The organism is Streptomyces mayteni (assembly GCF_054783955.1).
The window spans coordinates 1-55,461 of the sequence record NZ_BAAGPR010000013.1; the positions used below are offsets into that span (position 1 = coordinate 1).

General features: G+C 73.6%; 52 protein-coding genes and 2 pseudogenes (1 of these 54 only partly in view). 21 read left to right on the top strand and 33 right to left on the bottom strand.

Features of this window, described 5'->3' with window-relative positions; translation table 11 throughout:
• The 3 genes and pseudogenes from ACYVPE_RS08660 to ACYVPE_RS08670 all read left to right on the top strand — a co-directional run.
• Positions 1-516: pseudogene (locus ACYVPE_RS08660) on the top strand (type VII secretion protein EccE); the annotation flags it as partial.
• On the top strand, positions 513-1,343 hold the full coding sequence (locus ACYVPE_RS08665; RefSeq protein ID WP_461032856.1) for a hypothetical protein: 831 nt from the start codon (positions 513-515) through the stop codon (positions 1,341-1,343). The pseudogene ACYVPE_RS08660 and the gene ACYVPE_RS08665, both read left to right, overlap by 4 nt.
• A gap of 79 nt (positions 1,344-1,422) precedes the next feature.
• The gene (locus ACYVPE_RS08670) at positions 1,423-3,414 is read left to right on the top strand and encodes a protein kinase domain-containing protein (protein ID WP_461032857.1); all 1,992 of its coding nucleotides are present in this window, start codon (positions 1,423-1,425) and stop codon (positions 3,412-3,414) included.
• 16 nt (positions 3,415-3,430) lie between these two features.
• Here the strand turns inward: ACYVPE_RS08670 and ACYVPE_RS08675 are convergent, their stop codons facing one another.
• From ACYVPE_RS08675 to ACYVPE_RS08685, 3 genes are all read right to left on the bottom strand, one after another.
• Positions 3,431-4,609: a ferric reductase-like transmembrane domain-containing protein gene (locus ACYVPE_RS08675; RefSeq protein WP_461032858.1), complete on the bottom strand. Its 1,179-nt coding sequence runs from the start codon at positions 4,607-4,609 to the stop codon at positions 3,431-3,433.
• Between the two features lie 163 nt (positions 4,610-4,772).
• On the bottom strand, positions 4,773-5,771 hold the full coding sequence (locus tag ACYVPE_RS08680; RefSeq protein WP_461032859.1) for an FAD:protein FMN transferase: 999 nt from the start codon (positions 5,769-5,771) through the stop codon (positions 4,773-4,775).
• 26 nt (positions 5,772-5,797) lie between these two features.
• Entirely contained in the window at positions 5,798-6,499 is a 702-nt protein-coding gene (locus ACYVPE_RS08685) for a DUF2271 domain-containing protein (protein WP_461032860.1), read from the bottom strand.
• A 176-nt stretch (positions 6,500-6,675) separates the two neighbouring features.
• On the opposite strand from ACYVPE_RS08685, the gene ACYVPE_RS08690 reads away from it, so the two are divergent.
• On the top strand, positions 6,676-7,107 hold the full coding sequence (locus ACYVPE_RS08690; RefSeq protein ID WP_461032861.1) for a MarR family winged helix-turn-helix transcriptional regulator: 432 nt from the start codon (positions 6,676-6,678) through the stop codon (positions 7,105-7,107).
• A gap of 22 nt (positions 7,108-7,129) precedes the next feature.
• Here the strand turns inward: ACYVPE_RS08690 and ACYVPE_RS08695 are convergent, their stop codons facing one another.
• The 5 genes from ACYVPE_RS08695 to ACYVPE_RS08715 all read right to left on the bottom strand — a co-directional run bounded on the left by ACYVPE_RS08695 (position 7,130) and on the right by ACYVPE_RS08715 (position 12,806).
• The gene (locus tag ACYVPE_RS08695; RefSeq protein ID WP_461032862.1) at positions 7,130-8,110 is read right to left on the bottom strand and encodes a cyclase family protein; all 981 of its coding nucleotides are present in this window, start codon (positions 8,108-8,110) and stop codon (positions 7,130-7,132) included.
• Between the two features lie 68 nt (positions 8,111-8,178).
• Positions 8,179-9,612: an MFS transporter gene (locus ACYVPE_RS08700; protein ID WP_461032863.1), complete on the bottom strand. Its 1,434-nt coding sequence runs from the start codon at positions 9,610-9,612 to the stop codon at positions 8,179-8,181.
• A gap of 156 nt (positions 9,613-9,768) precedes the next feature.
• A complete protein-coding gene (locus tag ACYVPE_RS08705) occupies positions 9,769-10,902 on the bottom strand; it encodes a 3-oxoacyl-ACP synthase III family protein (protein ID WP_461032864.1) in 1,134 nt (377 codons plus the stop codon).
• The gene (locus tag ACYVPE_RS08710) at positions 10,899-11,591 is read right to left on the bottom strand and encodes an HAD family hydrolase (protein ID WP_461032865.1); all 693 of its coding nucleotides are present in this window, start codon (positions 11,589-11,591) and stop codon (positions 10,899-10,901) included. The genes ACYVPE_RS08705 and ACYVPE_RS08710 overlap by 4 nt, the downstream gene beginning before the upstream one ends.
• 90 nt (positions 11,592-11,681) lie before the next feature.
• Positions 11,682-12,806, bottom strand: a complete 1,125-nt coding sequence (locus tag ACYVPE_RS08715) for a ScbA/BarX family gamma-butyrolactone biosynthesis protein (RefSeq protein WP_461032866.1) — start codon at positions 12,804-12,806, stop codon at positions 11,682-11,684.
• A 305-nt stretch (positions 12,807-13,111) separates the two neighbouring features.
• Here ACYVPE_RS08715 and ACYVPE_RS08720 point away from each other — a divergent pair, with 305 nt between their 5' ends.
• Positions 13,112-14,806 (top strand): FAD-dependent monooxygenase, encoded by a 1,695-nt coding sequence (locus ACYVPE_RS08720; RefSeq protein ID WP_461032867.1) that lies wholly within the window; start codon positions 13,112-13,114, stop codon positions 14,804-14,806.
• A gap of 110 nt (positions 14,807-14,916) precedes the next feature.
• Here ACYVPE_RS08720 and ACYVPE_RS08725 read toward each other — a convergent pair whose 3' ends face one another.
• From ACYVPE_RS08725 to ACYVPE_RS08740, 4 genes are all read right to left on the bottom strand, one after another.
• Positions 14,917-16,161 carry an AMP-binding protein gene (locus ACYVPE_RS08725; protein WP_461032868.1) on the bottom strand — a complete coding sequence of 415 codons (1,245 nt, stop codon included), beginning with the start codon at positions 16,159-16,161 and terminating at the stop codon, positions 14,917-14,919.
• Between the two features lie 470 nt (positions 16,162-16,631).
• Positions 16,632-17,072 (bottom strand): MarR family winged helix-turn-helix transcriptional regulator, encoded by a 441-nt coding sequence (locus ACYVPE_RS08730; protein ID WP_461032869.1) that lies wholly within the window; start codon positions 17,070-17,072, stop codon positions 16,632-16,634.
• A gap of 180 nt (positions 17,073-17,252) precedes the next feature.
• On the bottom strand, positions 17,253-18,266 hold the full coding sequence (locus tag ACYVPE_RS08735; RefSeq protein WP_461032870.1) for a LacI family DNA-binding transcriptional regulator: 1,014 nt from the start codon (positions 18,264-18,266) through the stop codon (positions 17,253-17,255).
• 92 nt (positions 18,267-18,358) lie between these two features.
• Positions 18,359-18,931: an LOG family protein gene (locus ACYVPE_RS08740; protein ID WP_461032871.1), complete on the bottom strand. Its 573-nt coding sequence runs from the start codon at positions 18,929-18,931 to the stop codon at positions 18,359-18,361.
• 450 nt (positions 18,932-19,381) lie between these two features.
• On the opposite strand from ACYVPE_RS08740, the gene ACYVPE_RS08745 reads away from it, so the two are divergent.
• From ACYVPE_RS08745 to ACYVPE_RS08760, 4 genes are all read left to right on the top strand, one after another.
• Positions 19,382-20,605 carry a helix-turn-helix domain-containing protein gene (locus tag ACYVPE_RS08745; protein WP_461032872.1) on the top strand — a complete coding sequence of 408 codons (1,224 nt, stop codon included), beginning with the start codon at positions 19,382-19,384 and terminating at the stop codon, positions 20,603-20,605.
• A 278-nt stretch (positions 20,606-20,883) separates the two neighbouring features.
• A complete protein-coding gene (locus ACYVPE_RS08750) occupies positions 20,884-21,120 on the top strand; it encodes a hypothetical protein (protein WP_461032873.1) in 237 nt (78 codons plus the stop codon).
• Between the two features lie 190 nt (positions 21,121-21,310).
• Positions 21,311-21,658, top strand: a complete 348-nt coding sequence (locus ACYVPE_RS08755) for a hypothetical protein (RefSeq protein WP_461032874.1) — start codon at positions 21,311-21,313, stop codon at positions 21,656-21,658.
• 55 nt (positions 21,659-21,713) lie between these two features.
• Complete coding sequence (locus tag ACYVPE_RS08760) at positions 21,714-22,124, top strand: hypothetical protein (RefSeq protein WP_461032875.1); 411 nt, start codon at positions 21,714-21,716, stop codon at positions 22,122-22,124.
• Here the strand turns inward: ACYVPE_RS08760 and ACYVPE_RS08765 are convergent.
• Positions 22,102-22,821 carry a response regulator gene (locus ACYVPE_RS08765; protein ID WP_461032876.1) on the bottom strand — a complete coding sequence of 240 codons (720 nt, stop codon included), beginning with the start codon at positions 22,819-22,821 and terminating at the stop codon, positions 22,102-22,104. The genes ACYVPE_RS08760 and ACYVPE_RS08765 overlap by 23 nt on opposite strands.
• Before the next feature lie 337 nt (positions 22,822-23,158).
• Here ACYVPE_RS08765 and ACYVPE_RS08770 point away from each other — a divergent pair, with 337 nt between their 5' ends.
• Positions 23,159-25,399 carry an MMPL family transporter gene (locus tag ACYVPE_RS08770; protein WP_461032877.1) on the top strand — a complete coding sequence of 747 codons (2,241 nt, stop codon included), beginning with the start codon at positions 23,159-23,161 and terminating at the stop codon, positions 25,397-25,399.
• Between the two features lie 106 nt (positions 25,400-25,505).
• Here ACYVPE_RS08770 and ACYVPE_RS08775 read toward each other — a convergent pair whose 3' ends face one another.
• From ACYVPE_RS08775 to ACYVPE_RS08805, 7 genes are all read right to left on the bottom strand, one after another.
• A complete protein-coding gene (locus ACYVPE_RS08775; RefSeq protein WP_461032878.1) occupies positions 25,506-26,738 on the bottom strand; it encodes a sensor histidine kinase in 1,233 nt (410 codons plus the stop codon).
• Positions 26,739-26,924: 186 nt separating this feature from the next.
• Positions 26,925-27,401 (bottom strand): ribonuclease E activity regulator RraA, encoded by a 477-nt coding sequence (gene rraA, locus ACYVPE_RS08780; RefSeq protein ID WP_461032879.1) that lies wholly within the window; start codon positions 27,399-27,401, stop codon positions 26,925-26,927.
• Positions 27,402-27,435: 34 nt separating this feature from the next.
• Complete coding sequence (gene otnC, locus ACYVPE_RS08785; RefSeq protein ID WP_461032880.1) at positions 27,436-28,074, bottom strand: 3-oxo-tetronate 4-phosphate decarboxylase; 639 nt, start codon at positions 28,072-28,074, stop codon at positions 27,436-27,438.
• Positions 28,071-29,354: a 3-oxo-tetronate kinase gene (gene otnK, locus ACYVPE_RS08790; protein ID WP_461032881.1), complete on the bottom strand. Its 1,284-nt coding sequence runs from the start codon at positions 29,352-29,354 to the stop codon at positions 28,071-28,073. The genes otnC and otnK overlap by 4 nt, the downstream gene beginning before the upstream one ends.
• 73 nt (positions 29,355-29,427) lie before the next feature.
• On the bottom strand, positions 29,428-30,513 hold the full coding sequence (locus ACYVPE_RS08795; RefSeq protein ID WP_461032882.1) for an isocitrate/isopropylmalate dehydrogenase family protein: 1,086 nt from the start codon (positions 30,511-30,513) through the stop codon (positions 29,428-29,430).
• Between the two features lie 72 nt (positions 30,514-30,585).
• On the bottom strand, positions 30,586-31,422 hold the full coding sequence (locus ACYVPE_RS08800; protein WP_461032883.1) for a sugar phosphate isomerase/epimerase family protein: 837 nt from the start codon (positions 31,420-31,422) through the stop codon (positions 30,586-30,588).
• Complete coding sequence (locus tag ACYVPE_RS08805; protein ID WP_461032962.1) at positions 31,419-32,093, bottom strand: aspartate/glutamate racemase family protein; 675 nt, start codon at positions 32,091-32,093, stop codon at positions 31,419-31,421. The genes ACYVPE_RS08800 and ACYVPE_RS08805 overlap by 4 nt, the downstream gene beginning before the upstream one ends.
• A 342-nt stretch (positions 32,094-32,435) precedes the next feature.
• Here ACYVPE_RS08805 and ACYVPE_RS08810 point away from each other — a divergent pair, with 342 nt between their 5' ends.
• Positions 32,436-33,731, top strand: a complete 1,296-nt coding sequence (locus ACYVPE_RS08810) for a CitMHS family transporter (RefSeq protein WP_461032884.1) — start codon at positions 32,436-32,438, stop codon at positions 33,729-33,731.
• Between the two features lie 19 nt (positions 33,732-33,750).
• On the opposite strand, the gene ACYVPE_RS08815 is transcribed toward ACYVPE_RS08810, so the two are convergent.
• The gene (locus ACYVPE_RS08815) at positions 33,751-34,491 is read right to left on the bottom strand and encodes a FadR/GntR family transcriptional regulator (RefSeq protein ID WP_461032885.1); all 741 of its coding nucleotides are present in this window, start codon (positions 34,489-34,491) and stop codon (positions 33,751-33,753) included.
• A gap of 116 nt (positions 34,492-34,607) precedes the next feature.
• Between ACYVPE_RS08815 and ACYVPE_RS08820 the strand changes: the two genes are divergently transcribed.
• The 5 genes and pseudogenes from ACYVPE_RS08820 to ACYVPE_RS08840 all read left to right on the top strand — a co-directional run bounded on the left by ACYVPE_RS08820 (position 34,608) and on the right by ACYVPE_RS08840 (position 39,156).
• Positions 34,608-35,213: a helix-turn-helix domain-containing protein gene (locus ACYVPE_RS08820; protein ID WP_461032886.1), complete on the top strand. Its 606-nt coding sequence runs from the start codon at positions 34,608-34,610 to the stop codon at positions 35,211-35,213.
• A 102-nt stretch (positions 35,214-35,315) separates the two neighbouring features.
• On the top strand, positions 35,316-36,194 hold the full coding sequence (locus ACYVPE_RS08825) for a methyltransferase (RefSeq protein ID WP_461032887.1): 879 nt from the start codon (positions 35,316-35,318) through the stop codon (positions 36,192-36,194).
• Between the two features lie 131 nt (positions 36,195-36,325).
• On the top strand, positions 36,326-38,116 hold the full coding sequence (locus ACYVPE_RS08830) for a thiamine pyrophosphate-requiring protein (RefSeq protein ID WP_461032888.1): 1,791 nt from the start codon (positions 36,326-36,328) through the stop codon (positions 38,114-38,116).
• Positions 38,117-38,158: 42 nt separating this feature from the next.
• Positions 38,159-38,455, top strand: a pseudogene (locus tag ACYVPE_RS08835) (FAD-binding oxidoreductase); the annotation flags it as partial.
• A 458-nt stretch (positions 38,456-38,913) separates the two neighbouring features.
• The gene (locus ACYVPE_RS08840) at positions 38,914-39,156 is read left to right on the top strand and encodes a hypothetical protein (RefSeq protein ID WP_461032889.1); all 243 of its coding nucleotides are present in this window, start codon (positions 38,914-38,916) and stop codon (positions 39,154-39,156) included.
• A 52-nt stretch (positions 39,157-39,208) separates the two neighbouring features.
• On the opposite strand, the gene ACYVPE_RS08845 is transcribed toward ACYVPE_RS08840, so the two are convergent.
• The 3 genes from ACYVPE_RS08845 to ACYVPE_RS08855 form a co-directional block, all read right to left on the bottom strand.
• Complete coding sequence (locus ACYVPE_RS08845) at positions 39,209-40,051, bottom strand: DMT family transporter (protein WP_461032963.1); 843 nt, start codon at positions 40,049-40,051, stop codon at positions 39,209-39,211.
• A 62-nt stretch (positions 40,052-40,113) separates the two neighbouring features.
• Positions 40,114-41,547, bottom strand: coding sequence for an MFS transporter (locus ACYVPE_RS08850; RefSeq protein ID WP_461032890.1), 1,434 nt, complete (start codon positions 41,545-41,547; stop codon positions 40,114-40,116).
• 95 nt (positions 41,548-41,642) lie between these two features.
• Entirely contained in the window at positions 41,643-42,089 is a 447-nt protein-coding gene (locus ACYVPE_RS08855; protein ID WP_461032891.1) for an Rrf2 family transcriptional regulator, read from the bottom strand.
• A 182-nt stretch (positions 42,090-42,271) separates the two neighbouring features.
• Here ACYVPE_RS08855 and ACYVPE_RS08860 point away from each other — a divergent pair, with 182 nt between their 5' ends.
• The gene (locus ACYVPE_RS08860; RefSeq protein WP_461032892.1) at positions 42,272-42,745 is read left to right on the top strand and encodes a carboxymuconolactone decarboxylase family protein; all 474 of its coding nucleotides are present in this window, start codon (positions 42,272-42,274) and stop codon (positions 42,743-42,745) included.
• A 25-nt stretch (positions 42,746-42,770) separates the two neighbouring features.
• On the top strand, positions 42,771-43,694 hold the full coding sequence (locus tag ACYVPE_RS08865; RefSeq protein WP_461032893.1) for an RNA polymerase sigma-70 factor: 924 nt from the start codon (positions 42,771-42,773) through the stop codon (positions 43,692-43,694).
• A 14-nt stretch (positions 43,695-43,708) separates the two neighbouring features.
• On the opposite strand, the gene ACYVPE_RS08870 is transcribed toward ACYVPE_RS08865, so the two are convergent.
• Together ACYVPE_RS08870 and ACYVPE_RS08875 are read right to left on the bottom strand one after the other, a co-directional pair.
• Positions 43,709-44,401 carry a class I SAM-dependent methyltransferase gene (locus ACYVPE_RS08870; protein WP_461032894.1) on the bottom strand — a complete coding sequence of 231 codons (693 nt, stop codon included), beginning with the start codon at positions 44,399-44,401 and terminating at the stop codon, positions 43,709-43,711.
• A 71-nt stretch (positions 44,402-44,472) separates the two neighbouring features.
• Positions 44,473-45,228: an IclR family transcriptional regulator gene (locus ACYVPE_RS08875; RefSeq protein ID WP_461032895.1), complete on the bottom strand. Its 756-nt coding sequence runs from the start codon at positions 45,226-45,228 to the stop codon at positions 44,473-44,475.
• 86 nt (positions 45,229-45,314) lie between these two features.
• Here ACYVPE_RS08875 and ACYVPE_RS08880 point away from each other — a divergent pair, with 86 nt between their 5' ends.
• Genes ACYVPE_RS08880 through ACYVPE_RS08890 form a run of 3 tightly spaced genes read left to right on the top strand, consistent with a single transcriptional unit; the run spans position 45,315 to position 47,970 of the window.
• Complete coding sequence (locus tag ACYVPE_RS08880; RefSeq protein ID WP_461032896.1) at positions 45,315-46,481, top strand: cupin domain-containing protein; 1,167 nt, start codon at positions 45,315-45,317, stop codon at positions 46,479-46,481.
• Positions 46,478-47,320, top strand: a complete 843-nt coding sequence (locus tag ACYVPE_RS08885; protein ID WP_461032897.1) for a fumarylacetoacetate hydrolase family protein — start codon at positions 46,478-46,480, stop codon at positions 47,318-47,320. The genes ACYVPE_RS08880 and ACYVPE_RS08885 overlap by 4 nt, the downstream gene beginning before the upstream one ends.
• Positions 47,320-47,970: a maleylpyruvate isomerase family mycothiol-dependent enzyme gene (locus ACYVPE_RS08890; RefSeq protein ID WP_461032898.1), complete on the top strand. Its 651-nt coding sequence runs from the start codon at positions 47,320-47,322 to the stop codon at positions 47,968-47,970. The genes ACYVPE_RS08885 and ACYVPE_RS08890 overlap by 1 nt, the downstream gene beginning before the upstream one ends.
• Here the strand turns inward: ACYVPE_RS08890 and ACYVPE_RS08895 are convergent, their stop codons facing one another.
• The 7 genes from ACYVPE_RS08895 to ACYVPE_RS08925 form a co-directional block, all read right to left on the bottom strand.
• Positions 47,971-48,945 carry a formylglycine-generating enzyme family protein gene (locus ACYVPE_RS08895; protein WP_461032899.1) on the bottom strand — a complete coding sequence of 325 codons (975 nt, stop codon included), beginning with the start codon at positions 48,943-48,945 and terminating at the stop codon, positions 47,971-47,973.
• A gap of 36 nt (positions 48,946-48,981) precedes the next feature.
• Entirely contained in the window at positions 48,982-50,511 is a 1,530-nt protein-coding gene (locus ACYVPE_RS08900; RefSeq protein WP_461032900.1) for a sulfatase family protein, read from the bottom strand.
• Between the two features lie 27 nt (positions 50,512-50,538).
• Complete coding sequence (locus ACYVPE_RS08905) at positions 50,539-50,841, bottom strand: DUF202 domain-containing protein (protein ID WP_461032901.1); 303 nt, start codon at positions 50,839-50,841, stop codon at positions 50,539-50,541.
• Positions 50,838-51,209: a YidH family protein gene (locus ACYVPE_RS08910; protein ID WP_461032902.1), complete on the bottom strand. Its 372-nt coding sequence runs from the start codon at positions 51,207-51,209 to the stop codon at positions 50,838-50,840. The genes ACYVPE_RS08905 and ACYVPE_RS08910 overlap by 4 nt, the downstream gene beginning before the upstream one ends.
• Positions 51,206-52,726 (bottom strand): sulfatase-like hydrolase/transferase, encoded by a 1,521-nt coding sequence (locus tag ACYVPE_RS08915; RefSeq protein ID WP_461032903.1) that lies wholly within the window; start codon positions 52,724-52,726, stop codon positions 51,206-51,208. The genes ACYVPE_RS08910 and ACYVPE_RS08915 overlap by 4 nt, the downstream gene beginning before the upstream one ends.
• Entirely contained in the window at positions 52,723-55,200 is a 2,478-nt protein-coding gene (locus tag ACYVPE_RS08920; RefSeq protein ID WP_461032904.1) for a beta-glucosidase family protein, read from the bottom strand. Before ACYVPE_RS08920 ends, ACYVPE_RS08915 begins: the two co-directional genes overlap by 4 nt.
• A 218-nt stretch (positions 55,201-55,418) precedes the next feature.
• Positions 55,419-55,461: the final stretch of a dipeptide ABC transporter ATP-binding protein gene (locus ACYVPE_RS08925; protein ID WP_461032905.1), read on the bottom strand. The gene runs 2,054 nt beyond the window's last position; 43 of the gene's 2,097 nt are visible here — the last part of the coding sequence; the start codon falls outside the window, past its right edge; the stop codon is at positions 55,419-55,421.

Sequence of the window (55,461 nt, forward strand, 5' to 3'; positions counted from 1 at the left end):
GTGGCCGCGCTCGCCGCCCGGCTGCGCGCCCGGCTGGCCGCGGTGGGGGCGCCGACGGTGCCGCTCGGCCCGGCCGAGGCGCGCCAACTGCTCAGGCAGGTGGGCGATCCGGAGCCGAACGGCCGTGCCCTGGCCAGCAACTGGGCGGGCGCGGCGGCCACCCACACCACGCTCACCGCGCACGTCGCCACCCAGGACGACTGGCACCGCCTGCTGTCCGGGCTCGGCGGCTGCGCCGCCGACCGGGTGGTGGTCGCGGCGACGCTCACCGCGCACGGCCCCGGGCTCCGCGTCCGCACCGCGGTGCGGGTGGTCAGCCCGCTCGCCCAGCACGCCATGGCCCAGCGCGACCGGCTGCTGGCGGCGGACGTGACCGGCCCGCCGGCCGCCGACCAGGCGGCCGGGCTGCTGGCCACCCTGCCGTTGGCCTACCCGGCCAGCCCACTCGACGAGGCCACCGGCTTCGCGCCCCCGCGAGAGACCAGATACGGACGAGGAGACAGCCGAGGACGATGAGCTCCCCCGACCCCTTCACACCCACGCCGCACGCCAGGGGCCGCCGCCCGGCCGACTCCCCCACCGTCCAACTCGACACGTCCCACCGGGCGTTCGGCAGCCGGTCGGGGCCCGGCCAGGCCGCCGACGAGCCGTCGACGCCCGAACTCGGCACGCTCCCCGCGGCGATCTGGCGCGACGACACCGCGGCCCCCTTCACCCTCGCCCCCGCCCAGGTGGGCGTCCACCTGGGCACCGGCCGGGACGGCAGGTCCGTCGCGCTGCCCTGTCCTGGGCCGGCCGGCACCCGCGTCGCGGCGCTCGGCGAGTCGCTGTTCGGCCGCCTCGTCGCGCTGCGCCTGCTGGCCGTCGGTGCCCTGGTCACCGCCGCCGTCCGGGAGCCGGCGGCGTGGCAGGGCCTCCGCCGGGCGGCCGGCGACCGACTCGCGTTCACCGACACCCCGGCCGCCTGGCCACGGCACACCCCCGCCCCGCCCGCGGTCGACGCCGGCCCGCAGGCCCTCGTCTGCGACCTGCGCCGCCCGCCGTCCGCCGCCGCTGCCGCCGGCCCCTGGCGCACCGTCGTGCACGTGACCCGCAACGCGCCGCGCGGCGCCGCCTTCTGGCACCGGCCCGACGCGCTGCTCGCGCTGGGGGCCGAGCACGCGGAGGCCGTCGGCCGGCTGCTCGGCCCTGCGGCCGCCCGTGTCACCGCCGAGTTGGCGCCGGGCGAGATCGTGCTCTTCCGCCCCACCGCCGCGGAGATCCTCCGCCCCGACATCGCGCCGGGCGAGAACGCGGTCCTGACCGCCGGTCCCGCCGCGGGGCGCGCTCCCGTCCCCCGGTGACATGCCCCGGATCGAGGCGCCATGATGGTCCCGACACGCCGCGTCCCAGCCGTACGTGGCGTCGTGAAGGGGGACGGCAGTGGAGCCGTTGTATCCGGAGGACCCGTCGACCATCGGCCCTTACCGGTTGGTGGCGAGACTGGGGGCCGGCGGGATGGGTCGGGTGTTCCTGGGGCGTTCGTCCACCGGACGGACCGTCGCGGTCAAGGTCGTGCACGCGGAGCTGGCGCGCGATCCGCTCTTCAGACGGCGGTTCAGCGGCGAGATCGACGCGGCGCGGCGGGTCAGCGGAAAGTGGACCGCGCCGGTGCTCGACCACGACATCGAGGCCGCCGCGCCGTGGGTCGCGACGGGCTACGTGGCCGGTTCCTCGCTGCGGGATGTCGTGGACACGCTGCACGGGCCGCTGCCCGAGCGCTCGGTGTGGGCGCTGGCCTACGGCCTGTCGAGCGCGCTGCTCGCGGTGCACGGCAGCGGGCTGATCCACCGTGACCTGAAGCCGTCGAACGTGATGGTGACGCTCGAGGGGCCGAAGGTCATCGACTTCGGCATCGCGCGGGCGGTGGACGCCAGCGCCGTGACCAGGACGGGTGGGGTGGTCGGCTCCCCCGGGTACATGCCGCCCGAGCAGATCAGGGGCGAGGAACTGACGGGCGCCGTCGACGTGTTCGCGCTGGGCGCGGTGCTCGCGTACGCGGCGACCGGGAAGCCGCCCTTCTCGTGGGACGGCACACAGGAGGCCACGGTGATGTACCGGGTCCTCCACGAGACGCCCGAGCTGGGCCCGGAGGACGGGCCGCTTCGGGGCGATCTGCGCACCATCGTGCTGCACTGCCTGGCGAAGGACGTGGCGCAGCGGCTGGACCTGACCGGCATCCCGTCGTTCGCGAAGCGGCGCGCCGGCGGCGAGTACTGGCTGCCGTCGGGGCTCACGGCGCAGCTGGGGCAGGCCGCGACGCGGCTGCTGGAGTTCGAGGGGCCGGAGGCCGATCGCCCACCGTCGTCGTGGGGCCCGCGGCCGCCGTCGGGGTGGGATCCGGCCGCCCCTCCGGGATCTCCCGCGCCCGTCGGTTCGTCGCTCCCCACCCAGGTTCCCGGCGAGGCTACGGGCTCGGGCTCGAGCTCCGGGTCGCCGGTACCGCCGCCCATGCCGGCGACTCCGCCGATGTCCCCGCCGCCCCCGCCACGCTGGCGTCGGGGCCGATACGCGCTGGCCTCGATGTCGGGCGCGGTGGTGTTCGCGATCTTCGGTTGGCTGCTCGCGACCAACGTGGCGGGGAGCGACGAGGACCGGCCGACTGACGGGGAGGGCGAGGGGGGCGAGCAGACCAACGGAATCACCGTGCACGCGGCCACCGCGCACGACCCGATCATCTTCACGGACGAGGAGACCGGCGAGCTCTCCGGATTCGAGGTGGATCTCGTCGAGGAGATCGGGGAGCGGCTCGGCAGGGAGGTCACGTTCGACCTGGTCGAGGACAGCACGGTCGCCGCCCAGACCGCCGTTCGAGACAGCGGCGCCGCCGCGCACGTCGCGGTGGGCAACTTCGTGGACAACGAGGAGGTACGAGAGGCGCTGGGCGTGGACTTCGTCAACCACTTCATGGACGGCTGGGCCGTGATGAGCCAGGACCCGGCGCGTTCCGGCGACCTCGCCGAGCTGTGCGGCCTGACGGTCACGGTCTACGAGGGCGACGACAACCCCACGGCGGACTCGGTGCGCCGCCACACCGAGGACTGTGCCACTCCCCCCGAGATCGTGCCGTTCGGGAGCAGGGGCGACATGGCGGCGGCGATCGCCGCCGGTGAGGCCGACGTGGCGGCGCTGCTGTACACGCAGGCGGCCGAGTACGTCGCCGAGAACCCGGACGCCGGGTTGAGCGTCGGCTTCGCCGACGGGAACGGCGGTGCCCGGGGCATCGCGATCCCGGCCGGGGAGGTCGAGCTGCGCCAGGAGTTCTTCGATGTGATGGGCGAGCTGATGCGCGACGGCACCTACGAGGAGCTGCTGCGGCGTTGGGGCATCGAGGAGGCGGCCATCGACGCGGCGGAGGTCAACCTGGGCAGCTGAGCGGCCCGCCCGGTGGCTAGCAGTCGAAGTGTTCGGTGAAGAGCTGGTCGCGCCGGACGCCTTCGGCCCGCAGGTCGCCCGTCGTGGCCTCGACGAAGCCCGGGCTGCCGCAGACGAAGTAGCGGGCGCGGGGTTCCGCGCGGTACGCCGTGGTGTAGCGGCGGCCGAGGCGGTCGCGGAGTTCGTCCCGGAAGGCGGCCTCGGCCGGGGACGAGACGATGTGCGTCAGGGACATCCGCGGCCCCGCGTGCCGGCGCACCAGGTCGACGAACGGGGTGACGCCGATGCCGCCGGCGATGAGGACGGCGGGCCGGTCGTCGACCGCGGCCTGCCTGGTGAACGTGCCGTAGGGCCCGTCGAGGCGCAACGCGGCGTCCCGGCCGAGCCGTTCGAGCCGGGCGGTGAACGGTCCCGCGCGCTTGACGGCGAAGGTCAGCGTGCCGTCCTCGTCCTGCCCCACGACGCTGAACGGGTGGGCCCTGGACAGCGCGTGGAGTCGCAGGTAGCAGAACTGGCCCGGCGTGGGGCGGCGGACGCGGCGGCGGCCGGCCGGGGCGACGGCGTACTGGGTGACGGTGGGCGTGAGCCTGGTCTTCGCCACCACCCGGTAGCGGGGTGCCCAGAGCGGGACGGCGAGCCGCCAGGCGGTGACCAGCGCGAGGCAGCCGGCCAGCGCCAGCCAGTAGGCGCGCAGCCAGGGCAGGTCGGCGAGGAAGCTGCCGATGCCGTAGGCGTGCAGGAACACCAGGCCGGCCAGCGGGTAGGAGACGTAGTGCACCGAGCGCCAGAGGCGGTGCCGGATCGCGGCCCGCAGCAGGGTGCTGCTCAGCCAGAGCGCCAGGAACAGCAGCAGGGCGAGGCGGCCGTAGGAGGTGTAGGTCGACTCGACCCAGGAGAAGTCGAGCACCAGCAGGTAGCCCAGGTCCTGGTGGTTGGCGATGGTCTCCAGCAGCGGGTGCAGCAGCACCAGGAAGGCGCCGCAGCCGCCGAGCCAGCGGTGCAGCGCGACGACGCGCAGCCGGTCGCCGCAGAGCCGCTCCGAGACCTGGCAGACGCCGAGCACCACCTGCCACCAGAGGACGAGCGCGCCGCCGAGCCCGACGAGGTTGGCGGTGTCCCCGACGTCCTCAGTGCGGGCGAGCACGGGGAGGAACGGCAGGACGGTCAGGAGCATGACGAGGGTCAGGCGGGTCATGTGAGGTCCTGTCCTGTCGATCTTGTCGGATCGGCCCGCGGCTCCCCCAGGCCTGGCGGCCTGGGTGGGGGTGCCCCCTGCACGGAGTGCTTGGGGGAGTGCCCCCGTTCGCTTCGCTCAAGGCGCCCCACGCGGCGGAGCCGCACATCGACCGCAGCGCGGCTCATACCTGTCCGTATTCGCGCGCGGCGCCTGACATGCCGCTCCGCGGCGTGGGGTAACGCGGCGAGGTGCCGTAGCTGGCGGGACGGGCCCGAAGAAGATCGCCCGGACAGGGCCTGGATTCCAACGGCAGGTCGGGCGAGTGGCGGACGGTCCCGTCGCGGTCGACGGTGAGCCAGGCCGCGGTGGGGTCGAGGCCGGCCAGCCAGCCGGGACCCTCGGCGGTGCCGAGGATGGTGAGGCAGGTCGCGTAGACCTCGGCGGCGGCCAGGTTGCCGGCCAGCACGGTGGCCTGGAGGCAGTCGGAGTCGGCGGGTTCGCCGGTGCGCGGGTCGATGATGTGGTGTGCCCGGCCGCCGGTGGCGGTGGGCCAGCTGCGGCGGACCACGCTGCTGGTCGCCACGGCGGCGGAGCGTGGCAACTCCAGGACGCCGACCGGCTCCTGAGCCGTGGGGTGGGCGACGCCGACCCGCCAGGGCCGGTCGGCGTGGCCGCGCCAGGCCACCAGGTCGCCGCCGGCGTCGATGAGGCCGCGCTCGGAGCACAGGGCGTCGGCGGCGGCCTGGACGCTCCAGCCCTTGACGAAGCCGCCGAGGTCGACGGCGACGCCGTCCGGGAGCCGGATGGTGCCGTCGTCGTGGTCGAGGTGGACAGGCGGGGTTCCGGCGGCCCTGGCCGGGGCCGGCTCGGCGGGCTCGGCCGGCTCGGCGACGCCGATGGCGTCGAAGTCGACGGCGTAGCCGGCGCGGGCCACCTCGGCGCCGAGGAACGGGCTGAAGAGGCCGCCGGTGCGCTTCTGGTGGGCGCACGCCTCGGTCAGGACCCGCAGGAACAGCTCGGAGACGGCGACCCGGCCGCCGGCGTTGGCGCGGGAGACGTCGCTGTCGGGGCGGAACCGGCTGAAGACGGCCTCCACCTGGTGGAGCCAGCCGAACACGGCGGCGGCCTCCCCTGGCGGCAGGACGGCCAGCAGCTCGGTGCCCATCACCCGGTCGCGCATCGCCCGCATCTCACACCAGCCGACGGTCAGGAGCCGCGGGTGAAGGTCGTCACGGTGTCCGGGTCAAGCGGCTCGCCCGGGGTGAAGCTCGCCCGGACGTCCTCGACCAGGGTGGGCTCCTCGCGGGCCTCGTCCGGCAGGTAGACGGCCTCGGCGCGGGACTCCCCCGCGACGTCGCCGAGTTCGATGGTGCCGGTGTGGAGCACCCGCCGCTCCCACAGCAGGTTGCCCTCGATCCGGTAGGTGTAGCGGCCGGGGCGCACCGGGACGCCTTCGCGGTCGGTGCCGTCCCAGTAGAGGGTGTGCTCGCCCTCGTCCTGCGCGGGGCGGCTGGCCGACTCGATCTCCGCTTGGGTGGCCTGTTCCCAACCGGCGGTCTCGCGCCAGGCGGACAGCGACTCGGGGCGGCGGTCGTAGCCGCCGTTGGCGGTGAAGCTGGTGGCGAAGAGGGTGCGCACGTAGGCGCCGCTCGCGTCCTCGATCCAGACCGCGATCTGGTTGCTGGCGTGGGTGGGGACGCGGTGGAGCCGGTAGGAGACGCGGACCAGGCCGAGGCTCTCGGCGGTCGGCGCCAGGGTGGCGGTGGTCGCCGGGACGGGCCGCCGCTCCTCGGCGGCCGCGGCGGGGGCCCGGTCCGGCAGCTGGTGGAGGTACGTGCCGGTGGCGGCGACCGCCACCCCGCTGATGACCACGATCGGCACGATCAACCGACTCGTGCGGTCCGGCATGGAACCTCCCTCAGGCATGCGCTGACCATTAGCTACCTTATGGCCCTAGGATGACGAATGCCAATATGTCTTTTCATAGCATTTACCATCAGCAGCACCGCTCATGGTGCCCCTCGGAGCGATTCGGCAAGATACTGACGGCCACACAACGGCCCCTGAAACGGAAACCAACCACTGTGACCGATCTCCCGGTCGATGAACGCATCGGCCACCACGTCAAGCGCGCGGAGCAGCACCTCATCGCCGCCAAACACTCCGCCGTGCAGGAATTCGGGCTGACCGTCTCGCAGTACACCGTGCTGCTCGTACTGTCCACGGAGCCGGGCCTCACCGGGGCCGCCCTGGCCCGCCGCTGCCTGGTGACCCCGCAGACGATGTCGACCGTGCTGGCCACCATGGAACGCGTCGGCCTGGTCGAGCGGTTGCCGCACCCGACGCACCAACACGTGCTGGAGACCAGGCTCACCCCGCTGGGCAAGGGGCGGCTGCGCCAGGCGGACAAGGCGGCGGTCGCCGTGGAGCGGCGGCTGAGCGAGCTGTTCACCCCGGAGGAACACAAGGTGTTCGTGGAGTATCTCGGCCGCTGCTCCACGGCGTTGGAGCAGTGACGTTCCGGCAGGGCCCGGGCGGTCAGACGAGCGCGAGCGCCCGGATCTGGCCGCCGAAGCCGCCGCGGTGCTTGGGCGCGCCGACCACCAGGGTGGCCCCGTGGTCGGGGGCCGAGTCGAGCGCCGCCAGGTTCTCGATGCCGTACCTGCCGGAGGGCAGCAGCGTCTGGTGGGTGAGCGGAACGGCCGCCGCGCCGCCGTCCAGGCTGCTGGTGTCGGTGCCCGCGCCGACCACGTTCCGCTCCTCGATGAGGAACGCCGCCGCCTCGGGGCTGATCCCCGGGAAGTGGAAGACGCCGCCCGAGTCCTCGTTGAGGAAGGCGCCCGGCGTGTTGACGCGGCGCCACCAGCCGGAGTCCACCGCGACGAACGACCGGGCGGGCAGCCGGCCGTAGCGGCTCTCGTACCGCCGGATGTCGGCCACGGTCAGCCGGGTGTCGTGGTCCCTGGCCGCGCGGTCGGCGATCCGGATCACGACGAGCGGCACCACCAGCAGTTCGGCGGAGATCTGCTCCACCGTCGGCTCGCCAGGGCCGAAGTGCCCCGGCACGTCGATGTGGGTGCCCGAGTGCTCGTTGATGGTGAGCAGGTTGGCGTTGAAGCCGTCCACGTCGATGAACCTGACCTGCTCGATCTCGGGCTGGTCCATGAGCTTGTAGACGACGGGGAAGTCCTCGCCGAGCTCGTGCGTCAGGTCCACGACCCGCGAGGTACGGCCAGAGCCCTGGCCGCCGCGGCCGGTGGCGGCCGCGGCGTTGGCGACGCCGCCGAGCGTCGCGGTGGCGGCGATGCCGGCGCCGCCGATCGCGGACATCCGGAACAGCGCGCGGCGCCCTACGCCGCGCCCGGCGGGCTCGGCGGCCGGCTCGGCGCCGCCCTCACCGGCCGCCGGCTCCTCGAACGCCGGGGCGTGGCTCTGCTCCGCCACCACCGCGCCGTGGACGTGCGGCGGCTGGACGTGCGCGGGCATGTGGACCTGACGCATCAGGGACGGACTGCACATGGGACTTCCTTCACTACGACGGAGCGGGTACGACGGGACGGCCGCGGCGGCCGGCTGGCGGCAGGTTCCTAGGCGGCGACGGCCGGTTCGCCGACCGGCTCGGGGGCGGTCCTGGTGAGCAGGCGCCACACGACGGCGGCCCCGCCGAGGGAGAGCGCGGCCACCACCCACAGGACGACGGCGAGGGAGCCGGTGTAGTCGGCGGCCAGCCCCTCGACGGCGTCGCCCCGCAGCAGCGCGGCGGCGTCGTCGCCGCCGACCCTGCCGTGCAGCAGGGTGGAGAGCGCGGCGCCGACGGCGGCGATGCCGACGGCCTCGCTGGTGAGCCGGACGGTGTTGAACAGGCCGGCCGCCATGCCGCTGCGGCCCGGCTCGACCACGGAGACCGCGGTGCCGTCGAGCACGGCGAGCGAGAAGCCGAACCCGGCGCCCACCAGGGCGACGGCCACCGGGTTGAAGCCGGTGGTGAGCCAGGCGGCGCCGAGGCCCTGGGTGAGGAGGGAGAGCACCAGGATGGTGCGGGCCGAGAGGCGTTGGGCGATCACCCCGGTGAACATCGGCACCACGAGCGCGGGGATGGTCATGACCGCGAGCGAGAGGCCGATCCGGCCCGAGTCGGCGCCCTCCACCGCCTCCAGGTAGGGCGGCAGCACCACGAGCAGGGCGACGAAGCCGAAGGCCAGCACGGTGGGCACCACGCAGACCGCCGCGAACCTGGGCACGGCGAGCAGCGAGACGTCGAACAGCGGCTCGGCGCGCCGGCGTTCGACGGCGCCGAAGGCGCAGAAGAGGCCGACGGCGGCGGCCGCGGTGACCAGCACCACGGGGTCGGTCCAGCCGCGCTGCTGCACCTCGACCAGGGCGAAGATCAGCGCCGAGAGGCCGGCGGTGAAGGTGATGCCGCCGGCCCAGTCGACGTCGCCCTCGGGGCCGCGGGACTCCCGGATGACCGTCGGGCTGACCAGCAGGGCGACCGTCGCCACGGCCGCGATGACGGCGAACAGGGTGCGCCAGCCGCCGAGCGCGATCAACCCGCCGCCGATCAGCGGGCCGAGGGCGAGCCCCAGGCCGATGCCGGTGCCGAGCATGGCGAAGACCCGGGCCCGCCTGGCCCCGGTGTAGGCGTCGGCCAGGATGGCGCTGCCCGAGGTCATGACGCTGGCGGCGCCGGCGCCGGCGAGCGCCCTGGCCAGGTCGACCACGGCCACCGAGGGGGCGGCCGCGGCGATGAAGAGCGCGGCCGCGAAGACGGTGAGCCCGCCGAGGAACACCCGGCGCCGGCCGAGCCGGTCGGCCAGCGAGCCGGTGACCGCCATGAAGGCGGCGAAGGTCAGCATGTAGGCGTTGGCCACCCACTGGGTCGCCGCGACGCCGCTGTCGAACTCGGAGCCGACCTCGGGCGCCGCCAGCGCGCCTCCGGTCAGCGAGATGGGTAGCAGCGCGGCGGCCAGGCCGACCACGGCCGCCACCGACCATGGCTCACGCGTGGGTTCTGAGGTCATGGCCATGAGAGGGAACCTCACCAATTCTCTGGAACGTAAGACCACTTAGCTATATAAGACATCTTATGATTGCCCCCGAGGTCGCCGTCAAGGGTTTGACCGAGAGCGCGGGGGACGGGCGCGGCCCGACACGGGCGAGGCCGCGCCCGCCAGCCGTCAGGCGGCCGCGCCGGCCTGGTGGCCGACTCGCCGCGCCGCGGCGTCGTCGTGGGCCGGCCGCGCGTGCGCGGTCCTGCCCCAGCCGATCAGGGCCGAGCCGACCGCCATCCCGCCGCCGAAGGCGGAGAGCAACACCTTGTCGCCCGCGGCCAGTTCGCCCCGCCGGTGCACGACGTCGAGCGCGATGGGCACCGAGGCGGCGCCGGTGTTGCCGTGGCGTTCGACGGTCAGCTGGAGCTCCGCGTTGACCAGCTTCAGCTCGGGCCAGACCTCGCGGAGCATCACGCCGTTGGCCTGGTGCGGGACGAAGTGCCGCACCTCCTCGGTGCCGACGCCGGCGTCCGCCAGCAGCTTGTGCACCGCCTTCGGCAGGTTCTCCTGCACGAAGCTGCGCACGCCGCGCCCGTCCATCTGGAAGAAGTGCGAGCCCGCCTCGACGGTGTCGACCGAGGCCGGCAGCCGACTGCCGCCGGCCGGGACGCCGATCAGCCGGTGCTGGTCGCCGCGGCTGAGCAGGCTCGTCGCGAGGATCCCGGCGTCGTCGCCTGGCGCGGTCCTGCCGAGCAGCACCGCGCCGGCGCCGTCGCCGAAGAGGATGGCCGTCCTGCGGTCCGAGTAGTCGAGGATCCGGGAGTAGATGTCGGCGCCGATGACCAGGCCGTAGCGGCCCTCGTTGGCCGGCTCGGTGCGCAGCACCCGCTCCACGAGGGAGAGCGCGTAGACGAAGCCGGCGCACACGGCGTTGACGTCGAAGGCCACCGCGTTGACGGCGCCGATCAGGTGCTGGACGAAGCTGGCCGTCGGCGGCTGCGGCTGGTCGGGCGTGGAGGTGGCGAGCACGATGTACCCGACCTCGTCGGGGCGCACCCCGGCCTGCTCCAGGGCCCGTTGGGCCGCGGCGGCTGCCAGGTCGGAGGTGGCCTGGTGGTCCCGCGCCCTGCGCCGCTCGCGGATGCCGGTCTTCCGGATGATCCACTCGTCGGTGACGCCGGCGCCGCGGCCGATCTCCTCGTTGCTCACCACCACGTCGGGCAGCAGGGAGCCGGTGCCGAGGATGCCGATGGGAGCCGCGCCGAAGGGGGTCATGCCGACGGGGGACGTGCCGAGGGGGGACGTGCCGAGGGGAGTCATATCGTCTCCAGTTCGCGGAGTTCGGCTTCGCCGTCGTCGATCGGCAGCCGGCGCCAACCGGCCTTCTCCGCATGGGCGTTCAGGCCCGGGTCGGTGCCCACCACCACCGGGTGGCCGACCGCGCTCAGCAGGTCGAGGTCGCTGATGTGGTCGCCGTAGGCCGCGCACTCGGCGAGGTCGGCGCCCCGCACGGCGGCGGCGACGTGCGCCACCCGGCCCTTGGCCGCGCCGATCATCGGCACCAGCACCTCGCCGGTGAGGCGCCCGCGGCGGATCACCGGGCGGGTGCCGATCGCCCAGGTGGCGCCGGTCTCCTCCGCGATCGGGTCGAGGCAGGCGAAGAAGGAGCCGGACACGAGCACGATCGGCTCGCCGGCGGCGGCGTGCGCGTCCAGGGCGCGCCGGGTCTCGGGGACGAAGAGCCCCCGCTCCGTCTCGTGGGCGAACCAGTCCTTGCCCACGGCGGCCAGTCGGTCGGCCTCCTCGCCCGCGTAGAAGCGGTAGTACCTGCGGTTGATCTCGTGGCGCGGCACCCCGCTGTCCGCGCCCCGCCGGATCTCGCCGACGAGCCTTTCGTACGTGCCTGCCGGCTCGCCCCTGCTTGCCAGATAGAACTCCAGGAACCGGAACATGCTCTTGGTCCGGATCACGGTCTCGTCGACGTCCGAGAACACCACGGCGTACGTCATGGCTTCTCCACTCCCTCGCTGGTCTCGCTTGGTCGTGCTTGCTCTGGTCTGTCGCTGCCTGCTGGTCGGTCCCCCGTCACCCATCGGCGTTCAGCCGAGTGACACGCGGGTCAGGGTGAGGTCCATCACGCACAGGAGTTCGTCGCGCTGTCGCGCCTCCACCCGCACCGGGAGCTGTTCGAGCGCCGCGCCGGTGCCGCGCTCGGTCGACTCCTCGCCTGGCTCCGGGAGTTCGAGCTCGCCGCCCTGCGTGTAGTAGGTGCCGGGATCGGTGGGCTCGGGCGCGACCCGCACCCGTTCGCCCGCCTCCGCCGTCAGGACGGTCGCGTCCTCCAGCTCGCCGAAGCGGGTGAACCGGACGCTGAGGTCGGTCGGGAAGAGCTTGGCGGCGGAGACGCCGCGGGCGTCGAGCGCGGTGAAGAGGGCGAGTTGCCGCGCGCCCTCGGCGATCACCATGCCGGGCAGGTGGTCCTGCGGGTGGTCGAACATGCTCGGGTGGTCGGCCGGGATGCGCAGCGCCGCGCGGCCGGTGTCGCCGGCGGCGACGGCGTCGAGCAGGACGACGTTCTCCGGCGCCGAGCGGCCGACCAGGTGCGGCGTGACGGGCGTGCCTGGCGTGCTCTCCGGGGAGTTGGCCGAGGACGGCAGGGCGCGGCCGCCGCGGTTGCTCAGCCGGAGCGTCAGGTAGTCGGTGGGGGTCTTGAACCGCAGGCCCATCTCGGAGGTGCCGACGACGGTGCCGTCGACCGACAGCTCGATCCGGTAGTCGAGGCCGGTGACGCGGCCGTCCCGCTCCTTGCGGTTGACCACCTGGACGCGCATCACCAGCGGGCAGGGCGACGGGCCGACGAGCAGCGCCGGCAGGTGGGTGAGCCGCAGGCCGAGGTGGGTCAGGATGAACTTGTCGTCCTCGGCGACCCCGTAGAAGCGGTGCGCGCCGCCCAGGTTGGCCTGCCGGCAGGCCTCCAGGATCAACAGCGGGTCGTAGGCGCCAGGGCGCAGCTGGTGGTCGCCGTAGTAGGCGTGCGAGCGCGGGAGTTGGGCCGCGGCGACATAGCTGTCCTCGTCGGTCCTTCTGAGATCGGTGAGGAACACCTCGCCGAGGGCGTCCCGGTGGACGAGGAGCCGGTCGACGGTGCGGCTGTAGTCGAGCTCCGGCTCGTCCGGCAGGGTGCGCGCCGGCGCGTGCTGGCGGGTGAACGATGTGGTGCTCATTGAGGTGCGACCTTTCTCTGGCCGTACTGGGTGTGAGCAGAGGTGGCGTTCTCGGACGACGACGTCGTCGCGCCGGGGCGCGGTGGCCGCTGGCGCGGCCGCGGTACGTGGTCCTTCGACGTCGTGGAACGCCGGTGGCTGCCCGGTCCGCGTCGACCGGGCGACGGTCAGACCCCGGGCTGGCGACACGCCGTGAGGTCGCTCATCGAGGCGCTCCCTAGCCTAAGGGGTCGATCCATCATATGATCGCGAATGACCATAAGAGATCTGATCCCCGTCGTCAATCAGATAGGAGTCAGGGGCATATGCCAAGCGCTGATGAGACCGCTGAGACGCCGCACGGCGACGCGCCCGGCCAGGGGTACGACGTCCTGGTCGTCGGCGGCGGACCGGTCGGGATGATGGCCGGCTGCGAACTGCTGCGCCGCGGAATCCGGGTACGGATCATCGACCGCGCGCCGGAGCCGACGTCCTTCCCCAAGGCCCTCCTGATGTGGCCGCGCAGCATCGACCTCTTCGAGGACCTGAACGCCCTGGGCGAACTGCGCGAAGCCGGCCTCGCGATCAACGCGTTCAGCTACTTCTCCGACCGCCGCCGCCTGGCCACCTTCGACTTCCCCGACCCCCTCGTCCCGCTCTGCCTGCCGCAGAACGAGACCGAGCGGATCCTGCGCGGCGTCCTCGAACGACTGGGCGGCACCGTCGAACGCGGCGTCCGGCTGCTCAACTTCGACGGCCTCGACTTCTCCGGCCGGATCGACGGCGTGCCAGGACCGACCGCGATCCTGGAGCACCAGGACGGCCGGATCGAACGCACCGGTGCCGCGTTCGTGATCGGCGCGGACGGCGCGGGCAGCACCGTCCGCTCCCTGATCGGCACCGGATTCACCGGCTCCACCTACGAGTCGGCGTTCGCGCTGGTCGACGCCCACATCGAGGGCTCGCTCCCGGCGGACCAGGCCCTGTACTACCAGTCGCCGGCCGGCGCGCTGGTCATCGTGGCGCTGCCGGACGGCGTCTTCCGCTTCTTCAGCAGCCTGGCGCCGGGCGAGCAGGTCAGCGTGGCGAGCATGCAGCGGATCGTGGACGAGCGCGGCCCCCAGGGCGTACGCATCAAGGACCCGGTCTGGGAGAGCGTCTTCCGGGTGCACGCCAGGCACGCCAACGACTTCCAGCTTGGCCGGGTCTTCATCGCGGGCGACGCCGCGCACATCCACAGCCCGGCCGGCGGGCAGGGCCTCAACACCGGCATGCAGGACGCCCACAACCTGGCCTGGAAGCTGGCCGCGGTCATCCGCGGCGAGGCCCCGGCCGAGCTGCTGCGCAGCTACGGTCCCGAACGCGCCGCCGTGGCACGGCAGGTGGTGCGGGACACCGACATCCAGACCCGCGCCTGGATGGTGAAGCGACGCTCCGAGGTGGCCGTCCGCGACGTCGCGTTCCGGCTCGCCGACCGGACCGGCGCGATGTCCCGCTTCTACGCGCCGGTGATGGCGGGCCGCCGGATCTCCTATCCCCCGGTGCGCGACACCCAACTGCCGCGCGGCCGCCAGGCGTCCTGCCGGATGCTCGGCAAGCTGCCTGGCCGGCTGAAGATCGGCGCCGTCTTCCCCCGCGATCTCGCGGTGTCGCTCGGCATCGCGGGCCCCGACGCCGACCCCATGGGCTGGAGCCTCGTCGCCGTGGGCGGCGCGGCCACGACGCCGGGCTGGCGGGCCGGGCTCGACGCCGTGGTGGCGGAGCGCGGCCAACTCGCCCTGGTCGACCTGCCGGTGGCCGCCGCCCGCCGGCACACCGGGTGCGGCAGGCCGGGCTACTACCTCGTCCGCCCCGACGGCCACATCGCGGCGCACGGCCACACCGGCGACGTGGACCGGCTGCGCACCGAACTGACCGCCCTGCTCGGGGACGCCCCGCTCGGGGAAGGGAAGACGCCGCTCGCGGCGCCGGCGGGCGCCACGCCCCGCGGCCGCGCCACCACCAGGCCGGTCACGGCCTGAACGCGCCCCGCGGACGCCGACCACCGGCTCACGGCGCCACCTTCGGGCGCCGTGGGCCGGGCCCCGCCCGGACGACCGCCCCCGCGGACGCCCCCGCGGACGCCCCGGGTTCACCCGGCGCTTTCGACCACCAGCACGGGCGGCTCCTCGGAGTCGCCGCCGTGCAACCGGTCGACGACGACCACCTGGAACCCCTCGGCGTGCTCGGCCTTCGTCGGGTCGAGCGCCAGGTGGCCGTTGAGCGCCTGGTACCTGATCCATTCGCGCGTGTAGTGATCGTCCGGCACGCCGTCCGCGAGAACGACTCTTAACTCGACCGTCTCGGCGGTCTCGTCCGCGCCCTCGGTGGTGACGACCGCCACCTGGGCCGCCGTCACCTCGCCGGTCTCCAGGGCCAGATCGACCAGCTCCCTGGCCCGGATCGGGCGCCCCTGGTAGACGATCGACGGCGTGATCCGGCCCAACACCCTGATCGCGCCGCCCTCCCGACCGCACCCGCAGTCGGCGGGCGCCCCCAGGTCGCCGATCAGATACCGGATCAGCGGCGGCGCCCGGTGCACCCCCGTGGTGGTGACCAGGATCCGGCCGCCGTCTATCTCGGCGTACTGGTGCGGCAGCGGGTGGAAGACGCCCTCGGCGCAGCCGGGACCGCGGTGGCCGACCATCCACGCCTCCGCCGAGCCGTACAGCTGCCACACCTCGACGCCCGGCAGCAGGCGGGCGATCTCCCGCTGCGGCGTGGGGTCGTGGAACGCGCCGCCGATCAGCAACTTCCGCAGCCACGGCAGCTGGTGGCCGGCCGCGGCGTGCCGCAGCAGCCGGTCGACGATGTCGGGCGGCGCGGCCAGCGCGTTCACGCCGTACTCGGCGCAGAAGCCCAACCACCGGTCGAGCTGGCCGTCCTGGAGGTCGCCGACGGGCAGCGCGGAGGCGCCGGCGCGGGCGGCGAGCTGGTTGTAGAACGAGTGGGTGGGCCAGGTGCGCCCGGCGGGAAAGAAGTTGGCCAGCACGTCGCCGGGGCCCAGGGCCGCCCAGGAGCCGTGGACCTCCTCCACGAACATGTCCTTCGGCAGCAGACTCATGCTCGGTCTCGTCAGCGTGCCGCCACCCGCGTAGATGAGGGACCCGCCGTCCGGGCGGCTGTCCCGCAGCAGTTCGTCGGTCGCGACCGACAGCTCCAGGGGCGTCAGCACCGGCAGGCTGTCCAGGGCCAACGGTTGCTGTGCGTCATCGAGGCTGCTCAGGTACTTGCGGTGGAGGGAGGGAATGCGCCGGGCCCCCAGGAGGATCAACCGCAGATGCGTGGTCGAAACCTCCGCCTTGGCCTCATGAGGTGGTTGCTTCGTGGACGACATTCTCGTAGACCTCCACCACAGACGTACGTGTGGACCGGCTGGCACGGCCCTCACAGCTATGGAGAAGATACCCCTCTGATGGCTTGATTTGGTTTCCGATAGGTGCATCTTGTGGGCGGCTCACGAATCGCTGGTGGAAACGGGTGGCGCCCCGTCAGCAAAACGGAAATATACCGTCCAGTTCTTTACATGCCCCGTCACCGATAACTCTCGCATTGGCCGACGAGCGCGACGCGCCAGGTCCAGACCGCGTCTCCCACCCACGCCCACGACCTGCGCGGGAACCGCGGCCTGCGGGGCGGGCCGCCGTGCGCGCCGCACCGGGAAATCCGGAACGCACGCTTCGGACGTCACCGAGGGCAATGTGAACCGGGGTCGAAATTTTACCTCCGCCTTACCGTCTGGCTGGAAAATTTCCCCCCACGTCGTGCAATGGCACCCATCATGAACAAGCCATGGCGCCCGGCCGGCTAGCCGTCGGACTCGCCACCGAGCGCGTCCAGACATCGGTCCAATTGCGCGAGGAAAAGTTCCGCCTCACCGGTTGTGAAGGCATCGGTCAGTTTCTGTTCGACTTCGGTGACGGCCGCGTCGGCCCGGTTGAGCAACGTCCGCCCGGTGCGGGTGAGCCGGCTCTCCAGGACGTGCTGGTGCACGGGATGCGGCTTGCGCTCCACCAACCCGCGCCCCTCCAGCGTGGAAAGAACCGATGACATGGTCTGCGGAGTGACCATGCAGCGGCGGGCCAGCGCCGCCCCCGACAGTCCTGATTCCTGAGACAGCGCGAGCAACACGTTGTACTGGGGCACATTGACCTTGAACGGACGCAGCACCGAGTGCTTCGCCGACACCAGCTCTTGCTCGACCCTCTTGATGCGGTGGCCGATGCGCTCGTTAACAGGAAGGGGCATATCAACCACGCTATGTAGATGGTTTCCGCTTGGACAAGACCACGTACGGAGGTACCGGAACCCTGGGAATGGAGTGCATGAAGGGATTGGCGTTACGGGAGGGGACTGCGTGAAGAGTATCAATGCCACCCCCCTTCGACGGCCCTGGGTGAGACCACCCCGCTCCGCCCGCGGGCCGGGTCAGTCCTTCGGCGGAGCCGTGCTGTCCCGCACGACGAGGGTGGTCGCGATCTCCACGCCGAGCCGCGGCGCCGGCTGGCCACGGCCGAGGGTCAGCGCCAACTCGGTGGCCGCCACCGCCATCTCGGTCAGCGGCTGGTGCACCGTGGTCATCGGCGGGTCGACCCAGGCCACCACCGGCAGGTCGTCGAAGCCCACCACGCTCAGGTCCTCGGGAATCCGCAACCCGAGTTCCCGCGCCGCCTGGTAGACGCCGAGTGCCTGTAGGTCGTTGGCGGCGAAGACGGCGCTCGGCCGGTGCGGGCCGGTCAACAGGGCGTGCGCCGCCTCGTACCCGCCCTCCCGGTCGAGCTCGGCGCGGACCACCAGGCGGTCGTCCACCGGCAGGGCCGCGTCCTCGAGCGCGGTGCGGTAGCCGGCCAACCTGGCACGGCAGCACAGCACATGGTCGGGCCCGGCGACCATGGCGACGCGCCGGTGCCCCAACTCCACCAGGTGGCGCACGGCCGACTGGCCGCCCCGCCAGTTGGTGGCGCCGACGAACGGCACGTCGTCGGGGAGCGCGGTGGTCGGGTCGAAGACGACGAACGGGATGCCCTTCGCCCGCAGTTGCTCACGCTCCACCGCAGTCAGCTGCGCCACCGACAGCACACACCGCGGCCGCCGGCCGACCGTGTCCTCGATGGACATGCCGCTGGACTCGTGGAGGCCGAACTCCGAGACCACGACGCCCACCCGGCGCGCGCGGGCCACCTGCTCGACGCCGCGGATGATCTCCACCGCCCACATGCTCTCCAACTCGCGGAACACCAGCTCCACGACGTTGCCGCGGCTGCCCGGCGGCTTGCGGTACCCGTACTCGTTGACCAGCGCCTCGACCCGGGCCCGGGTGTCGTCGGACACCCCCGACCTGCCGTTGATCACCTTCGACACGGTGGGGACCGAGACGCCCGCCGACTCGGCGATGTACGCGATGGTGACCGGCGCCCGCCCGTCCGCCCGCTTCTCCGCCACGCTCGCGCCTCCCCGTCCCCGGCCGGCCCGCGCCGGCCCTCGCCATTCTCGCACCGGAACCCGCGGGCCGAAGGGGCGACGACGGCGATCCTTCAGTTTCCGCGCGCCGGCTGCGGGGCCTCGCGCAGCCGCTCCTCCAACGCGTCGAGCAGGCCGGGAAGTTCGGGCGCGACGACGAGGTCGTCCAGCGTGGCGGCCGGCAGGAAGCCGGCGTCGGCGATGCCGCGCAGCGCGTCGAGCAGCGGCGTCCAGAAGCCGCCGGCGTCGAGGAGGCCGACGGGCTTGGCGTGGAAGCCCAACTGGCGCCACGACCACACCTCGAAGATCTCCTCCAGCGTGCCGAGCCCGCCGGGCAGCGCGACGAAGGCGTCGGCGTGCTCGGCCATCAGCGCCTTCCGCTCGTGCATCGAGTCGCAGACGTGCAGCGCCGTCAACTCCGCGTGCGCCCACTCCCGTTCGACCATGCTGCGCGGAATGACGCCGACCACCTCGCCGCCGGCCCGCAGCACAGCGTCCGCCAGCACCCCCATCAGCCCCCGGCGGCCGCCGCCGTAGACGAGGCCGATCCCCCGCCTCGCCAGCTCGGCCCCCACCCCGGCGGCCAGTTCGGCATGGGCCGGGTCGCGTCCGTCGGACGAGGCGATGAAGACGGCGAGGCGACGCACGAGAACCTCCGGAACGGCAGCGGCGGACCCTCCGGTCTACCACAGCCGCACCCGCCCCGACCACGGTTTCCCTCTCCTCCCCCGGCGCCCTGGCGGTAGGAGGGCGGGTAGTACCCCGGTACTACCCGCCGCCCCCGGATCGGGACCGCGGTACGGGCCAAGGCGGCCCTCGCACCTGCCCCGGGCTCAGCGCGAGACCCTGGCCAAGCTACTCGCTCGCGTACACCCGGGGCATCCGTGGCTGGTGGATGAGGACGCGGACTGCGACGTGAGGGACGCGACGCGCCCGTTCCGACGGGCCTACCGTCACACTCGCCGAGCCAAAGTCATCGGGTACCTGTGTGCGAGGTGGCGTGGCTGATGGGCCGGACACGCGGATCCGGCTCCACGCGGGAAACGCCGTCCTATGCTGGCGAGTGACGAACTGTGCCAGATAGGACGGGGATTACCATGCCCGACTCCACCGTGTCCGGCGACCGGCTACGCCAGTTCCGCCGCGCTCGCGGCCTCACCCAGGAAGGTCTGGCCGAGCGGGCCGGGCTCAGCCTGCCCACGATCAAGAAGATCGAGCGCGGCGGGACGGCGCGGATCGAGACCTATCACGCGCTCGCCCGGGCCCTCGGCATCCGGACGAGCATGCTGTTCGAGCCCTCCGGCCCGCAGCGCCGGCTCGATTCGGACGCCGACCGGATCGACCTCATGCCCATGCGACAGGCCGTCGCGCCGCCGATGACCGCGGCGGGCCGGCTCGCGATGGCCACGGTCGAGCTGGAGCCGAACCTGGACCAACTCCGGCGTACGTCCCGGTCGCTTGACCAGCTCTACCACGCCGACGACTACCAGCCGCTGTCCGAGCTGCTGCCGGCGCTGATCGTCAGCACCCACGCCGCCGTCGACCACTTCGACGACGGCCCGCACCAGGCCGAGGCACTTCGGCTGCGGGCCGACGCGCTCCAGATGGCCGGCCGGTACCTCACCCAGCTGCGCGCCTACGACCTGGCGCACCTGGCGCTGCGGGACGCCATCCGGGACGCCACGGCCGGCGGCGACCCCCTGAGCGCGGCGGCCGCCATCGATCTCCAGGGCTGGACGCTCATGCGCGAGGCCCGGCTCGACGAGGCCGAGCAGCTGGCCGCGGCCACGGCCGAGAGCGTCGAGCCGCGGTTGTCCCGCGCGACACGCGACCAACTCGGGGTGTGGGGGGGCCTGCTGGTGAAGGCCAGCGCGGCGGCCGCGCGCAACAACCGACCGGCGGAGGCCCGGGACTATCTGCGGATGGCGCGGGCGGCCGGCTCCGCGCTGGGCGACCGCCTAGGCGGAGTCGCTTACCGAAGCGGAACATTCAGCAATCTGAGCGCGGCGTATCAGGCGATCGAGAACCACATGGTCTCCGATCGGCCCGACCGCGTGCTGGGGCTTTCGGAGCGCATCTCGGCGGCGGCGGCGCCCACCTCGAACACCAGGCACCGCCACCTGCTGGACGTGGCACGGGCGCACGCCACGCTACGGCAGGGCGACCAGGCCGAGGAGATCCTGGCCGGCATCCACGCCGAATCGCCCGACTGGCTGCGCCATCAGCAGATGGCGACGGACGTGTTCACCGATGTGCTGCGGAAGCGGCGGCGCCTGACGAAACGACAGCGCGAGCTGGCACTGTTCTTCGCCGTGGTGTGACGGAAGGGATAGGGAACGTATCCCTTCCCCGGTGAGTCCAGCTCGAAGGGATGCGACCGACACCTGTAGCAGTCTTGTCACGGAGCGTAATTTCACGGCATGGCTGATTTCGCCCAACCGTCGCCCGATCGAGCCGAGGACGTCACGCTTGTCACCGGACTCGAAGGGGCCATAGACGTGGCGGAGCCTGTCACGTGTTCCTACTGCCGCCTCGCCATCGTGTCGGTCGACGACCATGCGACCGACTGCTGTTGGCACCCCGGGAAGGCGGTCGCCCGGTGAGCGTCGAGGCCCCGGGGACGAGGACGCGGTGGGCCGCGCACGCGCTGATGGGCCACCTGGTAACCGACCCCGCCACGGGCAGGGTCGGTCGGCTGGACGGCGTACTGGAGTTCGTGGCCAACGGCTCCGGCCGGGTCATCGCGGCCGAGGCGCACATCCGGCCGGTCGACGGCAGCGGGTGGGAGTGGAAGGCCCGCCCCGATGTCCTGGTGGCGGTGGCTGATGCCCCGTGAGTGCGCGCGCCACCGCCGGCCGCGCCGGGACCCGATCGCCGTGGCCCTGCTACTCCTGGCCGGCTGGGTCGCTGGGTGGCTGTCGGCCGCGCTGCTCCAGGTGCTCCTCCGATGATCGTGCTTGGCGTCGTCGTGACGCTGCCGGTGGTGTGGTTCCTGCTGGCCACGACCGGGCTGATCGTCGCGGGCCGTGCGCGGTCTGCTGGCATGGACGCGCTGGAGCCGCCCTGCTGCTCCCGGCGACGAGTACACCTCGCTCCTGCACATCGGCCTCGGCCCGCTGCGCCGCGACCTGCTCGACACCCACCTGAAGTGGGACAACGACCGGGTCCACGAGGTGCGCACCGTCGAACTCTCCGTCTGCCTCGGCGAGGAAGGACGCGGCCGCGGCTTGGCCGCTCCAGCGGTTCCACTGGCCGCTCGACACGCCTACGAGACGGCTGGCGTCCGGGTCATGGGCACTCGCCGGGACGGCGGCTACTGGGAGGGGCAGCTCCGCGACGAAGTCCTGATGGAGATCGTCCCCGGCGACATGTGACCGCAGCGGCGGGACCCCGCCGAGGCGCTCGGCACCACGCCACGAGGAGGACCACATGAGCAGCAGCCCAACCGACCGCGTGCTGGCCGAGGTGGCCAACACCCGCCGGCGCCAGGACATCAGGTGGGGTGAACAGAACCACCCCGCCCTCGCGCCCTGCGGCGACGACACCGCGACGCGTGCCGCCTACGAGGCCGACGCCGACCGGTGGAAGGGGATCAACGACGAGCGCGCCAAGGCCTCGGCGCCCACCGCCGGATGCCCGGAGGGGGCGGCGCCGCACACGCACACGGCGTGGGACGGGATCCTGCTGGAGGAGGTGTACGAGGCGCTGGCCGAGGAGGATCCGGCGGCCATCCGTGCCGAGTTGGTCCAGGTGGCCGCCGTGGCCGTCGCGTGGGTCGAGGCGATCGACCGGCGCACCGCCCAGCAGATGGCCACGATCAGGACGAGGCGTCGCCGGTGAGCCCGGCCGCCGCCCCGGCCGGCCTGTCGCGTCGGGCCCGCGCGACGAGGCCGGTCTCGTAGGCGATCACGACGAGTTGGGCGCGGTCGTGCGCCCGCAGCTTGCTGAACAGGCGGCTGACGTGGGTCTTGACGGTGGCGACGCTGATGTGGAGCTGTGCGCTGATGTCGGCGTTCGAGTGTCCCGCCGCCACGTGGACGAGGACCTCTCTCTCGCGCTCCGTGAGCGGATCGAGCAGGGTGGACGAGACGCCGGAGTCGAGGGCGCGGCGGTTGACGAAGTCGCGGATGAGACGCCGGGTCACGCTCGGCGCGAGGAGCGCGTCGCCGGCGGCGACGGTGCGGATTCCCGCGAGCAGCTTCTCGGGCGGGGTGTCCTTGAGGAGGAAGCCGCTGGCGCCGGCCTTGAGGGCGGCGAACACGTACTCGTCGAGGTCGAAGGTGGTGAGGATGACGATCCGGATGGCCTCGGTGGCCGGGTCACCGAGTAGCTGCCGGGTGGCCTCGATGCCGTCCATGTCGGGCATCCGCACGTCCATCAGGATGACGTCGGGCAGGTGCCGGCGGCCGGCTGCCACGGTGTCGCGGCCGGTGCTGGTCTCGGCGACGACCTCCATCTCCGCCGCGGCGTTCACGAGCACGCTGAAGCCGGCCCGTACGAGGATGTGGTCGTCGGCTATGACCACCCGAATCGTCATCGCCGGCCTCCGGATGCGGACGTCGTAAGGGCACCGCAGGCAACCACCGTACAGGGCCGTACGGCGGCGAGTGGGGGGTCGGGTCACGGTCGCATCCGCGCGTACATCCAGGACTGTATGCCGACGGCCGGTACCCCCCTGGCCGGACGCCCGGATCGGAACGCAGCCTGACGACGCCGGGGCCTCCGCGGCGGCAGGCTCTGAGCTGCGGGAGGTCCGTGGGACAAGGCCGAGCGGACCGTGCGGCGCGGCAAGGCGCTGAGCCCGACCTACGTCACGAAGGCGGAGTTGTGCTCCAATTCGACAACCAACGGATCGGGCTCCCGGGCGGGAGCCGATGAGCGGGATCGCGCGGTGGTGCTTCCGGCACCGGTTCATCGTCATCGGCGGGTGGTTGCTGCTCCTCGCGATCCTGGCGGGCGCCATGAGTGCCGCGGGCGGCGCCGCCTTCTCCGAGGAGTACAGCCTGCCCGGCACCGAATCGACCAGGGCCGGGGAGCTGCTGGCGTCACAGTTCGAGCGCGCCTCGGGCGACACGAGCACCATCGTGCTGCACGCGACCAGCGGCGAGGTGACCGATCCGGCCGTCCAGGCCGACGTGAACCGGATGCTGGCCCGGGTGGCCGAGGTGCCCGAAGTCGGCGCGGTGGCCAGCCCGTTCACCCCGGAAGGGGCGGCGCAGGTCAGCGACGACGGCAGGACCGCCTACGCGACGATCACCTTCACCGAGCAGAAGCAGAACCTGGACGTCGACAACATCCAGCAGGTCGTGGACCTGGGCTCGGAGCTGCGCGGCGACACCTTGCGGGTGGAGTTCGGAGGGGCGGCGATCGGGGAGCTGGACAAGCCCTCGACATCGAGCAGCGAACTGATCGGCCTCCTGGCCGCGGCGATCGTCATGCTGTTCGCGTTCGGGTCCTTCGTGGCGATGGCCATCCCGATCATCGCCGCGATCCTCGCGCTGGGCGGCGCGATTCTCTCGATCGACCTCCTCACCCAGGTGATGAGCGTCCCCAGCACCGCCCCGATCATCGCGGCGTTCATCGGGCTCGGCGTCGGCATCGACTACGCGCTGTTCGTCGTCGCCCGCTACCGCAACGGCATCCGGGCCGGGCTCAGCCCGGAGGAAGCGACCGTGGCAGCCATGAACACCTCAGGCCGGGCGGTGATCTTCGCCGGCGGTACGGTCGCGGTCGCGATGCTCGGCCTGCTCATGCTCGGGTTCAGCATCCTGTCCGGGATCGGACTGTCGGCGGCGATCATGGTGGCGTTCGCCGTCGCGGTTGCCGTGACCCTGCTGCCGGCCCTGTTCGCGCTGTTCGGCATGCGGGTGCTCAGCGCCCGCCAACGCGCCCGGCTCGAGAGCGAGGGGCCGAGTGCGGCCCAGGTCTCCAGGGGGTGGGACCGGTGGGCCGGATTCGTACAGAAGCGGCCGGTGCCGCTGACGATCATGGCGACCGTGCTCATGATGGTGCTGGTGATCCCGTTCTTCTCGATGCGGCTGGGGTCCTCCGACGCCGGCAACAACCCGGAGGAGACCACCACACGTCAGGCCTACGACCTGCTCGCCGACGGCTTCGGCCCCGGACACAACGGCCCGCTGCTGCTGGTGGCGGAGGTCCCGTCCCCGCGGGCCGCGACCGCCTTCACCCTGCTGGGAGAGGAGCTCGAGACCGTTCCCGGGGTGGCGTCCGTACAGGTCCCTCCGGTGGCGCCCGACGCGAAGGTGCGGACCATGCGGGTCATCCCCACGGCGTCCCCGCAGTCGGAACAGACGTCGGACCTCATCGACACGCTGCGCGACCGCGTGATCCCCGCTCACGAGGAGGCCGGGCTCGCCGTCCACGTCGGCGGGCTGACCGCCGTGCACAAGGACTTCGCGTCCGCGCTGAGCGGCAAGATGCCGCTCTTCGTCACCATCGTCGTCGTCCTGGGATGCCTGCTGCTGATGCTCGCGTTCCGCAGCGTGCTCATCCCGCTCACCGCGGCGGTGATGAACCTGCTCTCGGCCGGCGCCGGGTTCGGCATCGTGGTCGCGGTCTTCCAGTGGGGCTGGGGCTCGTCCGCCCTGGGCGCGGGCCCGGCCGGGCCGGTGGAGTCGTTCCTGCCGCCGATGATGCTGGCCGTCCTGTTCGGTCTCTCGATGGACTACGAGGTGTTCCTGGTCAGCCGCGTCCACGAGGAATGGCTCCACACCGGCGACAACAACCTCGCCGTCCGGCGCGGCCAGGCCGCCACCGGCCAGATCATCACGGCCGTCGCGATCATCATGATCTGCGTGTTCACGGCCTTCGTGTTCATGGGCATGCGGATCATCGCCGAGTTCGGGCTCGGCGTGGCCGTGGCCATCCTGCTCGACGCCCTGGTGGTGCGCACGATCCTGGTACCGGCGGCCATGCAGCTGTTCGGGAAGTGGAACTGGTATCTGCCCAGGGCGGTCGACCGCGTCCTGCCCCACGTCTCCGTCGAGGGGCCGGCCGACGCGCCGACCGGCGGCGAACGGATCCACGACCCGGGCCCGGCGGATGACCGGAGTCCGGTTCTGACGGTCCTCACCGACAAGAAGCCCGGCGCCTGACGCCGAGGCCGCCCCGGCCATCGCGGACCGTGCCGCCTTCCCGGCCCAGGGGAAGGCGGCACGGTCCGCGATGCGCCGTGCCGCACCGGCCGTGCGGTCGACCGTCCTACATGGGGGTGGGATTCGCCGTACGCAGCAGTGCCTGGACCCGGAAGCCGTTGCCGTGCGGGCCGGCGCGCAGGTGGCCGTCGAACAGGGCCGCTCGCTCGCGCATGCCGATCAGCCCGTGACCGGCCGTGGTGGCGGGCTCGGCGGCGGAGCGGAGTGCGGGGGCCTTCCGGCGGTGTGGCTCGGCGGGGCCGCCGTCGGTGACCTCGATGACCACGTCCTCGGCGCGGTACTCGATGCGGAGGGTGGCCTTGGTCGGCCCGGCGTGGCGTACGACGTTGGTGAGGGCCTCCTGAGCGATGCGATACGCCGACAGGTCCACCGCGGCGGGCAGCGGGCGGGCCGTGCCGCGGATGTCGAGGCGCAGGTCGATGCCGGCACTGCGGATCTGGTCGGCCAGCGCGGCCGTGTCGGCCAGCCCGGGGGTGGGAGTGAGCGCGGGGTCGACGGCGTCCTCGTGGCGCAGCACCTCGACGAGCAGCCGCATCTCGTGGAGGGCCTGGCGGGTGGTGGTCTCGACGATGCCGAGGGTCTCCACCACCTGGGCCGGATCGCTGTTCATCACCATGCGCGCGACACCGGCGCGTACCGCGATGAGACTCATCGAGTGCGCGACGATGTCGTGCAGTTCGCGGGCGATGACCAGGCGTTCGTCGATGGCGGCCTGGCGGACGCGGGCGGCGTGCTGACGTTCGCGTTCGGCCTCCTGCTCGGCCGTGGCGATGATCCTGTCCCGGTGCTCCCGTGCGGCGAGGCCGGCGAACCAGCCGACGCAGACGATCGCGACGTTGGCGAAGAGCACGGCCAGCCAACTCGAGGAGACACGCCCGATGCTGATCCCGGCGGCCATCAACAGGCTGGCGGCACCGGGGCGGACCCACCAGAACACGCGTTCCGCCGTCCCCGCGGTGGTGTAGGCGGTGACGGCGACGCAGACCGAGACCTGCGGTGCGCCGCCGAGCGCGGCGACCACGAAGGCACAGAGCGACGCCACGGCGAACGACGGGCACGGACAGAGCCGGCGGGCGGCGACGGCGAGAGCGGCGAGGACGATGCCCGCGGTCCGCAGCACGTGCTCGCCTTCGTCGGCGGGGTGGGCGCCGCTGAGGGCGTCGGCCCAGAGCAGACCGACGCACAGCAGCACGGCGAGCGCGACGTCGAGGAGGACCAGGGGGTGCGGTCGCCCGGTGAGAAATCGCCGAACCTGCCGTACTGGAACGATGCCGGACACGCCAACAGGCTACGCACGGGGAGGGAGCCGGTCGTCGGGTCACGGTCGGGTTCACCACGTGCATCGCCGGCTGTACGCGGGCGGGCAGTACATCTCTGGTCGTACCCGAAGGTCGTACCCGCGGCCGCGGCGCTGCCGCTGCTCCACAGCACGCGTTCCGCGTAGCGCCGGCGGCCGCCGGGAGGGTCAGGGGGTGAGGAGGGCCACGCCGTCGTCGTCGGCGAAGAGGTGGTCGTGGGGGTGGAAGGTGACGCCGCCGAAGGTGACGGGGACGTCGACGGTGCCGGTGCCCGTCTTGGCGCTCTTGCGCGGGTTGGTGCCCAGGGCCTTGATGCCGAGGTTCAGTTGGGCGAGGGCGAGGCTGTCGCGGACGGCGCCGTGGATGATCAGTCCTGACCAGCCGTTGTCCTGGGCCGCGCCCGCGATCAGGTCGCCGACGAGGGCGGTGTGCAGGGAGCCGCGGCCGTCGACGACGAGGACGTGGCCGTCGCCCGGGGTGCGGAGCAGTTCGCGGAGGAGGGCGTTGTCCTCGTGGCAGGAGACGGTGCGGACGGGCCCGTGGAAGGTGTGGTGGCCGCCGTACTGGCGGAACTGGGTGTCGCACACGCGCAGTCGGTCGCCGTGCGCGTCGTAGAGGTCGGCGGTCGCGGTGATCTCGGTCATGGTCGCTCCGGGAGCGGGTGGGGTGGCGTGGTGGTCAGCGGGCCAGCGCCGCGGCCTGGTCCGGGGTGAGGGGGCGGGTGGGGTGGCCGTGGAGCAGCAGGTACAGCTTGGCGGTCTCCTCCAACTCCTCGACGGCGTCGGCGGCCTGTTCCAGCGTGGCGCCGGCCACCACCGGGCCGTGGTTGGCGAGCAGCACGGCGTGGTGGGCGGCGGCCGTGCGCTCGGCCAGTGGTTCGAGCCGGGCGTCGCCTGGGGCGTGGTAGGGCAGCAGCGGCAGGGTACCGACGCGCATCGCGTAGTAGGCGGTGAGCGGCGGGAGGGCGTCGGCCGGGTCGAGGCCGGCGAGGCAGGAGACGGCGGCGGCGTGGGTGGAGTGCAGGTGGACGACGGCGTGCGCGGTGGGGCGGGCGCGGTAGAAGGCGGCGTGCAGGAACGCCTCCTTGGTGGGGGGCGGCCCGTCGAGGTGGCGGCCGTGCGGGTCGGTGCGGGACAGCTCGTCCTCGGTGACGGTGCCGAGGCTGGAGCCGGTGGGGGTGAGCAGCAGGCTGCCGTCGGTGAGCCGCACCGAGAGGTTGCCGGTGGAGCCGTGGGTGAGGCCCCGCGCGAAGAGGGACCTGGCGGTGCGCACGATGCGGGCGCGGGCGGCGGCGGACTCGTCGGGGTGGGCGGTCACGTGGGCTCCTTGACGGGGGTGGTCACCAGGGCGCGGACGAAGAGGTCGGGGGCGCCGAAGTTTCCTGACTTGAGCATGAGGGCGAGGTCGTCGGCGTACGTCCAGGGCACCCCCGGGTCGATCTCCTCGCCGACGAGGACGGCGCGGACGCCGAGGGCGGTGGTGACGGCTCCCGAGGTCTCGCCGCCGGCGACGAGCAGCCGGCGCACGCCGCGTTCGACGAGCCGGACGGCGAGCGTGCCGAGCAGGTCCTCGACCTGGGCGGCGGCCTCGGCGACGCCCAACGCGTGCTGCACGGCGGCGAGTTCGTCGGGGGACGCGGAGGCGTGCACGAGGACGGGCAGGTCGGGGTCCTGGGCGTCGTACCAGGCCATGGCCTCGCCGGCGACGTCGCGGCCGACGGCGGCGGCGAGCACGTCGAGGTGGTGGGTGGGCAGCCCCGCGGCGTAGAAGTGGGCGATCTGTTCCAGGGTGCGGGCCGAGCAGCTGCCGGCGAGTACGGCGGCGGGTCCGGCGGGTGGGTGGGGCTCGGCGGTGGCGCGGGCGACGCCCTGGTAGGCGCGGCCGAGTCCTTCGGCGAGCCCGGCGGCGCCGGTGACGACGGGGAGTTCGAGCGCGGCGGCGCCGAGCACGGCGAGGTCGTCGTCGGTGAGGGCGTCGGCGATGACGTGTCGCACGCCGTCGCGGCGCTGGGCGAGGACGGCGTCGCGGACGGCCTGGACGCCGTGCCGGACGGTGGCCAGCGGGACCAGGCCGACGCGGTGCCTGGTCTGGGCGGCGAGCAGTCGCGGCAGCGAGGAGTCCGTCATGGGGTTGAGCGGGTGGTGGCGCAGCGGGGAGTCGGACAGCAGTTGGTCGTGGACGAACAGGTGGCCCTGGTAGACGGTGCGGCCGTTGGGTGGGGAGGCGGGGCAGGCGAGGGTGACGTCGGCGCCGGCGGCGGCCAGGAGGGCGTCGCTGACCGGGCCGATGTTGCCTTCGGGGGTGGAGTCGAAGGTGGAGCAGTACTTGAGGTAGGTCTGGGCGGCGCCCCGGTCCCAGAGCCAGCGTTGGGCGGCGAGCGAGTCGGCGACGGCCCGCGCGGCGGGCGCCGAGCGGGACTTGAGGGCGACGACGGCGACGTCGCAGTCGGCGGGCAGCTCGGTGTCGGGTCCTGGCACGCCGAAGACCAGGGCGGTGCGCAGCCCGGCGCGGCGGAAGGCCGCGGCGACGTCGGTGCCGCCGGTGAAGTCGTCGGCCACGCAGCCGATGCGCAGGGTGCGCGGGGTGCGCGCGGTCATGGCGGGGCTCCTCGGGGGTGCGGGGCGGGGGCCGGTGCCGCGGCGGGGGTCGGCGCCCCCGCCCCGGCCGGGGTCAGTCCTGGCCGGCGCCGGAGCCGATGGCCTCGATCACGGCGGCGGTGAACTCGGTGGTGGAGGCGGAGCCACCCAGGTCGCGGGTGGCGGTGCCGCCCGCGATCGCGGCGGCCACGCCGGCCTCGACGATCCGCGCGGTCCTGGCAAGCGCCGCGTCCCCGTGGCGGGCGGCGAGCCATTCGAGGAGCATCGCGCCGGAGAGGATCATGGCGACCGGGTTGGCGATGTCGCGTCCTGCGATGTCCGGGGCGGAGCCGTGCGAGGCCTGGGCCATGGCGCGGTCGGCCGAGGCGTTGATGGAGGGGGCGGTGCCGAGCGAGCCGGAGATCTCGCCGGCCAGGTCGGAGAGGATGTCGCCGAACATGTTCTCGGTGACGATGACGTCGAAGTCCTGGGCGCGGCGCACCAGGTGGACGGTCATGGCGTCGATGTGGAAGTCGTCGACCCGGACGTCGGGGTACTCGGCGGCGATCTCCTGGCAGACGGTGCGGAAGAGGCCGGTGGTGAGCTTGAGGACGTTGGCCTTGTGCACGATGGTGAGCTTGTTGCGCCGGGAGGCGGCGAGGTCGAAGGCGACGCGGGCGACGCGCTCGGTGGCCTCGCGGGTGATGATGCCCATGGCGATCGCGGTGTCCGGCGTGGGCATGAACTCGCCGGTGCCGGCGAAGGTGTTGCGGTCGGCGTAGAAGCCCTCGGTGTTCTCGCGGACGATGACGAGGTCGGCGTTCTCGCAGACGGCGCGGGCGCCGGGGAAGCTCTTGGCCGGCCGGATGTTGGCGAAGAGCCCGAAGTGCTTGCGCAGGGTGCCTGACGGGTTGAGCGCCGAGCGGTGCGGCTCCGGGTAGCCGACCGAGTCGTGGGGGCCGAGGAACCAGCCGTCGAGGTCGGCGAGGGCCCGGGTCGTCTCGTCCGGGACGGGGGTGCCGTGGGACTCGATGGCGGTGGCGCCCAGCGGCAGCGGGACCCAGTCGACGGTGACGCCGGTGGCGCGGCCGGCGGCGGTGGCGATCTCGACGGCGGACGGGACGATCTCGGGGCCGATGCCGTCGCCCTGCAGGACGCCGAGGCGGTAGGTGGTGCTCATCTCCGCTTCCCTTTCGGTGAGTGGGTGGTGCGGTGAGTTGGTGAACGGGTGGGTGTGGTTGGCGTCCATGGGTCACGCCGGCGTGCCCGCAGCGTCGTGCAGGGCGGTCCAGGAGCGGGCGGCGGCCAGGGGGCTGTCGTCGTCCTGGGTGTGTTCGAGGGTCAGCCAGCCGGTGAAGCCGGCGTCCCGCAGCGCCCGCAGCAGGGGCGGGAGTCTCAGGTCGCCCAAGGGCAGCGGGCCGCGGCCGGTGGCGGCGGCGAGTTGCAGGCAGTGGGTGGCCCCGGCGTGGTCGCGGACGGCGGCGACCGGGTCGAGCCGTTCGCGCGCCAGGTGGTGGGTGTCGAGGGCGAGGCCCGTCCGGCAGTCGAGGCCGGCCGCGAAGGCGAGCGCCTCCTCAGGGGTGTGCCACAGCGAGGTGTTCTCGCGGCACTGGGGTTCGAGCAGCAGCGTGCCGCCGAGCGCGGCCACCTCCTCGGCGAGGCGCTGAACGGCCGTTTCGGCCCAGTGGCGTTGGAGGTCCTCGAGACCGCGCAGGAACGTGCCGCGGGTCTGGCCCAGGGTGAGTGGGACGCCGAGCGCCGCGGCGAGCCGGGCGGCGCCGAGCAGCCGGTCGAGCGCGTGGCGGCGCACGTCGGGCGCGGGGTCGGTGAGGGTGAGCCGGTCCTGGGTGGCGATCGGCCCGGTGGCCAGCGCGAACACCCTCAGGCCCGGGGTCTCGACGGCCTTCGCCAGGGCCCGCGCGGCCCGCGCGTCGACGTCGCGCACCTGCACCTCGACGCCGTCGTAGCCCAACTCGGCGAGCGCGCCGGCGGCCTCGGCCAGCGGCGCCAGGAAGCCGAGCGGCACCGGCGCGTGGCAGTCGTCGGAGGAGACCGTGTAGGCCAGCGGCCATGGCGGCCGGGCGGTCACGAGCCGGCTCCGGTGGGTTCCCGCACGGAGCCGAGCAGCAGGCCGCGCAGTTCGCGGGCGGCGGCGCCCGCGCCGTCGAGCACCGGGACGCCGAGCGCGGCGGCGAGTTCGGGGCCGGCCGGCGCCAGCGAGTACTGCGCGAGCAGCACGGCCGGGACGTCGTCGGCTCCGGCGGCGCGGACCGCGTCGGCCAGGTGCCTCGCGGCCTCGGCCGGGGTGCCGGCGGTGGCGGCCGGCTCGCTGAGCACGGTCACCACGTCCACCGGCCGGCCGGGACGGATCTCGGGGGCCAGCGCGTCGAGTTGGGCGACGGCGGCCGGCACGGCAGGCGGGGTGGACGCGACCACCGCGAGGCGGTCGTGCGGGCCGGCGAGCGCGGACCTGAACATCGCCTCGTCGGCCTTCAGCACCGGCAGGCCCCACAGCACCCGGGCCGTGTCGACCACCTCCCCGTAGGAGGAGCAGGTCAGCAGCAAGCCGTCGGCGCCGCCGTGCACGGCGTGCGCGACGAGCCGGAGCATTCTGCGGTGCAGGGCCCTGGTGAGGCCGCCCTCGGCGAGGGCGTCGTCCAGGAGTCGGTCGTCCAGCAGGTTCCACACCCGGGCCTCGGGGAAGTCCCGCGCGAAGGCGTGGTTCGCGATGCGGGCTCCCGCGGGCACGGCGTGGATCATGGCGATCACCGGTTGGCTCTCCCTCGCCCGACGTCCGCTCACCTGGGTTTCCCCTCTTCCGTGGTCGGCGGGGACCGGAGCGGTCCCGTGGCCGTGTGGCCACTGTAAAGAGCATCCGGTAAACCGGTCAACCGGCTACCCTCTTCCGAAAACATCTCACCCGTGACCTATTGACGTGCCGGGCGGGAGTCTAGTTACCTACCGGACAACCGGTTTACCGGTAGTCCGACGGCCGACCGTGGCGCGCTCACTCCCTGGCGGCAGCACCAGCCAGGAGGGGCCCCGCCCGGGCCGACGCCGCCACCGTTCCGGCGGCCCGCCTCCCCGCACCAAGGAGCAACGATGCTCGCCGTCCTCGGCTTCGCCACGTTGGGCAGCTTCATGCTGCTCGTGATGCGGAAGTACCTCTCCGCGTTCACCGCCATCATGTTGACCCCCATCGCCGCCGCGCTCGTGGCCGGCGAGGGCCGCCGGCTCGGCGACATGATCATGAGCGGCCTGGAGACCGTCGCGCCGACCGCGGTCCTCCTGCTCTTCGCCGTCCTCTACTTCGGCCTGATGATGGAGGCCAAGCTCTTCGAGCCGATATCCCGGCTGATCATCAGGGTGTCCAAGGGCGACCCGGTCCGAATCTGCGTCGGCACCGCCGTCTTCGCGCTGGTCGTCGCGTTGGACGGGGACGGCACCACGACGTACATGATCGTCTGCTCCGCGTTCCTGCCGATCTACCACCGGCTCGGCATGAACCCGCTGATCGCCGCCGTCCTCGCCGTCATGGCCCTGGGCACCGTCTCCGGCACCACCCCCTGGGGCGGCGCCGCCACCCGCGGCATCAGCGTGCTGCACCTGGACGCCACCGACTACTTCGTCCACATGATCGGCCCGATGGTCCTCACCTCGCTGACCATCGTGGCCGTCGCCTACTGGCTCGGACGGCGCGAGCGGCGCAAGCTCGACGCCGGGACGCTCGCCGCCTACCGGGCGGAGATCGCCAGCGGCGAGGGCGTCGAACCGGTGCGCGCCGACTGGCGGTTGTGGTTCAACACCGCGCTCACCGTGGCGCTGCTGGTGCTGCTCGTCCTGGAGGTCGCGGAGTTGGTCGTCCTCTTCATGGTGGCCTTCGTCATCGCCCTGCTGGTCAACATCCGCGCCGTGGACGCCCAACAGGAGCTCGTCAAGCGGCAGGCCGCCAACGCCGTGCCGGTCGTCATGCTGGTGCTGGGCGCCGGCGTCTTCACCGGGGTCATGACGGACGCCGGCATGATCGAGCAGATGGCGGACGCGACGCTGGCCGTCGTGCCGGACTCGATGGGCAACCTGGTCCCGCTGTTCACCGCGCTGCTGGCGCTGCCGCTCGGCTTCTTCATGTCGAACGACGCCTACTGGTTCGGCGTGGTCCCCGTCCTCGCCGAGTCCGCGGCGCACTACGGCACCGACCCCACCGAGATCGCCAGGGCCGGCGCCATCGGCCAGATCCCGCACATGATGGGCCCCACCTCAGCCCCGCTGTGGGTGCTGCTCGGCCTGGTCAAAACCGAGCTCGGCGACTTCCACCGGTACGCGCTGCGCTGGGGGATCCCCGTCTCCCTGGCCTACATCCTGTTCGCCGTGGTGACGGGCGCGATCAGCGTCACCTGACGTGGTGGGTGGCGGCCGTTCAGCTGCCGGCGCCGGCCTCGATGTCGGTGTCGGTGTCGGCCAGGGCGGCGCGCAGGCGTTCCGTCGCGCCGGCCATGTGGCCGGCCATCGCCTCGCGCGCCGCCTCGGGGTCGCCGCGTTCGATCGCCTCGAAGATCGGCACGTGGTCGTCGTAGGCGACCCGGCGGCTGCGCGTCGGCCCGGTGCGGTGGATCCAGCCGCGCTGGATCATGGACCGGATGCCCTTGAGCATGTCGCGCAGCACCAGGTTGCCGCAGACGTCGGCGATGGCGGCGTGGAAGGCGGTGTCGGCCTCGGGGAAGTCGGCGTCCGGCGCGTCCCGCATGGCGGCCAGCCGCTCCCGCAGCAGCGCGACCCCGGCCTCGTCGCGCGCGGCGGCGGCCAGCCCCGCGACCACGACCTCCAACTCGGCTCTGGCCCGCAGCAGATCCTCGGCCCCGCGCTCGCCCAGCACGAGCCCCAGCTCGAACAGCCGGTACAGCACGTCGGAGTCGGGCCCGCGGAAGTAGGTGCCGCTGCTCTGCCGGATCTCCAACAGGCCGAGGAAACCGAGCGACTTGATGGCCTCCCGCACCGTCGGCCGGTTGACGCCGAGCAGCTCGGTCAGTTGACGCTCGGACGGAATGCGCTCCCCAGGCCGCACCTCGCCGGACATCAGATAGTCGATCAGGCGCCGCGACACCTCGGACGCCAGCGGCTCACGCGGCTCCAACCTGATCTTCGACAGCTCGCTGCTCATGGCCCCACTTCCCCTCGGCTGCCCCGATCCTACTGGGATCGGACAACCGGTAAACCGGTCTCCCCGGCGCCGGCCACCGACGGCCCGCCGTGCGGTGCCGGCATACCATGATGCGCATGGCGCAAGGCGAGGGCGAGCGGGACGGCGAGCTGGACAGCCTGGTGCGCGGGCGGCTCCGCGCGCTGCGGGTGGCGCAGGGCCTGTCGCTCGACGAGCTGGCCGCCCGCGCCAACCTCAGCCCCTCCACGCTCAGCCGGATCGAGACCGGCCGGCGCCGGCTGGCCCTCGACCAGCTGGCCGTCCTCGCGCGTGCGCTCGACACCTCCCTCGACCAGCTGGTGGAGAAGGCCGCGGACGACGTCGTCTCCAGCCCGACGATCGACGCGGCCCACTCGCTGATGCGCTGGTCCATCAGGGCCGAGCCCGGCATGGCCGTGGTGCGTCAGCGGATGACGGACCCGCCGCCCGAGAGTCCGGCGCGGCTGCGGGCGCATCCGGGCCGTGAGTGGCTCGTGGTGCTGTCCGGCACCGCGATCCTGCTGCTCGGCAACCGCCGGCTCCGGGTCGAGACCCACCAGGCCGCCGAGTTCCCCACCATGCTGCCGCACGCCATCGGCGCCGACGGCGGCCCGTGCGAGATCCTGGGCGTCTTCGACCGCGACGCGCGCCGCGGCCACCAGCGCGGCGAGGGCGGCATCCGAACGCCCCGCCCGGCCGCCTGACCGCGGGCGCCGCTTGCGCTTTCGGCAGCGAATCGGGGCATCGTCTTGCGCTTCGCGAAACCGGGCCGGCGGGCGCCGGGCGACCGCCCTAGCGTGGCGCGCATGACCCACTCCACGCCGCACCAGGCACCCCACGACGCACCCGCGCACGCGCACACGCACACGCACACGCACACGTCGGAAGCCGACCAGCCGGAGATGCTCGACCTGGGCGCGGAGGCGCTCGGCGAGCACCTCGCCGCCATCGTCCGGTGGCTGCCGGTCCAGGACGCCCCGCGCCGGATCCTCGACCTGGGCTGCGGCACCGGCGCCGGCACCTTCGCGCTCCTCGCGCGCTTTCCCGAGGCGCACGTCACCGCCGTCGACTCCTCGGCCGCCCACCTGGACCGGCTGCGGGCGAAGGCCGACGCCCTCGGCGTAGCCGACCGCGTGCGGACCGTCCACACCGACCTGGACGGCGAGTGGCCGGACCTCGGCACCGCCGACCTCGGGTGGGCGTCCGCCTCCCTGCACCACCTGGCCGACCCGCCGCGCGGCCTGCGCCGGGTCCACGACACGCTCGCGCCCGGCAGCCTGTTCGCCGTCGTCGAACTGGCCGGCTTCCCCCGCTTCCTGCCCGAGGACGCCCCGGCGGACGCCCCAGGCCTCGAGGAGCGCTGCCACGCCGTCGGCGACCGGCACCACGCCGCGCGGATGCCGCACCGCGGCGCCGACTGGGGGCCCATGCTCGCCGCCGCCGGGTTCACCGTCGAGGACGAACGCACCCTCGCCGTCGCCATCGAGGGCAGCCGCTCCCCCGCCGTGCGCCGCTACGCCCTGGAGAGCCTGCGGCGCCTGCGCGGCTCGGTGGCCGACGCGCTCTCGCCGGGCGACCTCGCCGCGTTCGACAGGCTGCTCGACCCCGAAGCCCCGCACGGCGTCCAGCACCGCGGCGACCTCACGATGCGCACCGAGCGCACCGTCTGGGCCGCCCGCCGCTGACCCGCTCCCGGGGTCGCCGGCCGAGTCCCGCCGACCGGCGGGACCTGGCCGGCTGTGTTACCACGGAGGAAGGGCCTTCAGGCCCCCAGCTCACGTTTGATGCCGTGTGTGCAGACGAATGGAGCCGTCTCATGGGCATGAAGGTGGCGGACTACGTACTGGCCAGGCTGCGCGAGTGGGACGTGGAACACGTGTTCGCCTACGCCGGGGACGGCATCAACGGGCTGCTGGCCGCGTGGGGGCGGGCCGGCAACGAACCGCTGTTCATCCAGGCCAGGCACGAGGAGATGGCGGCGTTCGAGGCGGTCGGCTACGCCAAGTTCTCCGGGCGCACCGGGGTCTGCGCCGCGACCTCGGGCCCGGGCGCCATCCATCTGCTCAACGGCCTGTACGACGCGAAGCTCGACCACGTGCCGGTGGTGGCGATCGTCGGGCAGACCAACCGGAGCGCGATGGGCGGCTCGTACCAGCAGGAGGTCGACCTGCTGTCGCTGTTCAAGGACGTGGCGTCCGACTACTGCGAGATGGTCACCGTCCCCGAGCAGCTGCCCAACGTCATCGACCGCGCGTTCCGCACCGCCGAGGCGCGCCGGACCGTCACGGCCGTGATCATCCCGGCCGACGTGCAGGAGCTGGAGTACACCGCGCCGGGCCACGCGTTCAAGATGGTGCCGTCCAGCCTCGGCGCCTCGCACAGCGCGCCGGTGCCGGCCCCGGCGGACGTGGAGCGGGCCGCCGCGCTGCTCAACGCGGGCGAGAAGGTGGCGATCCTCGTCGGCCAGGGCGCGGCCGGCGCCCACGACGAGGTGATCGAGCTGGCCGACCGGCTCGGCGCCGGCGTGGCCAAGGCGCTGCTCGGCAAGGACGTCCTCTCGGACGAACTGCCGTACGTCACCGGCGCGATCGGGCTGCTCGGCACCCGGCCCTCCTACGAGCTGATGCGGGACTGCGACACGCTGCTGGCGATCGGCTCCAGCTTTCCCTACACGCAGTTCCTGCCCGGGTTCGGCCAGGCCAGGGGCGTGCAGATCGAGCTGGATCCGCACATGGTCGGCATGCGCTACCCGTTCGAGGTCAACCTCGTCGGCGACGCCAGGGAGACGCTGCGCGCGCTGCTCCCGCTGCTGAGCCAGCGGAAGCACGGCGCCTGGCGCCGCGACATCGAGCGGAACGTGGCCCGTTGGTGGCAGGTGATGGAGCGGCGCGCCACCACCGAGGCCGACCCGATCAACCCGGAGCTGGTGGCGCACGTCCTCTCGCAACTGGTGCCCGAGGACGCCATCCTCTCCGCCGACTCGGGGTCCTCCGCCAACTGGTACGCGCGGCACCTCAGGTTCCGCGGCCGGATGCGCGGCTCGCTGTCCGGGAACCTCGCCACCATGGGCCCCGGCGTGCCGTACGCGATCGGCGCGAAGTTCGCGCACCCCGACCGGCCGGCGATCGCCCTGGTCGGCGACGGCGCGATGCAGATGAACGGCCTCGCGGAGATGATCACCGCGGGCAAGTACTGGCGGGAGTGGCACGATCCCCGGCTGGTGGTCGGGGTGCTCAACAACCAGGACCTCAACCAGGTCACCTGGGAGATGCGGGCGATGTCCGGCGCCCCGCGGTTCGAGCCGTCGCAGCGCATCCCCGACGTGCCCTACGCCGAGTTCGCCCGCTCGATCGGCCTGCACGGCGTCCGCGTGGAGAGCCCGGACGGCGTGCGGGACGCCTGGCGCGAGGCGCTGGCCGCCGACCGGCCGACCGTGCTGGAGTTCGTCACCGACCCGGCGATCCCGCCGATCCCGCCGCACGCCACCTGGGAGCAGGCCGAGTCCACGGCGACGGCCCTGCTGAAGGGCGACCCGGACCGCGCGGACGTGGTGAAGCGCGGCCTGGTGCAGAAGGTCCAGGAGTTCCTACCGTTCGGCCGCGGCTGAACGCGGTCCGGCACAACGCTCGGCGGGAAGGACGGCGGTCCGATGAACAGGCGTCCGGCGCGCGATCCGGAGCCAGGCGACTTCGCCGGCCTCGACACCCGCCGGCTGCGGGCGGAGTTGACCGCCCGGGTCGACGGCGAGGTCAGGTTCGACGCGGGCAGCCGGGGCGCCTACGCCACCGACGCCTCCAACTACCGGCAGGTGCCGATCGGCGTCGTCGTGCCGCACACCGTCGAGGCCGGCGCCGAGGCCGTCGCCGTCTGCCGCGAGCAGGGCGCGCCGGTACTGTCCAGGGGCGGCGGCACCAGCCTGGCCGGCCAGTGCACCAACGTGGCGGTGGGCCTCCTTCCTGCACGGCGCCCCCGGATCAGCGCCCGCAAGGTGAAGTGCCCGATGTCCCGCTACGGCGCCAAGCCCAACGATGACCGTCCGCTAACCAGCCGTTCCCTCACACATCTGGACATCACCGTCCTCGCCGCCTCCGAGCAACCAGCCTGCCTACCTGCGCATCCCACCGACACCGGGCGACGCGCACAGGTCTTCCGGCTCCTGACAGACTTCCCCAGCCGGGACTGGACTCCCGCCCAAGTCGCCGGCGCCTTGAGGATCGAACACCTTCGGAGCCTCGCAGCGCAGATGGGTCAATGGCTCGCGCAACAGTTCCTGGTCAGGACCGGCCAAGGGCGCTACCGGCTGCACCCGCAATGGTCCCAAGATCCAGGTCAACCAGCGGATCTCACCGATTCGACAACCGCCCTCGCCGCCTAACTACGCGGCATTGGCTTTTTCCCGGGTCGTTGACCTGCCGCACCCAGATCGACCAGTCCGACATCGGCCGCCGCGCCATGCACCTGGCCGAGGCCCTGGCCCTCGGCCTGCCGGGCGGGCCGGCGGCGCCGATCGACCTCCCCGAGCTCGCGGCGGCGCCCCGTCCCGAACTCCGGCACGCGGACGGGCCGCTCGTCACCGCGGCCCTCACCGCCGCGGCCCTGGCCACCGCGGCCCTCACCTCCCTCAGGTCACGCGCCGGCGGCCGGTAGCGTGTCGCGAACCCGCGCCGCGATCGAGAGCGGCGGCGCGCCGGACCCGCGGTCACGCCGCCGGGGGCTCCCCCGGCGGCGCCGGTGGCTCGCCGAAGCGGCTCAGGGCGAGCGCGCCCGCGACGGCGACGGCGAAGCCCACGACCGCCAGCGGTACGAGGCCGTCCCGGGTGCGGTCGCCGAGCCAGCCGACGCCGATCAGCGCCGGGCCCACCGTCTCGCCGACGACCATGCCGCCGGTCGCGGTGGTCACCGAGCCGCGTCGCAGGGCCGAGGTCAGCAGCAGGAACCCCGTCGCGCCGCCCGCGAGCAGCGCGTAGAGCGCCGGGTCGGCGAGCAGCCCGGGCAGCGCGAGCGAGTCGACGAGCCGGACGGAGACCTCCACCACGCCGAACCCGCAGCCGGAGCCGAGGCCGAGCACCAGGGCCCGCGGCCCGGCCGGCAGCCGGCCGGCCACCGCGCCCACGGCCAGGGCGCCGACCGCGGCACCGAGCATCGCCCAGCGCAGCGCGTCGGAACCCGACCGGTCACCCTCAGGACCCGCGGCCAGGCCGATGAGCGCCAACCCGACGCAGACCGCGGCCACCGCGCCCCACTCGGCGCGCCCCAGCGAGAAGCGCATCAGCCGCGCCCCGACCACGGCGGTGACCGCGAGACTCGCCGCGAGCGCCGCCCCGACGGCGTAGATCGGCAGGGTGCGCAGCGCCACCACCTGGAGCACGAAACCCGCGCCGTCGAGGGACAGCCCCAGCAGGTAACGCCACTGCCGCACCGCCCGCAGCAGCAGCGCCGCGTCGACGCCCGACCCGCTGCCGGGCGCGGCGTCGCGGGCGGCCACGGCCTGGAGGACGGAGGCGGTGCCGTAGCAGACGGCGGAGGCCAGGGCGCAGATCATCCCGAGGAGCACGAGGGCACTCTAGGCAGCGCGATGACCGCCGACCTGGCCCCCGCGCCCGGCTACCCGTTGGCGCGGGCCGGGGCGGGGGCCGGGGCGGGGCGCAGCCGGGTCGCGACGAGCAGGGTGAGGACGACGACCGCGGCCATGGCCAGGAAGACGTCGGAGTAGGCGGCGCCCTCGTCGCCCGAGTAGAGGGGGTTGACGGCGCCGCCGCCGCTCTCCCGCCGCGCGGACAGCAGCACGCCGAACACGGCGGGGCCGGTGCCGGCGCCGAGGAACTGGGCGCCCTGGAGGACGCCGAGGCCGACGCCGGCCTGGGCGGGCGGCAGTTCGCCGGCCACCGCGCCGATGATGGTGGTCATCACGAGCATGAAGCCGACGCTGAGCCCGAGGATCCCGACGCCGGCGGGGAGCACCGAGGAGCCGCCGGCGAGGGTCGAGAGCCAGAGCGAGAACAGCCCGATCAGGGCGAGCCCGGCGAGCACCAGCGGGCGGGCGCCGACGCGGTCGGCGAGGCGGCCGATCAGCGGCGAGAGCAGGGCCACGGCGACCCCGGCCGGGATCATGACCAGCGCGCCCTCGGCCGGGGTGAGGCCGTTGACCTCGACGACCAGCAGCGGGACGAACACCAGCCCGCCGAGGTTGACGACCATCGCCAGGAAGACGACGAGGAGGCCCGTCCGGTAGACGCGGTTGCCGAACAGCGCGGGCGGGACGAAGGGTTGCGCGACGCGGGCGGTGCGCCACCCGAAGAGCGCGAGCGCCACCAAGGCGACGACCAGGCTGCCCCAGGCGAGGGGCGCGGCGAAGCCGGCCACCTGGGCCCGGGTCATGCCGAACAGGACGAGGCCGGCGCCGAGGCCGAGCAGCAGGCCGCCGGGGAGGTCGAGCGGTCCCGTGCCGGCCGGGGACTCGTCGGGGAGCACCCGCAGCGCGGCGGGGAGCAGCAGCAGCGCGAGCGCCAGCATGATCCAGAACAGCGCGGGCCAGCCGAGCCAGTCGCCGACCCCGCCGCCGACGGCCGGCCCGGCGGCGGTGCCGATGCCGGCGCCGGCGGAGACCACGCCGATCCCGACGCCGCGCCGGTCGGCCGGCAGCAGCCGGGTGACGGCGATGATCGAGAGGACGGGGATCGCGGCCGCGCCGACGCCCGTCACGATCCGCCCGGCCACGAGCGCGGGCAGGCTGGGGGCGACCGCGCAGAGCAGGCTGCCTGCGGCGTAGGTCAGCAGGGCGAAGGCGAAGAGCCGGCGCAGGCTCACCCGGTCGGAGACCCGGCCGTAGAAGGGGATGCCGACCGAGAACATCAGCAGGAAGCCGGTGACCACCCAGGCGAGTTCGGCCTCCGAGGCCCCGAAGTCGGCCCCCATCGCGGGGAGCATCAGATTGACCATGTCGCTGGCGGTGACCGTGACCAGGATCGCCGCCATCAGCACCGCGAGCAGGGCCGTCCCCCGGTCGGTCGGTGTGGTCGTCGTCGCCGTTGATGTCATGCGCCACGTCTCCTTCTGGACAGCCCGAACCGCCACCACGGCGGTTACATTTTGGGCGGAAGAAAGGCGGAGGCCGTGCCTCCGCCGTCGATCGGTCAGTGCTCCTGTCGCGCGACCTCGCGCTCGATGTCCAGCACCCGGCTGGCCAGGTGGGCGACGGTGGTCCGGCCGAGCCGCTCCTCCATGGCCCGCTCGGCGCTCCGGAACTCGACCTCGAGCAGGTGCTGCATGTTGCGCCCCACCGCGCACGCCTCGCTCGGCGGATGCGGATGCCGCGAGAGGACAGGCCCGGCCTCGACGGCGGCGTACGCGTCGTAGAGCGTGATCTCGCGCGCGGGGCGGGCCAGCGCCCAACCGCCGTTGCGCCCCTCGGTGGACCGCACCAGGTCGGCGTCCCGCAGGTTGCCGAGGATCCGCCGCACCAGGACCGGGTTGCTCGCCAGACTGTCGGCGATCTCGGCGGAGGTCAGCGTGCGACCGTCCCACCGCGCCAGCATCGTGAGCGCGTGGATCGCGACCGCGCTCCTGCTGCTGACCCCCACGACGCCCCCTTTCCAGGCCGACGCGCCCCGCCGACCGAACTGACACCAGGCTAGTATCAGTTTGATCCGCGGGTCAATCCCGGCGCCGGACCGGCGAGACGCGGGTCACACCCGCCCGTGTCACAGGGGATCGGGCTGCCTCGTCTCGGGGGATGACAGCGCGAACGACGAAGGAGCCCACCATGGAAGCGCGACTGAACTACTTCGCCAGCCCGACCGCCGGCAAGGTGCTCAAGTACTTCATGTCGGCCGGCCGGGCGCTCAGGGAGACGACGCTGCCGGCCGCGACACAGGAGCTGGTGTCGTTGCGGGTGAGCCAGATCAACGGCTGCGCCGGCTGCCTCGACATGCACAGCAAGGAGGCGGCCGCCGCCGGCGAGACCCCGGTGCGGCTGAGCCTGGTGGCGGCCTGGCGCGAGGCCACGGTCTTCACCGAGGCCGAGCGCGCGGCGCTGGCCCTGGCCGAGGAGGGCACCCGGGTCGCCGACGCGGGCACCGGCGTCAGCGACGAGGTGTGGGCGAACGCCACCAAGCACTACGACGAGGAGCAGCTCACCACCCTGGTCATCCACGTCGCCTTCCTCAACGCCGTGAACCGCATGAACATCATCAGCCGACAGCCGGCCGGCGACTACCAGGTCGGCCAATTCCACTGACACCGTCGACGACCGGAGGTTCGGTATGGACAAGGTCGAGGAGTTCGAGGAGCTGCGGCCGCTGCTGTTCTCCATCGCCTACCGGATCCTCGGCAGCGTGGGCGAGGCCGAGGACGCGGTGCAGGAGACCTGGCTGCGGTTCGACGCCTCGCCGACCAGGCCGGAGTCGACGAAGTCCTTCCTGTCGGCGACGGTGACGCGGATCGCCATCGACGTGCTGCGCTCCGCCCGGGTGCGGCGCGAGGCGTACGTCGGGCCGTGGTTCCCGGAACCGCTGCTCGACGACCCCTACCAGGACCCGGCGCGGTCCGCGGAGTTGGCCGACTCCGTCTCGATGGCGGCGCTGCTCCTGCTGGAGCGGCTGAGCCCGCTCGAGCGGGCGGTGTTCGTGCTCCGCGAGGTCTTCGGCTTCGGCTTCGACGACGTCGCCTCGGCCGTCGGCCGCTCCGAGCCCGCCTGCCGCCAACTCCTGGTCCGCGCCCGCCGCCACATGGCCGCCGGCCGCCCACGCTTCGCGGCCGACCGGCGCGAGCGCCAGGAGCTGGCGACCCGCTTCCTCGACGCCCTCGCCAACGGCGACGTCGAAGGGCTCCGCCAACTCCTCGCCGCCGACGTACAACTCATCGCCGACGGCGGCGGCCAGGCCCCCCAACTGGCCAACGCCATCACGGGCGCGGACAGGGTGGCCCGCGTCCTGGGCACCGTCTACCCCCAGATGAGCCGGATCGACATCACCTTCGCACCCCACGACGTCAACGGCCAACCCGGCGCGATCTTCCACGACCACGCCGGCCGGGTGCTCCACACCCTCTCCCTCGACGTCCTCGACGGACGGATCCAGACCATCCGCACGGTGATCAACCCCCACAAACTCGCCCACCTGGGCCCCGTAGCCGACGCCTGGGCCCTCGACCGCGCCGTAAAACAAGCCCGCCGCACGACGAACTGACCCGGCTCCGGCCCTCAGCGGCCGCGGTCCGCCGCGACAAGCAGGGTGTCGGCGTTCCGTGGCCCTTCGCCGGAGGCGGGCAGCACGTCGACGGTGGCGTCCGTCAGTCCTGCCTCATCCAGCAGCTTGGTCCACACGTGTTCCTGGAGGACCCAGCGGCGCATCGTGGTGGGCCGCCCGTCGGGGCCCTTCGCCGGGATGTCGGCGTGCGTGACGTCGGTCTCGGCCGGCTCGCCGCCCACGTAGTGGGCGAGGGTCGAGAACACCAGCCGCCCGCCCGGCCGCAGTGCGGCGGCCACCGCCGGCAGCAGGTCACGTGGGTCGGTGAAGTCGAGGGCGCCGAAGACGCTGTACAGCACGTCGTACCGCTCCCGACTCGCGCGCAGCCGGGTCACGACGTCCCCGTGGACGAGTCGCAGCCGGGGGGCGAGGGGTCCGTAGATGTCGGTGGCCATCGTGTGTTGCCCGACCGAGGCGTCGATCGCGTCGACGCGTTCGGGCCGGTGGTGGTCCGCCAGGTGCGCGGCGTGCCGCCCGGCTCCGGCACCGAGGTCGGCGACTCGGCGGCCGGTCAGGTCACCCAGCACCTCGGCGCCGGGTCCGTCCTGTTGGCTCCAGTCCCAGTGGAACGTCTCGGGCACGACGCGGTCGGTGGCGGCGCGGACGCGGCCGTAGTGATGCCAGAGGTCTGGGGTACCGGTGGTCACCCGCCTCATCCTGACCGACGCCGCGAGGCCACGGGCGGGTTCTACGGAGTCTCACCCAGGTGGGCCCGGAGTCAGCCGGCCAGTGCCGTGGAGATGGCGTGGGAGGCGGTGGTGAGGGCCGCCACGATCTCGTTGAGGCGGTGGGGGGAGTAGCGCACGCTCGGCATGGAGACGGCGACGGCGGCGATCGTGTCGCCGTCGGGGGCGGTCACGCCGCGGCCGACGGCGACGACGCCGCGTTCCGAGCGTTCCAGGTTGAGTGCCACGCCGCTGCGCCTGACCGCGCGGAGTTCGGCGCGGAGCTTGGTCAGGTCGGGGCGGTCCTCGGCGCCGCCGTAGAGCGCGGTCAGTTCGTCGTCGTCGAGGGTGGCGAGCATGACCAGGCCGCCGGTCACCTGGTGGGCGGGGAAGACCATGCCCTCCCGCTTGCCGACCCGGAGCGCCTGGTCGCATTCGACGGAGGCGATGAACCGCACGGTGCGGCCGGTGCGGACGCTGAGGTTCGCGGTCTCGTCGAGCACGTCGACGAGGGCCCGCATCGGGCCGAGCGCGGCGGCCCTGAGTTCCGCGACGTCCGAGCGGGTCTGGGCGGCGAGTTCGAGGACGGGGCCGACGCGGTAGCTGCGGTCGTCGTCGTTCTGCACGGCGAAGTCCCGGTAGACGAGGGTGGAGAGCAGCCGGTGGGCGGTGGAGCGGGCCACGCCGAGGCGGGCGGCGGCCTCGGAGACGGTGAGCGGGCCCTCGACCTGGAGGATCACCGCGAGGCGCAGCGCGTGGTCCACGCTCGTGACGCCGTACGGCGGCGGGCTCTTCATCGGTCTGGGCACGACGGTCCTCCCTCGGTACCACAGGGCTGGTTCTGTGGTGCAGAATCTACTGTTCCTCGTCGGGGGACGGGGCGCACCGTGCCCGTATGAGCGATCGAGACCGGAACACCGTCGCCTCACCCGTCACGCTGACCGCCGAGGACGGTCCTGGTCAGCCGCCGGTCACTCCGGCGCTCCAGGACCTGTACCGCGGCTTCGAGAAGGCCCTGCTCGTTCCGCTGTGGACCGAGATCGGCGATCTGATGCCCGAGCACCCCAGGTCGCGGGCGCGGCCGCACCGCTGGGAGTGGCGGACGCTGCTCGACCTGGCCGCCCGCTCGGGGGAGCTGGTGCCGGTGGGCCGGGGCGGCGAGCGGCGCGCGATCGCGCTGGCCAACCCGAGCCTGGGCGGCCGGCCGTACGCCACGCCCACGCTCTGGGCCGCGATCCAGTACCTGATGCCCGGCGAGGACGCGCCCGAGCACCGGCACACCCAGAACGCGTTCCGGTTCGTCGTCGAGGGCGAGGGCGTGTGGACCGTCGTGGAGCGCGATCCGGTGCCGATGCGGCGCGGTGACTTCCTGCCGCAGGCCGGCCTGCACTGGCACGCGCACCACAACGCGGCCGACCAGCCGATGGCCTGGATCGACGGCCTCGACATCCCGTTCCAGTACGACGTCGAGGCGCAGTTCTTCGACTTCGGCCGCGACGCGCTGTCCACCGAGGAGCGCACCACGCCCGAGCGCTCCCGCGCGGAGCGGCTCTGGGGGCATCCGGGTCTGGTGCCCGTCTCGCAGCTGGAGCGCTCGGCGCCCGGCGCCGGCAGCCCGCTGCCGCGCTACCGCTGGGAGGACACCGACGCCGCCCTGACCGACCAGCTGGATCTCGAGCGCGCGGGCCACCCAGGCACCGTGGAGCCGGGGCACGCGCTGGTGCGCTACGCGGACCCGGCCACGGCGGCCGACGTGCTGCCGACCATCAGGGCGCAGTTCCACCGGGTCCGCGCCGGCGCCGAGACCGCGCCCCGCCGCGAGACCGGCTCCTCCGTCTACCAGGTGTTCGACGGCAGCGGCCGGGTGACCGTGGGCGACGAGTCGTGGTCGGTGCGGCGCGGCGACCTGTTCGTGGTGCCGTCCTGGGCGCCGTTCTCGGTTCGGTCCGAGGCGTCCGCCTCCGACTCCGACTCGGGCGCGCTCGACCTGTTCCAGTTCAGCGACGCGCCCGTGCTCACCAAGCTCAACCTGTTCCGCACCCACGTCGAGGAGAACGCGTGAAGCTCGCAACCATCCGTCTCGGTGACCGCACCACCGCCGTCCGCGTCGAGGAGGGCGAGGTGGTCGAGCTGGTCGCGCTCGGGCTGCCCGACGTGGGCGCCGTGCTCGCGGCGCCCGGCGGGCTCGCGGCCGCGGCGACCGCCGACGGGCCACGGCACGCCGCCGAGGACGCCGACTTCGCCACGCTCGTCCCCCGCCCCAGCAAGGTGGTGTGCGTCGGCCTGAACTACCAGAAGCACATCAAGGAGATGGGCCGCGACCTGCCCGAGTACCCCACGCTGTTCTGCAAGTTCGCGGACACCCTGATCGGCGCGGGGGACGCCATCAGGCGGCCGGCCGAGACCGAGGCGTTCGACTGGGAGGCCGAGCTCGCGGTGGTCGTCGGGCGCGAGGTCCGCCGCGCCGACGAGGCGGCGGCCGAGGCGGCCATCGCCGGCTTCACCGTGCTCAACGACATCACCTGCCGCGACTGGCAGTTCCGCACCCGCGAGTGGTTGCAGGGCAAGAACTGGGACTCCACCACCCCGGTCGGCCCCTGGCTCGTGACGACCGACGAGGTGGGCGGCCCGCGCCCCGCGCTGGACATCAGCTGCACGGTGAACGGCCGGGAGACGCAGCGGGACAACACGGGTGACCTGCTGTTCGACCCCGTCGCGCTGGTCCGCTACGTCTCGACGATGGTGCGGCTGAACCCGGGCGACATCATCGCCACCGGCACCCCGGGCGGCGTCGGCCACGCCCGCAAGCCCCAGGTCTACCTCCAGGACGGCGACGTGGTGGTCACCGAGATCGCCGGCCTCGGCCGGCTGGAGAACCGCGTCCTGGCCGAGGGCGCCTGATGCGCACCAGGACCAGGGACGCGGCGCTCGACTGGGTCGCCGAGGGCACCGCGCTGTGCCGCCGGGCCATGGCCGGGCTCGACGAGCCGGCGTTCCGCGCGTCCTCGCCGCTCCCCGGCTGGAGCCGGAAGCACGTCGTCGCGCATCTCGCCGGCAACGCCGAGGCGATCGGGAACCTGGTGCGCTGGGCGCGCACCGGCGAGCGCACCCCGATGTACGGCTCGCCCGAGGAGCGCGGGGCGGCCATCGAGGCGGGCGCCGCGCTGCCCGCCGAGCGCCTGGTGGCGTGGTTCGACCAGTCCGCGCTGGCGCTGGCCGACGCGATGGCCGAGCTGACCGCGGAGCAGTGGCGGGCGGAGGTGACCACCGCCCAGGGGCGGACCGTGCCGGCCGCCGAGACGCCGTGGATGCGGGCCCGCGAGGTCCTGGTGCACGCCGTCGACCTCGGCACCGGGGTGGGCTTCGCGGACATGCCAGAGCCGTTCCTCGCGGCGCTGCGGGAGGACGTCCTCGCCAAGCGCGGCCGGGAGATCGTCCCGGTCGTGCACGGCGATCCGGCGGAGGTCACGGCGTATCTCGCCGGCCGCCCCTCCGTGGGCGTGACGACCGCCGACGGTTCCCCCGCCGAGCCGCTGCCGCCCTGGCTCTAGCTAGGCGAGATCGCGGACGCAGCGGAAGCCGGTGTTGCCGCCCGAGCTGTCGGGGCTGTTGCTGGTGCGGGCGGCGACCCGGTAGCGGTTGCAGTAGGAGTCGTGGCACAGGTAGGAGCCGCCGCGCATCACCCGGTTGGGGCCGTCCGGCGGCCCGGCCGGGTCGGTGCGCGGTCCGGTGCGGTGGAAGTCGGCGCTCCAGCGGTCGGCGACCCACTCCCACACGTTGCCCGACACGTTGTGCAGGCCGAAGCCGTTGGGCGGGAAGGCGTCCACCGGGGCGGTGCCCGCGTAGCCGTCCTCGGCGGTGTTCCTGGTCGGGAAGCGGCCCTGCCAGATGTTGCAGCGGTGCTCGCCTTCCGGGGTGAGCTCGTCGCCCCAGGGGTAGCGCTTCCGCGCCAGGCCGCCGCGGGCCGCGTACTCCCACTCGGCCTCGGTGGGCAGCCGCGAGCCCTCCCAGCGGCAGAACGCCTCGGCGTCGTGCCAGGTGACGTGGACGACGGGGTGGTCCCAGCGCTCGTCGAGGCCGCTGCCGGGCCCCTCGGGGGCGGCCCAGTAGGCGCCGCCGACCCCGCACCACCACGGGGTCGACTCGGGGCGGGGCGAGACGCGGCGCAGTTCGCCAGGCAGGAAGCTGGCGAACACGTAGGACCAGCCGAACCGCTCGGCCTCGGTCACGTGTCCCGTCGCCTCGACGAACGCGGCGAAGCGGGCGTTGGTGACGGTGTGGGTGTCGATCTCGAACGGCCCGACGGTGACCTCGCGCACCGGGCCCTCACCGTCCCCGGGGTTGGCGTCGGGGTCGTCGCCGCCCATCAGGAAGGTGCCGCCCGGCAGCCTGACCGGCCGGCCGTCCGCCGGGGCCGCCGGGGCCGCCGCGGTCGCCGGAACCGCCGCGGTCGCCGGAGCCGCGAGCTGGAGCGGCCGGTGGTCGGAGCCCTGGGCGCGGGTGGGCCCGCAACAGGACGAGGACATCTGCTCTCCCTCTGTCTTCTCCCGCTGTTTCCCGCGCTACTTCCCGGCCGCGAGCCGGACGTCGGGGATGTGTGGCGCGTGCCAGGACACCGGGGTGGCGCCGCCCAGCGGCGTGAGCCGCTCCGCCAGGTCGTCGGCCAGGTGGGCGCGGCCGGTGTCCCGCAGGTGTCGAGCGTACTGCCCCGGGTCGTTGTAGTAGGTGGGGCCGGTCTGCAGGGTGGTCTGCATCGGGTCGGGCAGCGCGCCTGGCCCGCCGGCGTAGCGGTTCCACCACTCGGCGAGGTGGCCGCGCATCCGGTCGGCGAGCTCGGGCTCCTCGGCCAGCAGGTCGCGGGTGAGGTGCGGGTCGTGGGTGACGTCGAAGAGCGACTCCCACTCGGCGCGGAACGAGCCCGGGTGGTAGGTGCGGATGTAGAGGTGGTCGCGGGTGCGGACGGCCCGCTGGTAGGTGTGGGCGCCGTGGCCGAGCACCAGGTAGGGGCGGGAGACGAGGGCCTCGCCGCGGAGCGCGGGCGCGAAGGACTCGCCCTGCCAGCCGCTCGGGGTCGGGACGTCGAGCAGTTCGCAGAGGGTGGGCGCGAAGTCGATGTGGTAGAGCAGGGCGTCGCAGTGCCTGGCCTCGTCGGGCAGGTCGTCGGTGACGCCGGGCCAGTAGACGACGAGCGGCACCCGGTGGGTGGGCTCGTTGGCGAGGCCGTGTTCGGCGTAGGAGCCCTGCTCGCCGAGGGACTCGCCGTGGTCGGCGCTGACGATGATGGCGGTGTCCTCGGCGATGCCCAGCTCCTCCAGGGTGGCGAGGAGCTGCCCGAAGTGGTGGTCCCAGTACATGATGGCGCCGTCGAAGCCGTTGACCAGGTGCTCGAAGTCGGCGCGGGTGCGGATCTCGTCGGGCATGGCGTGCGGCACGGGCGAGGGGCGGGGGCCGCGGAAGTAGTGGAGGTCGCGGGCGGTGCGCGGGCCGTAGACCTCCTGGTGTCCGTCGATGGCCGCCTGGTCGGGCCAGGCGGGGGCGGGCCCGGACTCGGCGGCGCGGCGCACCCACTCGGGGCCGATCTGGTAGTCGGTGTGCGGCTCCCAGTAGGTGAGGTGCAGGTACCAGTCGTCCTCGTCGGCGTGCCGGCGGATCCAGTCGAGGGCCACGGCGTTGATCTCGTGGGCCTCCTCGTCGTTGATCTTGCCGGTGGCGCGGATCGACTCGCGGAAGTTGCCGTGGAAGAAGTAGGCGCGGTGCCGCTCGGCGAACATCGACACGACGGCGGTGTACCAGCCGTGGTCCTGGAGGCGCTGGCCGAGCAGCGGGCGGTTGGGGTCGGGCCGGTGGCCCGAGTCGAGGCGGAAGCGGGCGGCCTCGCCGAAGTGGCCGACGACGCCGTTGGTGATGCCGAACTGGCCGCTGGTGAGGGCGGTCCGCGACGGCAGGCAGGGCGAGTCCGAGCAGTAGTAGCGGTCGAAGGTGACGCCCCGGTCCGCGAGGGCCTGGAGGTGGGGCGTGGTGGGCCGCTGGTAGCCGTAGGGCTGGGTGTGGTCGGCGCGCAGGGTGTCCACGTCGACGTAGATGACGCGCATGGGAGCCTCCCGAAGGGGTGAGGGGGGTCAGGTGGTCAGGAGCCGCACGGTCACCAGGGCGCCGCCGAGCCCGGTGACCCAGGCGGTGGCGAGCAGCCGGCGGCGGGCGGCGCGGGTGCCGTGGCACGGCGTGCGGACGGTGGCGACCAGGGCGGCGGTCGCGGTCAGGCAGCCGGCGGCGGCGAGTTCGAGCGGGGCGTCGGCGGCGAGGCCGCCGCGCAGCAGCAGCGCGGCGGCGACGAGCGCGGAGAGGGCGGTGCGCTGCCTGGCGAGCGCGGTGCGCTCGGGTTGTAGCCCCGGATCACGCGGGGGAGTCAGCGGCGGGTTCACCTGACCGCCAGCACGATCAGCAGCACGGCGAGGCCGGCCAGCGCCATGCCCCAGCTCACCAGCAGCGGCAGCCTGGTCATCGGCAGCGGCCTGCTGTGCCGCATCGCGTGCTGCACCCGCAGCCAGCGGCGGTAGGAGCAGGCGCACAGCACGGTGCCGGTCAGCGCGAGCACGGCGCCGAGCGCGACGCCGGTCGCCCGGTTCGCGAAGGGCTGCACGAACTGGGCGACGGCGACGGCACCGGCGAGCAGCGCGAGGCCGGTCCTGATCCAGGCGAGGAAGGTCCGCTCGTTGGCGAGCGAGAACCGGTAGTCGGGTTCCTCGCCCTCCTCGTACCAGGGGGTGGCGCGGGCTCGGTCGCCGGTCACGCGGGACCGGGGGTGGCGGCGGCGGGGGCGGGCAGGTCGACGGGCGGGAAGCGCGGGTCGTGGGCGGCCGGGATGACGTCGGCGGTCTCGACCTGCCAGCGCAGCAGGGCGTCGGCCATCCGGCGTTCGACGTCGGCGTGTTCCGGCCGGCCGGCCAGGTTGACGGACTCGCCCGGGTCGGTGGCGCGGTGGTACAGCTCGGCGGGTTCGTAGAGCCGCCACACGTAGGTCCACTCGACGTCGCGGACGGCGACGGCCTTGCCGACGAGCTCGGGGTGGTCGTGTTGCAGCTGGCCCTTGAGGTCGTAGGGGTAGCCGGGGCGTTCCAGCTGGTGCTCCTCCTCGACGACGAAGCCGCCCTCGGTGAACGCGTACCCGCGGTGCTCGCGCTCCGGGTCGGTGAGCACGGGCAGCAGGCTGCGGCCGTAGTGCCGGTGCGGGGCCTCGACGCCGGCGAGTTCGAGGACGGTGGGCAGCACGTCGATCAGCTCGACCATGCCGTCGTGCCGCTGGCCGGCCGGCAGCCCGCCGCCGCTGATGATGAGCGGGTCGCGGGTGATGCAGGCGTCCATGGCCGAGGGCCACTTCTCGATCAGCCCGAAGTCGCCGAGGTACTCGCCGTGGTCGGCGAAGAAGAGGGTGACGGTGCGGTCGGCCTGCCCGGAGGCGGCGACGGCGTCCTGGACCCGGCCGACGTGGTGGTCGAGGCGGGACACCATGCCGTGGTAGACGGCGGCGACCTCGCGCCACATCTCGGGGGTGAGCCGGTCGAGCCCGTAGGCGCGGCGGATCGCCTCCTTGAAGCCGGCCTCGCGCTCGGCTTCGGGGCCGGTGGGCGCGGGCAGCGGCTCGGGCAGCGCGTCCCGGTCGTGGAGCGAGTACCAGGGCTCCTCGGCCTGGAAGGGGCAGTGTGGGGCGAACAGCGGCACGAACAGCACCCAGGGCCGGTTGGGCGGCGCGGCCAGCCGGCGTTCGACGGTGCGGACGGCGGCCTCGTCGTGGTCGGTGAGCCCGTCGGGTTCGAGCCGGCCGCGGTAGAAGGCGCGGGCCCAGGTGTCGGACGGGTAGTCCGTGACGAACTGGCGGCGGGTGGGCGGCTCGGCGTGCCCGTACTCGTCGGCGCTGAGCTCGGTGACGCCCGGCGCGAAGGTGTCGCCCCGGGTGCCGGCCCAGGTGACGTGGTAGCCGGCGTCCCGCAGGATCCGCAGCAGGTTGGGCTCGTCGGCCTGGAGGAGGTGGGTGAGCGTGCGGTGGCCGCGGACGTGCGGGTACCAGCCGGTGAGGAACGAGGCGCGGCTCGGCGAGCAGACCGGGTGCTGCGCGTAGGTCTGGCCGAAGACGGTGCCGCGGTCGGCGAGGGCGTCGAGGTGCGGGGTGCTGGCCAGGTCGTTGCCGAACCTGCCGAGCGCGTCGGCGCGCAGCTGGTCGGGCACGATGATGACGAAGTTGGGCCGCTGGGCGTCGGCCGTCGGGTCGTTGGTCGTGGGGGCGTCGGTCGTGGGGGCGTCGGTCGTCATGACAGGTGGACCTCCCGGGAGAGCGGCAGCGCGTCGCTCGCGGTGCCGGCGTGTGCCGTGAACACGCCAGGCTCGTGGGACCAGCCGGCGCCGTCCCAGTGCGCGAAGGCGCGGCCCGGGATCGCGACCGGGACGTCCTCGGTGGCGCCGGAGTCGAGGTGGACGGTGGCGAAGCCGGCGAGCCAGCGGACGGGCCTGTCGAGGGCGCTCTCCCGGCGGGAGAGGTAGAGCTGGACCACCTGCTTGCCGGCGCGCGGGCCCGTGTTGGTGACGCGGACGGTGGCGGTGACGTCGGCGCCGGCGGCGATCCGGTCGGGCAGCGTCAGGGCGTCGAGGCGCCAGCTCGTGTAGCCGAGTCCGTGGCCGAAGGCGTAGGCGGGCGCGCGACCGGCGCGGAGCCAGGCGCGGTAGCCGACGTGCGGCCCCTCGGCGTAGTCGAGCCGGCCCTCGGCGTCCGGCCGGGTCTCGATGACCGGGACGTCGGCCTGTTCGGCCGGCCAGGTGGTGGGCAGCCGGCCGCCCGGCTCGCGGACGCCGAGCAGCAGCTCGGCGAGCGCGGCGCCGAACTCCTGCCCGGGGAACCAGGTGAGCAGCACGGCGGCCACCTCGTCGCGCCACGGCGTCAGCACCGGGCCGCCGGCGTTGACGACCACCACGGTGCGCGGGTTGGCGGCGGCGACGGCGCGGACCAGGTCGTCCTGGCGTCCTGGCAGGGCCAGGGTCTCCCGGTCCCGGCCCTCGGTCTCGGCGCGGTCGGTGGTGCCCACCACGACGACGGCGACGTCGGCGTCGCGGGCCGTCCCGGCGGCGCGGGCGATGGCCGCGTCCGGGTCGGCGAGCCTGGGCAGCAGGCCGAAGGCCAGCGACACCGAGCCGGTGCGGCCGGCGCGCGAGGTGAGGTCGTGGACGACCCGCAGCTCGACCTCGCGGCCGGCCTCCAGCGTGGTCTCGCCGGACGCGGTGGGCGGTACGAAGAGGCCGGCGCCGAGCCCGTCGTGCAGGCCGAAGTGGGCCTCGACCACGGGCTCGCCCTCGACGTACAGGGTGGTGTCGCCGACGCTGGCGACGGCGAGCCTGGTGGGGCCGCCGCTCGCCGGCCGGTAGCGGGTGGTGAGCTCCAGGGTGTGGCCGCCGGCCGCGCCGCCGCCGAACCAGAGCAGGTCGGTGGCGCGCCGGTCCTCGACGAGCAGCTCGGCGCCGTCCGCGTCGAGGAACCTGGCGCGCACGCCGGGCTCGCCGGTGGCGGGATTGGTGAGGGCGTGCAGCGGCAGCGGCACGGGGGCGTCGCTGATCACGGCGCCGATGTCGTAGGCGACGCGGGCGCCTGGCAGCGCGGCCCGCAGCCCGTCGAGCGGGGTGACGAGGGCGGTGGGGATCACGGTGGCGCTGCCGCCGCCCTGGGTGCGGGGGGTCTCGGCGGCCTGGCCGCTGACCGCGACCGAGCCGAGGTCCCCGGCGCGCCACGGCAGTTCGCCGCCGTGGTTGCGCAGCAGGACGGCGCCGGCCGCGGCGGCCTCGCGGGCGAAGTCGGCGGGCGGCACGGGCGGTTGGGGAGTGTCCGCGGGTTCGGCCCCGGCCAGCGCGCCGACCCGGGCGGCGAGCCGCAGCAGCCTGGCCACCTTGAGGTCGATCGCGGCCTCCGGGACCCGGCCCGCCAGGACGGCGGCGACCAGCCGCTCGCCCCACGGCCCGTTCGGCCCCGGCATGGCCAGGTCCTGGCGGGCGCGGGCGCTGGCCTCGGTGCTCTGCACGGCGGTCCAGTCGGAGACGACGAAGCCGTCGAAGCCCCACTCGTCGTCAAGCGGGCTGCGCAGCAGGTCGTTCTCGGTCATGGTGGCGCCGTTGACCGAGTTGTAGGCGGACATCACGCCCCACGCCCCGCCGTCGACCACGGCCGCCTCGAAGGGGGCCAGGTAGAGCTCGCGCAGCGTCCGCTCGTCGATCCGGACGTCGACGGTGTAGCGGTCGGTCTCCGAGTCGTTGGCGACGTAGTGCTTGGGCACGGCCGCCACCCCGTGCCGTTGCACGCCGCGCACGTAGCCGACGGCGAGGACGCCGGAGAGCGTCGGGTCCTCAGAGAAGCACTCGAAGTGCCGGCCGCCCAGCGGGCTGCGGTGCAGGTTGACGGTGGGCCCGAGGACCACGTGCACGCCCCTGGCCCTGGCCTCGTGGGCCAGGACCACGCCGTACCGCTCCGCGAACCCGGGGTCCCAGGTGGCGGCGAGCGAGGTGGCGGACGGCAGGTTGAGCGAGGGTCTCCGTTCGTCCCAGAACTCGCCGCGCACCCCGGAGGGGCCGTCGGAGAGCAGCATCGAGCCGAGGCCGACGGCGGGTTCCGCGGCGGTGCGCCAGAAGCTGGCGCCGGTGAGCAGGCGGACCTTCTGCTCCAGGGACAGCGCGGCGACGAGCCGCGCCTCCCGGGAGTCGTCGGGGCCGCCGGCCGGTCGCCGCACGTCGGGGCTTGCCTGGGTCATCGGGTTCCTTGTCGTGCTCGGGGGCCCGTGGTTCGGGCCGAGGTGGGGCGTGAGACGTGGGGGCGGTTCAGCCCCGGGCCTGGTTCTGGGGGCTCAGCAGACTCGGTGAAGTCCGGTGCCGTTCGGCCGCGCCCCCCGAGGGGCGCGGGGCAGTGTCGTTCTGGCGGCTTCGCCGCGTGGCGCGACGAGCCACGACGGGCCCGCGGATGCTCGCCCGCCTATCGCGGCTCTTCCCGCGGAGCGCTGAGGCGCAGCTCCCCT

Excerpts from the sequence above, each read along its gene's own strand:
- ACYVPE_RS08665 (WP_461032856.1), top strand. The coding sequence starts at position 513 with ATGAGCTCCCCCGACCCCTTCACACCCACGCCGCACGCCAGGGGCCGC.
- ACYVPE_RS08675 (WP_461032858.1), bottom strand. The coding sequence starts at position 4,609 with ATGACCCGCCTGACCCTCGTCATGCTCCTGACCGTCCTGCCGTTCCTC.
- ACYVPE_RS08680 (WP_461032859.1), bottom strand. The coding sequence starts at position 5,771 with ATGCGCGACCGGGTGATGGGCACCGAGCTGCTGGCCGTCCTGCCGCCA.
- ACYVPE_RS08685 (WP_461032860.1), bottom strand. The coding sequence starts at position 6,499 with ATGCCGGACCGCACGAGTCGGTTGATCGTGCCGATCGTGGTCATCAGC.
- ACYVPE_RS08695 (WP_461032862.1), bottom strand. The coding sequence starts at position 8,110 with ATGTGCAGTCCGTCCCTGATGCGTCAGGTCCACATGCCCGCGCACGTC.
- ACYVPE_RS08700 (WP_461032863.1), bottom strand. The coding sequence starts at position 9,612 with ATGACCTCAGAACCCACGCGTGAGCCATGGTCGGTGGCGGCCGTGGTC.
- ACYVPE_RS08705 (WP_461032864.1), bottom strand. The coding sequence starts at position 10,902 with ATGACTCCCCTCGGCACGTCCCCCCTCGGCACGTCCCCCGTCGGCATG.
- ACYVPE_RS08710 (WP_461032865.1), bottom strand. The coding sequence starts at position 11,591 with ATGACGTACGCCGTGGTGTTCTCGGACGTCGACGAGACCGTGATCCGG.
- ACYVPE_RS08715 (WP_461032866.1), bottom strand. The coding sequence starts at position 12,806 with ATGAGCACCACATCGTTCACCCGCCAGCACGCGCCGGCGCGCACCCTG.
- ACYVPE_RS08720 (WP_461032867.1), top strand. The coding sequence starts at position 13,112 with ATGCCAAGCGCTGATGAGACCGCTGAGACGCCGCACGGCGACGCGCCC.
- ACYVPE_RS08725 (WP_461032868.1), bottom strand. The coding sequence starts at position 16,161 with ATGTCGTCCACGAAGCAACCACCTCATGAGGCCAAGGCGGAGGTTTCG.
- ACYVPE_RS08730 (WP_461032869.1), bottom strand. The coding sequence starts at position 17,072 with ATGCCCCTTCCTGTTAACGAGCGCATCGGCCACCGCATCAAGAGGGTC.
- ACYVPE_RS08745 (WP_461032872.1), top strand. The coding sequence starts at position 19,382 with ATGCCCGACTCCACCGTGTCCGGCGACCGGCTACGCCAGTTCCGCCGC.
- ACYVPE_RS08760 (WP_461032875.1), top strand. The coding sequence starts at position 21,714 with ATGAGCAGCAGCCCAACCGACCGCGTGCTGGCCGAGGTGGCCAACACC.
- ACYVPE_RS08765 (WP_461032876.1), bottom strand. The coding sequence starts at position 22,821 with ATGACGATTCGGGTGGTCATAGCCGACGACCACATCCTCGTACGGGCC.
- ACYVPE_RS08770 (WP_461032877.1), top strand. The coding sequence starts at position 23,159 with ATGAGCGGGATCGCGCGGTGGTGCTTCCGGCACCGGTTCATCGTCATC.
- rraA (WP_461032879.1), bottom strand. The coding sequence starts at position 27,401 with ATGACCGAGATCACCGCGACCGCCGACCTCTACGACGCGCACGGCGAC.
- otnK (WP_461032881.1), bottom strand. The coding sequence starts at position 29,354 with ATGACCGCGCGCACCCCGCGCACCCTGCGCATCGGCTGCGTGGCCGAC.
- ACYVPE_RS08795 (WP_461032882.1), bottom strand. The coding sequence starts at position 30,513 with ATGAGCACCACCTACCGCCTCGGCGTCCTGCAGGGCGACGGCATCGGC.
- ACYVPE_RS08805 (WP_461032962.1), bottom strand. The coding sequence starts at position 32,093 with ATGATCCACGCCGTGCCCGCGGGAGCCCGCATCGCGAACCACGCCTTC.
- ACYVPE_RS08810 (WP_461032884.1), top strand. The coding sequence starts at position 32,436 with ATGCTCGCCGTCCTCGGCTTCGCCACGTTGGGCAGCTTCATGCTGCTC.
- ACYVPE_RS08815 (WP_461032885.1), bottom strand. The coding sequence starts at position 34,491 with ATGAGCAGCGAGCTGTCGAAGATCAGGTTGGAGCCGCGTGAGCCGCTG.
- ACYVPE_RS08820 (WP_461032886.1), top strand. The coding sequence starts at position 34,608 with ATGGCGCAAGGCGAGGGCGAGCGGGACGGCGAGCTGGACAGCCTGGTG.
- ACYVPE_RS08825 (WP_461032887.1), top strand. The coding sequence starts at position 35,316 with ATGACCCACTCCACGCCGCACCAGGCACCCCACGACGCACCCGCGCAC.
- ACYVPE_RS08830 (WP_461032888.1), top strand. The coding sequence starts at position 36,326 with ATGGGCATGAAGGTGGCGGACTACGTACTGGCCAGGCTGCGCGAGTGG.
- ACYVPE_RS08845 (WP_461032963.1), bottom strand. The coding sequence starts at position 40,051 with ATGATCTGCGCCCTGGCCTCCGCCGTCTGCTACGGCACCGCCTCCGTC.
- ACYVPE_RS08850 (WP_461032890.1), bottom strand. The coding sequence starts at position 41,547 with ATGACATCAACGGCGACGACGACCACACCGACCGACCGGGGGACGGCC.
- ACYVPE_RS08860 (WP_461032892.1), top strand. The coding sequence starts at position 42,272 with ATGGAAGCGCGACTGAACTACTTCGCCAGCCCGACCGCCGGCAAGGTG.
- ACYVPE_RS08865 (WP_461032893.1), top strand. The coding sequence starts at position 42,771 with ATGGACAAGGTCGAGGAGTTCGAGGAGCTGCGGCCGCTGCTGTTCTCC.
- ACYVPE_RS08880 (WP_461032896.1), top strand. The coding sequence starts at position 45,315 with ATGAGCGATCGAGACCGGAACACCGTCGCCTCACCCGTCACGCTGACC.
- ACYVPE_RS08890 (WP_461032898.1), top strand. The coding sequence starts at position 47,320 with ATGCGCACCAGGACCAGGGACGCGGCGCTCGACTGGGTCGCCGAGGGC.
- ACYVPE_RS08895 (WP_461032899.1), bottom strand. The coding sequence starts at position 48,945 with ATGTCCTCGTCCTGTTGCGGGCCCACCCGCGCCCAGGGCTCCGACCAC.
- ACYVPE_RS08900 (WP_461032900.1), bottom strand. The coding sequence starts at position 50,511 with ATGCGCGTCATCTACGTCGACGTGGACACCCTGCGCGCCGACCACACC.
- ACYVPE_RS08915 (WP_461032903.1), bottom strand. The coding sequence starts at position 52,726 with ATGACGACCGACGCCCCCACGACCGACGCCCCCACGACCAACGACCCG.
- ACYVPE_RS08920 (WP_461032904.1), bottom strand. The coding sequence starts at position 55,200 with ATGACCCAGGCAAGCCCCGACGTGCGGCGACCGGCCGGCGGCCCCGAC.